This window comes from Alkalilimnicola ehrlichii (assembly GCF_003399765.1).
GTDB lineage: Bacteria > Pseudomonadota > Gammaproteobacteria > Nitrococcales > AK92 > AK92.
Window position 1 is genome coordinate 114,572 of the sequence record NZ_NFZV01000001.1, and the last position, 57,226, is coordinate 171,797.

The 57,226-nt window shown below is 57.4% G+C and carries 52 protein-coding genes and 6 pseudogenes (1 of these 58 only partly in view); 34 read left to right on the forward strand and 24 right to left on the reverse strand.

Translation table 11 applies throughout. From position 1 onward, the window contains the following. Positions 1–82 precede the first annotated feature (82 nt). A complete protein-coding gene (locus tag CAI21_RS00520; protein ID WP_116300491.1) occupies positions 83–649 on the forward strand; it encodes a chorismate--pyruvate lyase family protein in 567 nt (188 codons plus the stop codon). A gap of 58 nt (positions 650–707) precedes the next feature. Next, positions 708–1,586, forward strand: coding sequence for a 4-hydroxybenzoate octaprenyltransferase (ubiA, locus tag CAI21_RS00525; RefSeq protein ID WP_116300492.1), 879 nt, complete (start codon positions 708–710; stop codon positions 1,584–1,586). Positions 1,587–1,602: 16 nt separating this feature from the next. Here the strand turns inward: ubiA and CAI21_RS00530 are convergent, their stop codons facing one another. Further along, positions 1,603–2,415 (reverse strand): ComF family protein, encoded by an 813-nt coding sequence (locus CAI21_RS00530; RefSeq protein WP_309544929.1) that lies wholly within the window; start codon positions 2,413–2,415, stop codon positions 1,603–1,605. Here CAI21_RS00530 and bioB point away from each other — a divergent pair. The 11 genes and pseudogenes from bioB to CAI21_RS00580 all read left to right on the forward strand — a co-directional run bounded on the left by bioB (position 2,387) and on the right by CAI21_RS00580 (position 11,993). Then, positions 2,387–3,394, forward strand: coding sequence for a biotin synthase BioB (gene bioB, locus CAI21_RS00535; RefSeq protein WP_116300494.1), 1,008 nt, complete (start codon positions 2,387–2,389; stop codon positions 3,392–3,394). The two genes, CAI21_RS00530 and bioB, sit on opposite strands and share 29 nt — an antisense overlap. 3 nt (positions 3,395–3,397) lie before the next feature. Then, positions 3,398–4,560, forward strand: a pseudogene (gene bioF / locus CAI21_RS00540) (8-amino-7-oxononanoate synthase). A gap of 38 nt (positions 4,561–4,598) precedes the next feature. Continuing rightward, positions 4,599–5,309 carry an alpha/beta fold hydrolase gene (locus CAI21_RS00545; protein WP_258867949.1) on the forward strand — a complete coding sequence of 237 codons (711 nt, stop codon included), beginning with the start codon at positions 4,599–4,601 and terminating at the stop codon, positions 5,307–5,309. 15 nt (positions 5,310–5,324) lie between these two features. Further along, on the forward strand, positions 5,325–6,203 hold the full coding sequence (gene bioC, locus CAI21_RS00550) for a malonyl-ACP O-methyltransferase BioC (RefSeq protein WP_116300496.1): 879 nt from the start codon (positions 5,325–5,327) through the stop codon (positions 6,201–6,203). An 11-nt stretch (positions 6,204–6,214) separates the two neighbouring features. Then, positions 6,215–6,925, forward strand: coding sequence for a dethiobiotin synthase (gene bioD / locus CAI21_RS00555; protein ID WP_116300497.1), 711 nt, complete (start codon positions 6,215–6,217; stop codon positions 6,923–6,925). Positions 6,926–7,056: 131 nt separating this feature from the next. Next, on the forward strand, positions 7,057–7,557 hold the full coding sequence (locus CAI21_RS00560; protein ID WP_116300498.1) for a DUF2244 domain-containing protein: 501 nt from the start codon (positions 7,057–7,059) through the stop codon (positions 7,555–7,557). Positions 7,558–7,596: 39 nt separating this feature from the next. Continuing rightward, the gene (gene coxB / locus CAI21_RS00565) at positions 7,597–8,760 is read left to right on the forward strand and encodes a cytochrome c oxidase subunit II (RefSeq protein WP_116300499.1); all 1,164 of its coding nucleotides are present in this window, start codon (positions 7,597–7,599) and stop codon (positions 8,758–8,760) included. A 26-nt stretch (positions 8,761–8,786) separates the two neighbouring features. Further along, positions 8,787–10,391: a cytochrome c oxidase subunit I gene (ctaD, locus tag CAI21_RS00570; RefSeq protein WP_116300500.1), complete on the forward strand. Its 1,605-nt coding sequence runs from the start codon at positions 8,787–8,789 to the stop codon at positions 10,389–10,391. Positions 10,392–10,536: 145 nt separating this feature from the next. After that, complete coding sequence (locus tag CAI21_RS00575) at positions 10,537–11,073, forward strand: cytochrome c oxidase assembly protein (RefSeq protein WP_116300501.1); 537 nt, start codon at positions 10,537–10,539, stop codon at positions 11,071–11,073. A 60-nt stretch (positions 11,074–11,133) separates the two neighbouring features. Then, positions 11,134–11,268, forward strand: coding sequence for a hypothetical protein (locus CAI21_RS25425; RefSeq protein WP_309544617.1), 135 nt, complete (start codon positions 11,134–11,136; stop codon positions 11,266–11,268). A gap of 53 nt (positions 11,269–11,321) precedes the next feature. Further along, positions 11,322–11,993 (forward strand): cytochrome c oxidase subunit 3, encoded by a 672-nt coding sequence (locus CAI21_RS00580; RefSeq protein ID WP_309544616.1) that lies wholly within the window; start codon positions 11,322–11,324, stop codon positions 11,991–11,993. A 118-nt stretch (positions 11,994–12,111) separates the two neighbouring features. Here CAI21_RS00580 and CAI21_RS00585 read toward each other — a convergent pair whose 3' ends face one another. Further along, positions 12,112–12,324 (reverse strand): twin transmembrane helix small protein, encoded by a 213-nt coding sequence (locus tag CAI21_RS00585; RefSeq protein WP_116300502.1) that lies wholly within the window; start codon positions 12,322–12,324, stop codon positions 12,112–12,114. A gap of 87 nt (positions 12,325–12,411) precedes the next feature. On the opposite strand from CAI21_RS00585, the gene CAI21_RS00590 reads away from it, so the two are divergent. The 4 genes and pseudogenes from CAI21_RS00590 (at position 12,412) to cyoE (ending at position 15,697) form a co-directional block, all read left to right on the forward strand. Beyond that, a complete protein-coding gene (locus CAI21_RS00590) occupies positions 12,412–13,125 on the forward strand; it encodes an SURF1 family protein (protein ID WP_116300503.1) in 714 nt (237 codons plus the stop codon). Next, positions 13,109–13,729 carry a hypothetical protein gene (locus CAI21_RS00595; RefSeq protein WP_147305009.1) on the forward strand — a complete coding sequence of 207 codons (621 nt, stop codon included), beginning with the start codon at positions 13,109–13,111 and terminating at the stop codon, positions 13,727–13,729. The genes CAI21_RS00590 and CAI21_RS00595 overlap by 17 nt, the downstream gene beginning before the upstream one ends. A gap of 5 nt (positions 13,730–13,734) precedes the next feature. Continuing rightward, on the forward strand, positions 13,735–14,754 hold the full coding sequence (locus CAI21_RS00600; protein ID WP_116300505.1) for a COX15/CtaA family protein: 1,020 nt from the start codon (positions 13,735–13,737) through the stop codon (positions 14,752–14,754). A gap of 14 nt (positions 14,755–14,768) precedes the next feature. Then, positions 14,769–15,697 (forward strand): annotated as a pseudogene (gene cyoE / locus CAI21_RS00605) (heme o synthase). Positions 15,698–16,464: 767 nt separating this feature from the next. Here cyoE and CAI21_RS00610 read toward each other — a convergent pair. Continuing rightward, a complete protein-coding gene (locus tag CAI21_RS00610) occupies positions 16,465–17,139 on the reverse strand; it encodes a YiaD family glycine zipper/OmpA-like lipoprotein (RefSeq protein ID WP_116300506.1) in 675 nt (224 codons plus the stop codon). Between the two features lie 169 nt (positions 17,140–17,308). Beyond that, positions 17,309–17,479, reverse strand: a complete 171-nt coding sequence (locus CAI21_RS23035; protein ID WP_181919200.1) for a hypothetical protein — start codon at positions 17,477–17,479, stop codon at positions 17,309–17,311. A gap of 327 nt (positions 17,480–17,806) precedes the next feature. Between CAI21_RS23035 and CAI21_RS00615 the strand changes: the two genes are divergently transcribed. Next, positions 17,807–18,046, forward strand: coding sequence for a sulfurtransferase TusA family protein (locus CAI21_RS00615; RefSeq protein ID WP_116300507.1), 240 nt, complete (start codon positions 17,807–17,809; stop codon positions 18,044–18,046). A gap of 73 nt (positions 18,047–18,119) precedes the next feature. On the opposite strand, the gene sohB is transcribed toward CAI21_RS00615, so the two are convergent. Beyond that, a complete protein-coding gene (sohB, locus tag CAI21_RS00620; RefSeq protein WP_116300508.1) occupies positions 18,120–19,106 on the reverse strand; it encodes a protease SohB in 987 nt (328 codons plus the stop codon). Positions 19,107–19,179: 73 nt separating this feature from the next. Between sohB and CAI21_RS00625 the strand changes: the two genes are divergently transcribed. The 4 genes from CAI21_RS00625 to hspQ all read left to right on the forward strand — a co-directional run bounded on the left by CAI21_RS00625 (position 19,180) and on the right by hspQ (position 22,017). Next, positions 19,180–19,452, forward strand: coding sequence for an ORF6N domain-containing protein (locus CAI21_RS00625; RefSeq protein ID WP_116300509.1), 273 nt, complete (start codon positions 19,180–19,182; stop codon positions 19,450–19,452). A 155-nt stretch (positions 19,453–19,607) separates the two neighbouring features. Then, complete coding sequence (zapE, locus tag CAI21_RS00630) at positions 19,608–20,708, forward strand: cell division protein ZapE (protein ID WP_116300510.1); 1,101 nt, start codon at positions 19,608–19,610, stop codon at positions 20,706–20,708. Between the two features lie 183 nt (positions 20,709–20,891). Next, positions 20,892–21,554 (forward strand): hypothetical protein, encoded by a 663-nt coding sequence (locus CAI21_RS00635; RefSeq protein WP_116300511.1) that lies wholly within the window; start codon positions 20,892–20,894, stop codon positions 21,552–21,554. A 145-nt stretch (positions 21,555–21,699) separates the two neighbouring features. After that, positions 21,700–22,017 (forward strand): heat shock protein HspQ, encoded by a 318-nt coding sequence (hspQ, locus tag CAI21_RS00640; RefSeq protein ID WP_181919201.1) that lies wholly within the window; start codon positions 21,700–21,702, stop codon positions 22,015–22,017. On the opposite strand, the gene CAI21_RS00645 is transcribed toward hspQ, so the two are convergent. From CAI21_RS00645 to CAI21_RS00670, 6 genes are all read right to left on the reverse strand, one after another. Continuing rightward, positions 22,018–22,443: a DUF4426 domain-containing protein gene (locus CAI21_RS00645; RefSeq protein ID WP_116300513.1), complete on the reverse strand. Its 426-nt coding sequence runs from the start codon at positions 22,441–22,443 to the stop codon at positions 22,018–22,020. Between the two features lie 13 nt (positions 22,444–22,456). Continuing rightward, positions 22,457–23,056: a methionine biosynthesis protein MetW gene (metW, locus tag CAI21_RS00650; protein WP_472973963.1), complete on the reverse strand. Its 600-nt coding sequence runs from the start codon at positions 23,054–23,056 to the stop codon at positions 22,457–22,459. After that, the gene (gene metX / locus CAI21_RS00655; RefSeq protein ID WP_116300514.1) at positions 23,056–24,210 is read right to left on the reverse strand and encodes a homoserine O-succinyltransferase MetX; all 1,155 of its coding nucleotides are present in this window, start codon (positions 24,208–24,210) and stop codon (positions 23,056–23,058) included. The genes metW and metX overlap by 1 nt, the downstream gene beginning before the upstream one ends. A 116-nt stretch (positions 24,211–24,326) precedes the next feature. Further along, a complete protein-coding gene (locus CAI21_RS00660) occupies positions 24,327–24,902 on the reverse strand; it encodes a YggT family protein (protein WP_116300515.1) in 576 nt (191 codons plus the stop codon). Next, positions 24,903–25,730 carry a pyrroline-5-carboxylate reductase gene (proC, locus tag CAI21_RS00665; protein ID WP_116300516.1) on the reverse strand — a complete coding sequence of 276 codons (828 nt, stop codon included), beginning with the start codon at positions 25,728–25,730 and terminating at the stop codon, positions 24,903–24,905. It abuts the gene before it with no gap. Positions 25,731–25,748: 18 nt separating this feature from the next. Then, the gene (locus tag CAI21_RS00670; protein WP_116300517.1) at positions 25,749–26,438 is read right to left on the reverse strand and encodes a YggS family pyridoxal phosphate-dependent enzyme; all 690 of its coding nucleotides are present in this window, start codon (positions 26,436–26,438) and stop codon (positions 25,749–25,751) included. A gap of 161 nt (positions 26,439–26,599) precedes the next feature. On the opposite strand from CAI21_RS00670, the gene CAI21_RS00675 reads away from it, so the two are divergent. Then, on the forward strand, positions 26,600–27,637 hold the full coding sequence (locus CAI21_RS00675; RefSeq protein WP_116300518.1) for a type IV pilus twitching motility protein PilT: 1,038 nt from the start codon (positions 26,600–26,602) through the stop codon (positions 27,635–27,637). Positions 27,638–27,738: 101 nt separating this feature from the next. After that, complete coding sequence (locus CAI21_RS00680; protein WP_116300519.1) at positions 27,739–28,875, forward strand: PilT/PilU family type 4a pilus ATPase; 1,137 nt, start codon at positions 27,739–27,741, stop codon at positions 28,873–28,875. A 66-nt stretch (positions 28,876–28,941) separates the two neighbouring features. Here the strand turns inward: CAI21_RS00680 and CAI21_RS00685 are convergent, their stop codons facing one another. The 9 genes and pseudogenes from CAI21_RS00685 to gshB all read right to left on the reverse strand — a co-directional run bounded on the left by CAI21_RS00685 (position 28,942) and on the right by gshB (position 36,634). After that, positions 28,942–29,625 carry a hypothetical protein gene (locus tag CAI21_RS00685; protein WP_147305010.1) on the reverse strand — a complete coding sequence of 228 codons (684 nt, stop codon included), beginning with the start codon at positions 29,623–29,625 and terminating at the stop codon, positions 28,942–28,944. After that, complete coding sequence (locus CAI21_RS00690; protein ID WP_116300521.1) at positions 29,622–30,908, reverse strand: dihydroorotase; 1,287 nt, start codon at positions 30,906–30,908, stop codon at positions 29,622–29,624. Before CAI21_RS00690 ends, CAI21_RS00685 begins: the two co-directional genes overlap by 4 nt. Then, complete coding sequence (locus CAI21_RS00695; RefSeq protein WP_116300522.1) at positions 30,905–31,864, reverse strand: aspartate carbamoyltransferase catalytic subunit; 960 nt, start codon at positions 31,862–31,864, stop codon at positions 30,905–30,907. Before CAI21_RS00695 ends, CAI21_RS00690 begins: the two co-directional genes overlap by 4 nt. Continuing rightward, complete coding sequence (gene pyrR / locus CAI21_RS00700; protein WP_116300523.1) at positions 31,861–32,367, reverse strand: bifunctional pyr operon transcriptional regulator/uracil phosphoribosyltransferase PyrR; 507 nt, start codon at positions 32,365–32,367, stop codon at positions 31,861–31,863. The genes CAI21_RS00695 and pyrR overlap by 4 nt, the downstream gene beginning before the upstream one ends. A 25-nt stretch (positions 32,368–32,392) precedes the next feature. Beyond that, a pseudogene (ruvX, locus tag CAI21_RS00705) lies at positions 32,393–32,932 on the reverse strand (Holliday junction resolvase RuvX); the annotation flags it as partial. After that, positions 32,826–33,389 carry a YqgE/AlgH family protein gene (locus CAI21_RS00710; RefSeq protein ID WP_116300799.1) on the reverse strand — a complete coding sequence of 188 codons (564 nt, stop codon included), beginning with the start codon at positions 33,387–33,389 and terminating at the stop codon, positions 32,826–32,828. The pseudogene ruvX and the gene CAI21_RS00710, both read right to left, overlap by 107 nt. A 77-nt stretch (positions 33,390–33,466) precedes the next feature. Beyond that, positions 33,467–34,297: an energy transducer TonB gene (locus CAI21_RS00715; protein ID WP_181919625.1), complete on the reverse strand. Its 831-nt coding sequence runs from the start codon at positions 34,295–34,297 to the stop codon at positions 33,467–33,469. A gap of 307 nt (positions 34,298–34,604) precedes the next feature. Beyond that, positions 34,605–35,660, reverse strand: a complete 1,056-nt coding sequence (locus CAI21_RS00720) for an FAD:protein FMN transferase (RefSeq protein ID WP_116300525.1) — start codon at positions 35,658–35,660, stop codon at positions 34,605–34,607. A gap of 11 nt (positions 35,661–35,671) precedes the next feature. Next, positions 35,672–36,634, reverse strand: a complete 963-nt coding sequence (gene gshB / locus CAI21_RS00725) for a glutathione synthase (protein WP_116300526.1) — start codon at positions 36,632–36,634, stop codon at positions 35,672–35,674. 484 nt (positions 36,635–37,118) lie between these two features. Here gshB and pilG point away from each other — a divergent pair, with 484 nt between their 5' ends. From pilG to CAI21_RS00765, 8 genes are all read left to right on the forward strand, one after another. Next, a complete protein-coding gene (gene pilG / locus CAI21_RS00730; protein WP_116300527.1) occupies positions 37,119–37,505 on the forward strand; it encodes a twitching motility response regulator PilG in 387 nt (128 codons plus the stop codon). Between the two features lie 76 nt (positions 37,506–37,581). After that, complete coding sequence (locus CAI21_RS00735; RefSeq protein WP_116300528.1) at positions 37,582–37,947, forward strand: response regulator; 366 nt, start codon at positions 37,582–37,584, stop codon at positions 37,945–37,947. Between the two features lie 13 nt (positions 37,948–37,960). Continuing rightward, the gene (locus CAI21_RS00740) at positions 37,961–38,506 is read left to right on the forward strand and encodes a chemotaxis protein CheW (RefSeq protein ID WP_116300529.1); all 546 of its coding nucleotides are present in this window, start codon (positions 37,961–37,963) and stop codon (positions 38,504–38,506) included. 163 nt (positions 38,507–38,669) lie between these two features. Continuing rightward, positions 38,670–40,745 carry a methyl-accepting chemotaxis protein gene (locus CAI21_RS00745; protein WP_116300530.1) on the forward strand — a complete coding sequence of 692 codons (2,076 nt, stop codon included), beginning with the start codon at positions 38,670–38,672 and terminating at the stop codon, positions 40,743–40,745. Between the two features lie 16 nt (positions 40,746–40,761). Further along, positions 40,762–41,652, forward strand: coding sequence for a CheR family methyltransferase (locus tag CAI21_RS00750; protein WP_116300531.1), 891 nt, complete (start codon positions 40,762–40,764; stop codon positions 41,650–41,652). A gap of 16 nt (positions 41,653–41,668) precedes the next feature. Then, a complete protein-coding gene (locus CAI21_RS00755) occupies positions 41,669–47,731 on the forward strand; it encodes an Hpt domain-containing protein (RefSeq protein WP_116300532.1) in 6,063 nt (2,020 codons plus the stop codon). A 51-nt stretch (positions 47,732–47,782) separates the two neighbouring features. Then, positions 47,783–48,679, forward strand: a complete 897-nt coding sequence (locus CAI21_RS00760; protein WP_181919202.1) for a chemotaxis protein CheB — start codon at positions 47,783–47,785, stop codon at positions 48,677–48,679. A gap of 213 nt (positions 48,680–48,892) precedes the next feature. Further along, positions 48,893–49,321, forward strand: coding sequence for a chemotaxis protein CheW (locus tag CAI21_RS00765; protein ID WP_116300534.1), 429 nt, complete (start codon positions 48,893–48,895; stop codon positions 49,319–49,321). A 71-nt stretch (positions 49,322–49,392) separates the two neighbouring features. On the opposite strand, the pseudogene CAI21_RS25765 reads toward CAI21_RS00765, so the two are convergent. The 4 genes and pseudogenes from CAI21_RS25765 to metK form a co-directional block, all read right to left on the reverse strand. Beyond that, positions 49,393–50,115: pseudogene (locus CAI21_RS25765) on the reverse strand (16S rRNA (uracil(1498)-N(3))-methyltransferase); the annotation flags it as partial. Between the two features lie 120 nt (positions 50,116–50,235). After that, positions 50,236–51,098: pseudogene (metF, locus tag CAI21_RS00775) on the reverse strand (methylenetetrahydrofolate reductase [NAD(P)H]). 55 nt (positions 51,099–51,153) lie between these two features. Next, on the reverse strand, positions 51,154–52,467 hold the full coding sequence (gene ahcY / locus CAI21_RS00780) for an adenosylhomocysteinase (RefSeq protein WP_116300535.1): 1,314 nt from the start codon (positions 52,465–52,467) through the stop codon (positions 51,154–51,156). Between the two features lie 125 nt (positions 52,468–52,592). Next, positions 52,593–53,771, reverse strand: a complete 1,179-nt coding sequence (gene metK, locus CAI21_RS00785; protein WP_116300536.1) for a methionine adenosyltransferase — start codon at positions 53,769–53,771, stop codon at positions 52,593–52,595. A gap of 631 nt (positions 53,772–54,402) precedes the next feature. On the opposite strand from metK, the pseudogene tkt reads away from it, so the two are divergent. Both tkt and gap read left to right on the forward strand, forming a co-directional pair. Continuing rightward, positions 54,403–56,396, forward strand: a pseudogene (gene tkt / locus CAI21_RS00790) (transketolase). Between the two features lie 194 nt (positions 56,397–56,590). After that, positions 56,591–57,226 carry the 5' portion of a type I glyceraldehyde-3-phosphate dehydrogenase gene (gap, locus tag CAI21_RS00795; protein ID WP_116300800.1) on the forward strand. It continues 381 nt past the right edge of the window, so 636 of the gene's 1,017 nt are visible here — the first part of the coding sequence; the start codon lies at positions 56,591–56,593; the stop codon falls past the right edge of the window.

The following is a 57,226-nucleotide window of genomic DNA, read 5'->3' on the forward strand; positions in this document are numbered from 1 at the left end:
ATGGTTTCTCAACAAGCTGCCGACCATGACATAATAGCGCGCTTTCGACGCTTGGCAGAGGCCGCAGCAGGTGGGGTTTGAAATGAGCAAATGGCGGCCGCAGAAAGATCCGCTACGCCAGTGCGTTCCACGGCGATTGCGACCTTGGCTGGAAGATACGGCGTCGCTGACCGCGCGCATTCAGAGACATAGCGGTGGGCGCTTGCGGGTGCGAATCCTCAGCGAATGCTGGTCGCTGCCCGCTGCCGAAGAGGCTCTGGCGCTCGGGCAGCCGGTAGGGCGATACGCATGGATGCGAGAAGTGCTCTTGATGTGCGATTCGACGCCTTGGGTGTACGCACGAACGGCAGTGCCCTTGGAGAGCCTGCGCGGGCGTTATAAACCTTTATTGAGATTGGGCGCACGCCCTTTAGGGAGCGTGCTATTTGGCCGTTTCCCCGTGCAGCGTACGCCCTTGCTCATCCGACGACTCGACGAGCGCGATCCGCTGTTGCCGGTAGTGCAGCGGCATGTCGCGGTTTCCAGCGGACTGTGGGCGCGTCGCTCTATGCTCAGTTTCGACAGTTGTCGTTTGCTGGTGACGGAAGTGTTTTTGCCCGAATTAGTGGACGGCTTACGGGATAAACGAGCGATGTCTTTCGCGCTGTGAGTTTCGCCGCGAAAGCAACGGAGATGTCTAAGACTTCCTTAAGCCATAAGGAGGGGGGATGAAGCCGAGTTTGGCGACGGTTGCAGACCGTCTATGGCAGTATGCGCTGCTGGCGCGCTTGGATCGGCCGGTCGGCAATTTCCTATTGCTTTGGCCGATGCTATGGGCCTTATGGATTGCCGCGGAAGGGTTTCCGCAGCCGCTCGTTTTGGGCGTCTTTGTGCTGGGTGTGTTGGTGATGCGTGCGGCCGGTTGCGTGATCAACGATTATGCCGACCGTAATATCGACTTGCATGTTAAACGGACTAAAGAGCGACCGTTGACGGCGGGTCGGATTACCAGCAAAGAGGCGTTGATCGTATTCGCGCTGTTGGGATTGACGGCCTTCGGTTTAGTGTTGCTCATGAACACGTTGACGATTCAGCTCGCCTTCGTCGGTATCGTGCTCGCAGCGACCTACCCTTTTATGAAGCGCTATACCTATCTACCCCAAGTTCATCTGGGGGCTGCCTTCGGCTGGGCGGTGCCGATGGCATTCGCCGCGCAAACGGGTACCGTGCCGCAGATTGCATGGTTAGTGTTCTTGGCCGCGGTAATTTGGGCCACGATCTACGACACGCAATATGCGATGGTCGATCGCGACGACGATCTGAAAATTGGCGTTAAGTCGACGGCTATCCTGTTTGGCGAGCATGACCGTCTTATCATCGGCCTTTTGCAGCTGCTTATGTTGGCTTGTCTGGTGCTGATCGGGGTGCAGGCGGGCATGAGCGCGGTTTACTATTGGTCTGTAGCGCTTGGCGGCTTGTTTTTTGTCTATCAGCAATATCTTATTTATAGCCGGGAGCGCGATAATTGTTTTCGGGCTTTTCTGAATAATATGTGGTTTGGTGGCGCCATTTTTGTCGGGGTTCTTCTGCATTACGGCTATCATTAGTGGGGAGTATCCTGCTTTACTTGAACGCCCTTGCGACCACCCATATCTCTACCTGCTCCGCTCCGGCGCGTTTTAGAAGCTTGGCAATTTCGTTGACGGTGCAGCCGGTAGTCATGACATCGTCGAGCACGGCCACCCGGGGCGGTACGTTGGCTTTCTTTAGCCGAAAGGCGCCCCGGACATTGCCGCGACGTGCTTTCGCGGGCAGCTCACTCTGAATCTGCGTATGTCTGCTGCGTTCGATGAGGTCGGTCCGTAAAGAGGCCGGAATATACTTGCGTACCTGTTTAGCCAGTTCCGTGGCTTGGTTGTAGCCCCGTTCGCGCAGCCGGGTTTTGTGTAATGGGACTGGAACGATCGCATCGGCTTGGCGGTTGCCTGTCTTCGCTAATGTCCTTCCCATGAGTTCGCCCAAGAGCCTGGCGGCGGCTAAGCTTGCGTCGAACTTGAGCGCTTTAATTAGCTTGTCTAGTGGATAGTCGTAGGCAAAGGCAGCGTATACGGCATCGTAGTCGGGCGGCTGGCGGAGGCAGCGACCACAGATGACGTCATCGCCGGTTGCTAAAGGCATGCCGCATTGCCGGCAGCCTGCGTCGGCCTTCGGCAGCGACGAGTCGCATTCCTTGCAGATATCCAAGCCGCGATGGCCGGGCGCGCCACAGAGCCTGCAATAGGGGGGAAACACATACCGATGAGCAAAATTTAAACACCTGTAAACCATTTTATTCCCTTTTTGGTTGACAGGGCAGCCCCCCGCGCTACCATCCTTGTTCTTCAGATTGCCTAAGCTTAGCCGGGAGATGTCCATGCAGCCACAAGAAGCGATCATCCGCCACGATTGGCGTCAGGATGAAGTCGAGGCTTTATTCGAGCGCCCTTTCTTCGACTTGATCTGGGAGGCGCAGAACGTCCACAGGCGCTATTTCGATCCGAATGAAGTGCAGGTCAGTACGCTTCTGAGCATCAAAACCGGCGCTTGTCCGGAAGACTGTAAATATTGCCCGCAAAGCGTGCGTTACGACACCGGCTTGGAACGGGAGAGCCTGATGGATACCGCGGCTGTTGTCGAGGCTGCGCGGCGGGCCAAAGACGCCGGCGCTACGCGCTTTTGCATGGGCGCCGCATGGCGCAGTCCAAAGGGTAAAGACCTAGAAAAGGTTACGACGATGGTGCGGGAGGTCAAGGCCATGGGGCTGGAAACCTGTGCCACCCTGGGTATGCTCAACGACGAGCAGACCGAGGCGCTAAAGGCCGCCGGGCTCGACTATTACAACCATAATTTAGACACCTCGGAAGAGTTCTACGGCGACATTATTACCACCCGTAGCTATCAAGACCGTTTGGACACCCTGGAGCGGGTTCGCCGGAGCGGAATGAATGTTTGCTGCGGCGGCATTGTCGGTATGGGAGAGCAACGCTCCGATCGAGCCTCGATGCTGCGCACGCTAGCGAATCTGCCCGAGCATCCGCAGAGCGTTCCCATTAATCAGCTGGTCGCTGTTGAAGGTACGCCGCTTGCCGATGCCGAAGCACCCGATCCATTTGAGTTCATCCGTACGATCGCTGCTGCACGCATTATGATGCCGCGTTCTTATGTGCGTCTGTCGGCCGGTCGTACCGAGATGAACGAACAGCAGCAGGCCCTGTGTTTTCTGGCGGGCGCGAACAGTATTTTCTACGGCGATAAACTGTTGACGACCGGGAATCCGGAAGCCGATCGGGATCGGGCGCTATTCGAGCGGCTTGGGCTGCGGTTTCAAAAAGTCGCCACGGACGATTGCGAGCAAGCCCAAGCTTGCGGCCACTAAGCGATGTGGGACCCGAGCGAAGAGCTAGCCGCGTTGCGGGCTGCCGATTTGTATCGGCAGCCGCGGCGTATCGACGTCGCAGGTCCGACAGAAGCCTGGGTGGACGGGCGGCGGTGTACGGTTTTCTGTAGCAACGACTATCTCGGCTTGGCACAACATCCGAGCGTTGTCGAGGCGTTTACCGCGGCGGCGCAGCGCGACGGGGTCGGCAGCGGGGCCGCTCACTTAATCACCGGCCACCGCCGGGAGCATGAAGCTTTAGAAGAGGAACTGGCGGAATTCCTCGGTCGCGACCGGGTGCTTCTTTTCTCCACCGGCTATATGGCCAACATGGGCGTCATCGATGCTTTGGCGAGCAGCGGCGACGGCGTGTTTCAGGATCGTCTTAACCATGCCTCGCTGCTTGACGGAGCAAGGCTGTCCGGTGCCAAGCGAATCCGCTATCGCCATGCCGATGCGGAGCATCTTCGGATGCGGCTGGGTGCGGAAGCGGTTGCCCGCCGTTTGGTGGTTACCGATGGCGTTTTCAGTATGGATGGCGATTTAGCGCCTTTGCCTGCCATCAGCCAATTGGCTGCCGAACATGATGCGACGCTGATCGTTGACGACGCGCATGGAATCGGGGTCATCGGCAAGCAAGGCCGAGGGGTGTTGGAGTACTACGGGCTAGCGCAACAACAGGTGCCGCTTCTGATCGGCACGCTCGGCAAAGGCTTGGGTACCTTCGGGGCGTTTGTGGCCGGCCCAGCCCCCGTTGTTGAGTATCTGGTGCAGAAGGCGCGTACCTTTATGTTCACCACCGCCCAGCCCCCGCCGTGGCGGCGGCCACCCGTGCAAGCTTGCAACTTGTGCGAACGGAATCCTGGCGGCGCGACAAGCTACAGACCTTGATCGCGCGTTTTCGTCGCGGCGCCGAACAGCTCGGGTTGCCGTTAATGGCGTCGCAGACTCCCATCCAACCGTTATTGGTGGGAGAAGCGCAGCGGGCGCTTCGGCTGGGCGAACAGCTAATGGCGGCCGGAATGCTGGTGACGCCCATTCGGCCGCCGACGGTGCCGCCGGGTAGTGCGCGTTTACGGATTACCTTCTCTGCTGAGCATAGCGAGGAGCAGGTGGACCGTCTATTGGACGCCTTCGAGCGGCTTAAGCTTGCGGACTCTGCATGAGAAGCTATCCAACGTTAGGCCGTGGACCAGATCTTATTATGCTGCCCGGTTGGGGCATGAGCGCCGTCGTTTGGCGCGATTGGGCCGAGGCTTTGGCTGGCGAATGGTGTGTTCATTTGTTCGAGCTGCCCGGACATGCGGGCGATCCTGCAGAAGACTTTGACGTCGCTACGCTGCGTGCTCAGCTGATAGAGTCCGCACCGGCCGGAGCCGTTTGGGTCGGCTGGTCCTTAGGCGGAATGTTAAGTCTGCAATTAGCGCACGAAACCGCTGCCGCCGGAATGTGTCTCATGGCTACTAGCCCTCGTTTTTGTACCGGCGACGGGTGGTCGGCCGGTGTCGACCCGGCTGCTTTGCGGGCCATGCAAGCCGGGCTTGAGCAGGGTGTCGAACGGGTCTGGCGGGAGTTTCTTGGGTTATTAGGGAGTCGTGGCGGTACCGCGCGTGCGGAGGTGAAGGCTCTGCGTTATCGGCAACCGACTCCCGCTGCCGGCGCGACGGGTTTGCAAGCAGGGCTTCGTTATTTATTAACAACCGATTTGCGATCGATGGTGGCTCGGATTGAGACGCCGACGCGTTGGTTGGTGGGCGAGCTAGACCCGCTAATATCGCCCGCAGCGGTGGAGGGTGTCGCATCCTCCATGGTCGCTGCCAAAGCGACATGCCTGCTTGGAGCAGGCCACGTCCCGTTTTATAGTCACCGGGCCGAACTCGACGCTGCGTTGGCCGAGTTGCGGCGAATGCTGTAGCGACTAGGGTGTTTCATGAGCGAATTGGATAATTACCGACCGGAGAAGGCAAAGCTTCGCGATGCCTTTGATCGCGCTGCCAGCCGTTACGATGAAGTCGCCGTGTTGCAGCGAGAGGTCGGCGAGCGTCTATTGGGGCGCTTGGACCTCGTGACGCTACAGCCGGAGCGTATCTTGGATGTGGGTGCCGGAACGGGATACGCTGCGCGCGCGTTACAAAAGCGATACCGAAAGGCCGAAGTCATCCCTTTGGATATCGCGCCATCCATGTTGCGCCAAGCCAAGCGGCGTGGCGGCTTTTTGCGTCCCTTGCGGTGCGTGTGCGGCGATGCCGAGGCTTTGCCGCTGGCGAGCAACAGCGTTGATCTAGTTTTCTCTAACTTCACCTTACAGTGGTGTCACGATCTCGATCGTGTTTTCGCTGAGTTTCAGCGGGTACTCAGGCCCGGCGGGCTGGTGATGTTTTCCACCTTAGGGCCCGATACGCTAACGGAGTTGCGGCAAAGCTGGTCTGCCGTAGACGACGCCGTTCACGTCAATGCCTTCATCGATATGCACGATGTTGGAGACGCGCTCGTTCGAGCGCACCTGGCTGAGCCGGTTATGGACGTCGAGCACTTCACGCTCACCTACGACAAGGTGCGCGACCTGATGGGCGACCTGAAAACCTTGGGTGCGCATAACGTTAGCGCCGGGCGCCGGCGCGGTTTGACTGGCAAGGGGGCTTTAGAAAAAGTCTATCGCGCCTATGAGCGTTTCCGCGATGCGGAGGGCCGTTTGCCGGCAACCTATGAAGTCGTTTATGGCCATGGCTGGGGGCCCGATACCTTGCCGCAACGCCCGGACGCGACAGGTGCGGTGCGGGTGCCGGTAAGTAGCCTGCGTCGTTCATAAGGAAGCTCTTTATGCTAAACCGGGGCATTTTTGTAACCGGAACCGATACCGAAATCGGCAAAACCGTCGTTACCTGCGGCGTACTGCATCGCCTGCAAGGCGAAGGGTTCGCCGTGGCCGGTATGAAACCGATTGCCTCCGGTTGTCGGCGGACCGAAGCCGGTTTGCGTAACGAGGATGCCGAAGCGATTCGCGAGGTCGTCGGCCGCGCAATTCCCTATGAGCAGGTTAATCCTTATGCCTTGGAGCCGGCCATTGCTCCCCACTTGGCGGCTGTCGAGGCTGGCGTGGTGTTCGACTTTCCGCGTTTGCAGGCGGGTTATCAACGCTTGGCCGCGGAAGCCGACTATACCTTGGTCGAAGGTGCCGGCGGTTGGCGTGTGCCGCTCGGGCAAGCGCGGGAGATGAGCGATTTGGCCGCTGCGCTGCAATTGCCGGTGCTGCTGGTGGTCGGTGTCCGCTTGGGTTGCATCAACCATGCTGCCTTAACCGCCGAGGCAATTCTTGCAGACGGCCGCCCATTGCTTGGATGGGTGGCCAATCTGGTTGCTGCTGATGATCCTTACCTTGACGCACAGGTGGATACCTTGCGCCAACGCCTTCCCGCCCCCTTATTAGGCATTGTGCCTCATCAACTATCCCTCCTGTCGACGTTACGGCGGGTGCGATTGACCTGGGTCAATTTTTGCATCGCGTGGACTTTTGTTGCTAATTGTCAATAACCTCTAAAACCATATGGTTTTTGGGTGCTTGAACTGCTCTAGAATGCACCGCAGCCCAGGGCCTTCCTCTGCGCGTGTCTTCCGCCTTCTGGGTGCTTGAAGACGGTAGCGCAACAGAAAAGGGATCCGCCATGGTGGCCATTGAGCATGATGATGAGCAGTGTGAACGCTGTTTCGTACTTCAACCGGGTTCCGGGGCACAATGGCGGGCAACCATGATGGTTTTTGCATTGATCGCCCTGACCTGCCTTGGCGTTGCGGTAAGTCTGGCTTTAGCCGGTTATTGGCTGATTCTGCCCTTTGCCGGTGTCGAGGTCATGGTTTTGTACTGGGCGCTTCACGCATCCGCGCTTAGGGCTGCCCAGCGCGAGGTGATCTGGATAGGGACATCCGAAGTGAAAGTACAGAAAGGGCGAAAACGGCCGGAACAGCAGTGGCTATTCCAGCGGGTTTGGACGGAAGTTCACCTCGAACCTTCCGGTCATCCTTGGTACCCGAGCCGTTTATCTCTTCGATCGCGAGGTCAAGAGGTCGATATTGGGGGGTTCCTGCAGGAAAACGAGCGAGTCGCGCTGGCTCGCGAGCTGAAACGTTTTATCGGACCGATGGCGGCACCGGGACGCGGTGTGTGAGCGCCGGCCTGTGAATTCTCACACTGGGAGCAGCATGGGATGAAGGTTACAAAAAGACTGGGTGCTAGGCTTGGCTTGGGGCTTGGCCTGCTATTGGCAGCGGGGCCTGCTGCCGCAAGCTGGGGGATGAATTTGACTCGGGGCGTTACCTCGCTCAGTCAATCCGTCTATGACTTGCACATGCTGGTCCTCTGGATCTGCGTTGTGATTGGTACGGTAGTCTTCGGACTTATTCTTTGGTCCGTGATTCACCATCGCAAGTCCCGCGGCGTTACCGCCGCGCAATTCCACCACAGCACCGCCGTTGAAATTGCATGGACCGTCGTGCCCATGTTGATTCTGATCGCGATGGCCATTCCGGCTACGCGGGTGCTCGTGGCTATGCACGATACTGGGGATGCCGACGTCACCATTAAAGTGACTGGCTACCAGTGGATGTGGGAATACGAGTACATCGACGAAGATATCCAGTTCTTCAGTCGCCTTGACCGGGAGAGCGACCGAGTTCGTCAGCTTCGTTCCGGGCTCGATCCGCGCGAGGTCGAGAACTACCTGCTGAATGTCGATAAGCCGTTGGTCGTGCCGGTGAACCAGAAGATTCGGTTCCTGCTGACCGCTAACGACGTGATTCACTCTTTCTGGGTGCCAGACCTGGGTTGGAAGCGGGATGCCATTCCAGGCTTCATTAACGAAGCTTGGGCGGAAATCCAAGAGCCGGGTATTTATCGCGGCCAGTGTGCCGAGCTGTGCGGTCGCGATCACGCGTTTATGCCGATTGTCGTGATCGCAAAATCGCAAGAAGACTATGAAGCCTGGATTGCCGAGCAGCGTGCGGAAGCGAACGGTGTTCCGGAGGTGGCCGCGGAAGAAGCGCCTGTCGAAGAAGCTGTCGCCGCCGATATGGACATGGACGACCTCATGCAGCGTGGCGAAGACGTCTACGGTGCTCAATGTGCCGCCTGTCATCAAGCCGACGGTCGGGGCAATCCGCCGATGTTCCCGACGCTGGCCGGCAGTGATTTTGTCGTTGGCCCGGCCGAGGATGTTATCGACATCGTTCTAAACGGCCAGGGGGCGATGCCACCTCTTGGTGGGGTGCTCGATGACGCCGATGTGGCTTCGGTTGTGACATACATTCGCAATGCCTTCGGCAACGAGACGGGTGACGTGGTGCAGCCCGCCGACGTGCAGGCGGCCCGCTAAAGGGTTCCTTGGGAGGAAAGCCAGAGATGACTGCAGCAACACACGACGAACATCATGCCGGACCGCCGAGCAGTTTCCTCGACCGGTGGCTGTTCACGACGAACCATAAGGACATTGGTACTTTATACCTGCTGTTTGCGCTGCTGATGTTTTTTGTCGGCGGTGCGATGGCAATGGTAATTCGCGCCGAGCTGTTTCAGCCCGGCATGCAACTGGTTGATCCGTACTTCTTCAACCAGATGACGACCATGCACGCGCTGGTTATGATTTTCGGCGCCGTTATGCCGGCCTTCGTCGGTCTCGCGAACTGGATGATTCCGATCCAGATCGGTGCGCCGGACATGGCGTTACCGCGGATGAATAACTGGAGCTTCTGGATTCTTCCGTTCGCCTTCGCCATCATGCTCGCGACCTTTTTAATGCCTGGGGGCGCTCTGGCAGGTGGCTGGACCATGTATCCGCCGCTGATGCTCCAGCACGGGATGGCTTTCCCGTTCGCGATCTTCGCGATTCACCTGCTGGGTATTTCCTCGATCATGGGTGCGATCAACGTCGTCGCTACCATTCTGAACATGCGCGCACCGGGTATGACCCTGATGAAAATGCCGCTGTTCGTTTGGACGTGGTTGATTACGGCTTATTTGATCATCGCGGTTATGCCGGTACTGGCAGGCGCGATCACCATGTTGCTGACCGACCAGTACTTCGGCACCAGCTTCTTTAGCGCCGCCGGTGGTGGCGACCCGGTTATGTACCAGCATATTTTCTGGTTCTTCGGCCACCCCGAGGTTTACATCATGATTCTGCCGGCCTTCGGCATTGTCTCGGCGATCATTCCGACGTTCGCTCGTAAACCGCTGTTTGGCTACAGCTCCATGGTCTATGCCGTTGCTTCGATCGCCTTCTTGTCCTTCATCGTGTGGGCGCACCACATGTTCACGGTCGGCATGCCGTTGGCGGGCGAGTTGTTCTTTATGTATGCCACCATGCTGATCGCAGTCCCAACCGGGGTGAAGGTCTTTAACTGGATTGCGACGATGTGGCGCGGCGCCATGACTTTCGAAACGCCGATGTTATTCGCCATCGGGTTCGTGATTCTGTTCACCATCGGCGGTTTGTCCGGCATTATGTTGGCGATTGCTCCGGCCGACTATCAGTATCACGATACCTACTTCGTCGTTGCCCACTTCCACTATGTCCTGGTGACCGGGGCGGTGTTCTCCTTGTTCGCCGCGGCTTACTACTGGCTGCCGAAGTGGACCGGCCACATGTACGACGAACGTTTGGGTAAATGGCACTTCTGGCTATCGGTCATTACCGTGAATGTGCTGTTCTTCCCGCAGCACTTCCTCGGCTTGGCCGGTATGCCGCGTCGTATCCCGGACTATGCGGTTCAGTTCACCGAGTTCAACATGATCTCCTCCATCGGCGGCTTCGCCTTCGGATTGAGTCAGTTGATCTTCGTCTGGGTGGTGATTAAGTGCATCCGCGGCGGTGAAAAAGCAACCGACCAGGTCTGGGAAGGTGCGCGTGGCCTCGAGTGGACCTTGAGCTCGCCGCCGCCGTATCACAGCTTCACGACGCCGCCAAAGATCGAATCGAGTGCGGGTCTGGAGGGCAGCCCGCGGTAACCCGCGGGCTCGTACGCCATGCAAGACGATAAACAACGGACCGAAGCAGCGCGCCGGCGCCGGATTCGATGGACTGTCGCAATTCTGGCGCTGGTCGCTCTCGGGTTTTATGTCAGTGTCATCCTAGGCTTGATACGGGTGTGATATGTCGGAGAATCGTGAGCAGCCCAAGCGGCACGGCCGTACTGTCGGAAAACTGTTGGCGGTTGCATTCGGGATGTTCGCCTTCGGGTTCGCATTGGTACCTTTGTACCAAGTTATCTGCGAGGTCACCGGTCTCAATGGGTTCGTGTCCAACCGCATCGTTAACGAGCCCATGCCGGAGGTCGATAAGAGCCGGACGGTAACCGTCGAGTTTTTGGCTAATGTGGGTGGCGGGGCCAACTGGGAGTTTCGCCCGACGGTTCGGACGATGGAGGTCCATCCGGGCGAGATTTATACCACCAGTTACTACGCCCGTAACCCGGCCGGGGACGCAGCGGCGGCTCAGGCAAGCTACAGCGTTGCACCGGGAAACGCGGCGCGTTACTTCGGGAAGCCCGATTGTTTTTGCTTTACTCGGCAAGAGTTCGATGCCGGAGAGGGGCGGGATATGCCGGTCACCTTTTTCGTTAGTCCGAACCTGCCGGCTAATGTAAACCGCGTCACGCTGGCGTACACTTTTCACGAACTAGCGAACTAAAACGGCCTGAACAGCTCAGGCAGAGAACGATTGCCCAAATCGGCATAAGGGGATTGGAGAATGGCTCACGCACAAGCGGCCTATTACGTACCGCACCGTACTGTACTCCCAATTATCGGAACCATTGGTTTGACGCTTATTGCGGTGGGTGCTTCCGGCTACCTGCAAGGGCTTGGCTGGGGGGGCCGGCTCTGATACTTGGCATCCTCGTCGTCTTGGGGATGATGTGGGGCTGGTTCGGCGCTGTCGTGAACGAGAGCGTCTCCGGGCTCTATAGCGAACAGATGGATCGCTCTTTCCGTTGGGGCATGATTTGGTTCATTTTCTCCGAAGTCATGTTCTTCGCCGCTTTCTTCGGCGCCTTGTTCTATGCCCGTGTGTTCTCGGTGCCATGGCTTGGTGGCGCCGATCCCGCGACCAGTGTCCATATCTGGGATACGGTGGTGCTTAGCTGGCCGACGGCGGGGCCGGGTTTCCTCGATCTAGAGTTCGAGCCGATGGGCGCTTGGGCGTTGCCGACCATAAACACCCTGATTCTGTTGACGTCCGGCGTTACGCTGACGATTGCGCATCACGCACTAAAAGAGAATCACCGCGGCAAGCTTATTTGGGGCTTGGCGGCCACCGTTGCGCTCGGTTTCATCTTCCTCGGTTTGCAGATGTATGAGTACGTTCATGCGTATCAAGATCTGAACCTGCGAATGGATACCGGGATTTACGGCTCCACTTTCTTTATGCTGACCGGGTTCCACGGCTTCCACGTGTTAGTGGGTGCGGTCACCTTGTTGGTCATTCTCGCGCGCTGCATTAAGGGGCACTTCACGCCGGAGAATCATTTCGGATTCGAAGCTGCCGCTTGGTATTGGCACTTCGTGGATGTGGTCTGGCTGATCCTGTTTGTGTTCGTTTACATTCTGTAAACCGCTACAGCCTTGGGGAGCCGCCGTATTCGTTGTGGCGGCTCCCCTCCTGCGATTTCCTTCCGGTAGGCTGGCGGCGGTTAGCGGAATCCAGCCGGCACTGTTTCAATGTTTAGGTTTAAAACGGTTGGTTGGGTGTAATCACGCCCGTTAGCACGCCAGCTACGATGGCGAGAAATAACGCCATTGAGAGGCCGATGCGCACCGTTAATGCTTTTACCGTACGTTTCGAAGAGGCGTCGTCCTTGAAAAGATAAAGCAAGGCGGACGCGAGGCTTGCAAGGATTATAATCAGAGCGACGACAACGGCGCTCTTGATGATTAGGGTCATCAATACCTCCGTACGAGTATTGTTAGGCCGAACAGTATAAGCGATGGCACAGGCTGCTACGACAGCGGCTGGAGAGTAATAGAGTCTATGCGCATCGGCGCCTATTCATTCCGCCCCAGTTTGATTCCCACCCTGGCGACCTTGGTGGTCTTTCCCATCTTGTTGTCGCTGGGGTTCTGGCAGTTGGACCGCGCCGAGCAGAAGCGAGACTGGGAAACGGCGCGGGAACAAGGTCGTTCCGCCCCCGTCGTCAATCTGAATCATGTCCAGCCGCTTTATGCGGAAAGCCAGCAGCGACAAGCGGAGGCTACCGGACGGTTCGACCCCGATCGGCACTTTATTCTGGACAATCAAATTAGGCATGGCCGTGCCGGATATCGCATCTTTACACCTTTGTTGCTCGAGAATAGCGAGCGGGCGATTTTGGTCGACCGGGGTTGGGTGCCGGCCGATTTTGATCGCAGCCGTTTACCGGATGTGGCTGTTGACGGCTCCGAAGTCCAGACCTTGCTCGGTCGAATCGACCGTGGCCCGTCGGTGGGAATGCGGATGGGAGTACCTGGCGACGGCGAGGGGTGGCCCGAGCGGATCTTGTATATCGATTTCGAGTATATGCAAGAGCGCCTGCCGTATCCTCTCATGCCGTATATGTTGCGGCCCTCGGAGGCGGAGCCGGAGGAAATCACAGCCTCGATGCCGCCCGAAAAACATGTTGGGTATGCCGTGCAGTGGTTCGCATTGGCGGGCACGTTGATGGTGATATACCTCACGGTCAATTTTAAACGTGAGCGAGAAGACTGACGTGGAAGTGGATAAAGCGACGCTACGTCGTAACCGTATTAAGTTAGTGTCCCTGGCGGTGTTGTTTTTCGGACCGGTTATTTTGGCGTGGGTGTTGCTCGCTATTGGTTGGCGTCCCGATGTCACCGTCAATCACGGCGAGTTTATCGAACCGCCGGTGCCGCTGGCGACAGAATCGTTACAGCACCACGGGGAGCCTTTGGCAGTCGACCAAGTGCGAGGGCGTTGGACGATCGTTCATTTGTATCCTAGTGGCTGCAGCGAAGCGTGTTTAGCGCTGTTGGATGAAACGGCGCGGGTGCATGTTGCGTTGAATCAGAATCAAGATCGCGCGCGTCGACTCCTTATTGTCCCCGATACCGCTGAATTCCCGGCTTCGTTGGAGGCTGACGAGCGGTTAGTACAAGTAACGGCGCCAATCGGTTTTTTCGATACTTTGGCGATCGATCCGGCAGGTACCCTGGTACTTGTCGATCCCGCCGGCTTAACTATCATGCAATACGCTCTTCCGTTGGAAGCGCGCGGCTTGCTTAAAGACCTTGAGCGGTTGATGCGAGCTTCTCGGCGCGAACTTGAGCGGCACCAAGCGAAGGTCGAGGATTGAAGAAAATGGCGAAACCCTGGTTTGCGCGTCTTGCTCTGATAGCAGCCATCTTTGCATTTTGTGTGTCCGTCGTCGGTGCCTTCGTGCGTTTAACCGACGCCGGATTAGGTTGCCCCGATTGGCCCGGTTGCTATGGCCGTTTAGTGGTCCCGCAGAGTGAAATGGCGATAACGCTTGCTAACGAAGCCTTCCCCGAGCGTCCGGTGGAAATCGCCAAAGGCTGGAAGGAGATGGTTCACCGTTATCTCGCCGGCATTCTCGGTTTGATGATCTTTGCGTTGTCTATCGGCGCCTTGAAGGATCGTCGCGAAACCGGCCAAGGTGTGGGGTTGCCGGTCTTTCTTTCCGGGTTAGTAATATTCCAGGCCATCTTGGGCGCCTGGACGGTGACGTGGCAATTAAAACCCGTTGTCGTCATGGGTCACCTGTTAGGCGGCGCAGCTACGATTTCGCTGCTCTGGTGGCTTGCTATGCGAGAGAACGGGTGGTTCCGCGATACCGGCGAGCGTATCCACAGGCGGTTACGTGCCGTGGCCGTGGCGGTAACGGCGGTTGTGGTAGTTCAAATAGCGCTGGGCGGTTGGACGAGCGCGAACTATGCGGCGCTGGCTTGTACCGATTTCCCAACCTGTCATGGGCAGTGGTGGCCGCGGGCTGACTTTGGGGAAGCATTCGTTCTATGGCGTGGCTTGGGCGTTGACTATGAATTCGGGATTCTCGACAATCCGGCGCGCGTAGCAATCCAGTTAACCCACCGTATCGGTGCGGTGGTGACCTTGCTCGCGGTGCTGGGGCTGGTGGCTTATTTGCTGACCAAGGTCAGAGACCGCGTTTTACGCAACATCGGTTGGGTGCTTGGCGGTTTGATTCTTATTCAATTTGCCCTTGGTATCAGCAATGTTCTACTGAGCCTCCCGCTGTCTATTGCGGTCGCGCACAATGCATTCGGTCTCCTGCTGTTGGTGACTATGGTGACGCTGTTATTTACATTGCGGCATCGTAAACTTGATCCGGCGAGCGCCTGAAAGGGGCCGAGACGATGATCAGTAAGGGCTTATCACACATAATGACTGTGCCTCACGTATTACGCCATTGGCGAGATTACCTGGAGTTGTGTAAGCCCGGTGTGGTTGCGCTGATGGTATTTACCGCAGTGGTGGGTATGTTGCTCGTCGATCCGCAGTATATTCATTGGCAGCCGATGCTATTAGCGTGCATCGGTATCGCATTAAGCGCCGGTTCGGCGGCGGCGATTAATCACCTGGTGGATCGTCAGGTCGATGCGCAAATGGCACGGACTCGGGCGCGTCCGCTGCCGACCGGTAACATCCGTACCGTTGAGGCGGTTGCGTTCGCGATTATTTTGGGAGTTGCGGGGCTCGCCGTCCTGTTCTTTTGGGTAAATCCGCTAACCGCTTTGCTGACGTTCTTGTCGCTTATCGGCTATGCGTTTATTTACACCTTATACCTAAAACGGGCGACCCCTCAGAACATCGTAATCGGCGGGGCGGCGGGTGCCGCGCCGCCGGTGCTGGGTTGGACGGCCATGGAAGGGGCGATCAACGAGTACTCCTTACTGCTGTTCCTGATCATCTTCGTATGGACGCCGCCGCATTTTGGGCATTGGCCATTCACCGTCGGGAAGAATATGCCAAAGTCGATATCCCGATGTTGCCGGTGACCCATGGCGATCGCTTCACGCGGTTACAGATTCTGCTCTACACCGTCCTACTCTTTTTAGTGACGCTGTTGCCTTATCTGACGGGGATGAGCGGGCTGATTTATCTGGCGGGAGCCATGCTGTTCGGTGCCTTGTACATTTATTATGCGATACAGCTTAAGGTATCGGACGACCCTGCCCTGCCTATGCAAGCGTTCCGCTTCTCGATTACGTATTTGATGGGAATTTTCGCGGCGCTGCTATTAGATAGGTATTTGCCGCTCGCTTATAACGCGTTAGTGGGGTGAGGCGTACTGGCGTAACCGCTTAACGGGTCAGCGTAAAAGGGCCATCGGGCTTTTGTGAGATGGTTCTGGTGTTGGTGGTTAGAGGTTGTGCGCTTCGCGCGATTGGTTTGGAAGGCGGGGTTCCGCCCCCGCACGGCGGGTTCCTTTTCTTGCTTGCCCAAGAAAAGAAACCAAAAGAAGGGCAGCCCACTGTCTCGCCCCGCCTGCGGCGGGGTCCCTGCGATGCTCGGCGAGCCAAAGGGCGAAGTAAGAGCACTTCGTTCTCAGTTCTTTGCGCTTCCAAACAACCGCACCCTGTTAACCGGCTCCGTCTTACTCCTTTGGGAAGACGTGGATCGAAGGGTCTTGCTCTTGCCCGTTGGCGCTGCCGAGCATCGCAGGGCACCCCGCGTTAGCGGGGCAGCGCCTCCGTGTCGCCTTTCTTTTGGTTCCTTTTCTTTGGCGACGCAAAGACTCATTCGCCGGGAGCGAATGAGGTGCGCTAAGCGAGCCGAAGGCCGAAGACCAGGGAGGGTCTGAGCCAAAAGGAACTCGCCCAGGAGGGCGAAACAGGGCGTTAAGCATCACTACAGGCAATAGCGACTAAGCGCAGGCCCCAGACGCTGCCGTGCGGGGGCGGAACCCTGCCTTCTAAATCAATCGCGCGCAGCGCACCACCCTTAACCACCGCCAACAGAAACTAACCCCAACAAAACAATCACCCCACCAAACCGCGATGAACCAAAAAAAGCCGGCCGGAGGGAGCAGCCCCCGGCGGCTTTATCGTTTTAGTTTTCGGTCAGCGGCACCAGCGTCAACTCTACGCGACGGTTCTGAGCCCGTCCCTGTTCCGTATTGTTGTTGGCGATGGGATGATTTTGCCCGTAGCCGCGGCTGATGATACGCCGGGTATCGACGCCCTGATTCGCCAGGTGGTTGGCGACGGCGTTGGCACGGCGCTCGGACAGGCCTTGGTTATAGGCCGCGCTGCCTGTGCTGTCGGTATGGCCGGCGACTTCGATGATCGTTTTCTCATACCGTTGGAGAACGAGGGCGACGGAATCCAGAACCTCGGTAAAGCTGGGTTGAATCGACGCTTCGTCAAAACCGAAGGTGATGTTGCCCGGCATGTTCAGGGTGATGTTGTCGCCGTGTCGGGTGACGCTGACGCCGCTGTCTTCCAGCTGTCGACGCAGTTCGTTTTCCTGCTGGTCCATGTAGTAGCCAACGCCGCCGCCGGAAAGTCCGCCTATGCCAGCGCCAATAAGCGCGCGCCGGCGGCGATCCGAAGCATCGTCTCCGGTTGCTATACCGATTGCCGCGCCGGCGATGGCGCCGATCGTCGCGCCGGTTGTCGCACGGCTGGTTCGTTCTTCGCGAGTGTAGGGGTCCAGCGTTGTACAGCCAGCGAGAATGATCGCAGCGGTCGTTAGCGCCGCGCCGCGAGAGAGTAAACGTTTCATCGAATAACTCCTGGAGTTGCGGGCCGGCAGTAGCGCAGGCCTGCGATGGTCACTTGAGTAAGAGGTTTGCGCGCCGGTAGACGACGCAGCCCCCGATACGAGGAAAAAGACTCTGGGCAGCCGGAAGAAGTTCCCTTGGTCGGCCTTCCGTCTAGAGCCTCCTTCGCTACTACTTTTTACCGTATTCGTTGTTCATCACATCTAGCCACCGTTCGTGCTGCGACTGGGCGTCGTCGCGCCACTTCTGGACTTCTTCGCGGCTGTATTCTTCTCGCAGCTCCTCGTCGCTGACGGAGCGAGGATCGTGTTCGCTCTTCGTGCCGGGGGTGAGGTCACTCATGGGGTAGCCCTCCAAACTGTAAAAGTTATCTCTATGCGTACTGCGCCGCCCGCGGCAGGGTCAAGGAGCCTTCGGTAACTCCAGTGCACGCAGGATTCGGCAGCTATTGTACCCGCATTCGCCGCCAAAATTCGCTATACAGTTGTCGCTGCCCGATCGCTAACGAATTAAACAACGAGAGCCCGCGATGCTTGCTTGGTTCGCCTGCTTTTGTGTGTTCGCGCTTTAGTCACCGCAGAAAATATACCGAATACCCTGTTAGGCTTGACCCGGACGACCTGTCTCCAAACAATACGGCGTCTGTCGCACCTTAACCTTGGTGATGCTATGAGCAATGCTTTCGATGCCGATCTTGACGTTCGTGGCCTGAACTGTCCTTTGCCGATCCTAAAGACCAAAAAACAACTGGTCGTGATGGAACCCGGCGAATTACTACGTGTGCGGGCAACCGATCCGCATTCCGTCATCGATTTTATGGCCTTTTGCGAAAAGACCGGCAACGATTTGGTCGAGCATTCGGAGCAAGACGGCGAATACCACTTTCTGCTCCGCCGCAAATCAGACTGAGGGAGTAGCAAGATGCTGAAAGATTGTTTTCAGCATCTTGTCATCGGCTGATCCCCGGCGTCGCACGAGTGGTTTAGCGTTGCATGAGCTTGGCAATAGCCGACTCGAACGCGATCGACAGTCGTTTGCCTAGCTTTTCTTTATGCTTAAAGCTTAGTTCTAGCAGTGTTGCGTCTTTGCTTGCGGCCAGTAGGTAGTCGTCGCTGGTTTTGAGTTCGTCGACAAGGCCGAGCGACAATGCGCGTTCGCCGAACCAGTGTTCGCCCGTAGCGACTTTGTCTAGCTCCAGCTGTGGCCGGTGCTGGCGAATAAAGTCTTTGAATAGGGTATGGGCATCTTCGAGTTCTTCGACAAATTTGGCCCGGCGTTCGTCGGTATTCTCGCCGAACATCGTCAGCGTACGCTTGTACTGACCTGCCGTGTGTTGTTCGAAGTCGACATCGTGTCGTTGCAGTAGGCGATGAAAGTTCGGTACTTGACCGATAACGCCGATAGAGCCGACGATGGCGAACGGTGCGGCCAGAATGCGGTCGGCAACGCAGGCAAGCATGTAACCGCCGCTGGCAGCCACCTTGTCCACGGTAACGGTTAGAGGAATACCGCGCTCGCGTATCCGAACTAGTTGCGAAGCCGCCAAACCATACCCGTGCATGACCCCGCCGCCGGTTTCTACGCGTACCACCACTTCGTCGTCCTTGCCGGCAAGCGTCAGGAGCGCGCTCACCTCCTGGCGTAGGTTTTCTACCTGGCTGGCACGAATATCGCCAACGAAATTAAGGACAAAAATACGCCGCTTCGCGTCCTTGGCTTGCTCTTCCTTATGCTGTTTGGCACGTAGCTTGGCGAATTGTCTTAGCTTCTTGCCGCCGAGGAGTTCCTGCTGAATCGCCATTTCCATGTTGTGGTAGCGATCGTTGAGACGGCGCACTTCCAGTCGCTCCCGGCTTCGTTCGCGACCGCGCACACTCAGCGCGGTTAGAAACAATGCCAAGACAACAAAGGCCGCCGACAGCGTGACGGTTTTCATCAAAAACAGGCCGTAATCCTGCCAAAACTCCATTAGGGCTCCTTATCGTTAGCCTTTGCCAGGGGTACAGTATAGGGCGCTGTGTCGAAATCCTATAGGTTCTGCTATGAAGCCGTTGCTTGAGCCTTTCGTCTACCGTGGCTGCGAAGTCATGAGCTTTAAGCAACTTGATCTGTTGAACGAGGCGCCAAAGGGGAGCGCCTTTCGCGCGTTCAAACGGCGTTTGCCCGAGTTGATTGAAGATGAGCATTATTTTTATCTCGACCCGGTGCGGGATGCCGATGCTTTAGGCCGGTTGCGAGAGCGGGGCCTGCTTTATCTCGGCAGTCCGCACGCGGTGTTAATTACCCGCAGCGGTTATCGCCTGCTACGCGAGTAATGAGCCCCCTGTGTTCTTGAGCTGCGGCCGGTAGGACAAAGTGCAGACATTGCTTTTGAGTAAGCGTTGTTAAGGTGTTGCGACTCACGGGTGGGCTTTTGTCGGAGCACGGTGGCTGCGATAATGCGGCACGCCTATGCTTGCGGTAGTGAAGAATGACGCTAAAGACTCCCTTAGACCGTTATCGAGCGGATTTACAGCGCCCTGAGTTTATCTACGATCCGGCGCAGGAAATGGCCGTCGGGGAATTGCAGGCTTTGTATGAAGCATTATTGGTTAAGCCTGCCCCGCGTGCCTGGGACCGCTTGGTCGCTAAAATCGGCAGGAAGACCGTTGAACCTGTGCGCGGCTTATATTTCTGGGGCGGTGTCGGACGCGGTAAGACCTACCTGGTGGATACCTTCTTCGAAGCGTTACCGTTCGAGGAAAAGCGCCGGCTACACTTTCACCGCTTTATGCGTGAAGTACATGCTCAGCTAAAACAACTGAAAGACCAGCAGAACCCGTTGCGGGTGGTCGCACAGCGGTTTGCCGAGCAGGCTCGCGTTCTGTGTTTTGACGAGTTCTTCGTTTCCGATATCGCCGACGCCATGATATTGGGTGGTTTGTTCGAGGCTTTGTTCGAGCGGGGCGTAACCTTGGTTGCTACTTCGAACATCGAGCCGGACGGATTGTATCGCGACGGTTTGCAACGGGAGCGTTTTCTACCTGCGATCTCGCTGATTAAGCAGCACACGAAGGTTGTGAATGTCGATGGCGGCACCGACTATAGGCTACGCTTTCTGGAACGAGCCGAGATTTTTCACTCGCCCCATGATGCGAAGGCCGAAGCTTTGCTGGAGGAGGACTTCCTGCAGATAGCCGGTGCGAAGGGAGAAGCTGCCGTGGCGCTCGACATCGAAGGCAGGCCTATTCGTAGCCGGCGTGTGAGCGATGGCGTCGCTTGGTTCGATTTCAGCGAGTTATGCGATGGCCCGCGGAGTCAGAGCGACTATATCGAACTCGCACGCTTGTTTCATACGGTGTTATTGTCGGATATTCCGGCTTTTACGTATGAACGAGACGATCAGGCGCGGCGTTTTATCAGCTTGATCGACGAGTTCTACGATCGTAACGTGAAGTTGCTGATGACGGCTGCCGTGCCGCCGGCAGAGCTTTATCAGGGGCGCCGGCTGGCGTTTGCCTTCGAGCGGACAGTCAGTCGGATCGAAGAGATGCAGTCTAAGGAGTATTTGGCGCGCGCGCATCGTCCGTAGTAAGGGCTCGGATCTAACAGTTTTCTTTTCTCGCGGCTCGGGTAGTGACAGGGAGGTACTGCACGGCATGGCGAATCATCCGCTACAAAGAATTGTCCGCGCCCATGGCGGGCAATCGCGCTGGGCCGACGTGTCCGCCGTGATGGCTTGTGTGACTATGGGGGGTGGGAGTTCGCCTCGCATTTGCATCCTAATCCCCTGCGCGACGTTGAAGTGACTGTCGCTGTAGCGGAGCCGGCGCTGAGTTTTAACGGCTATCCGCGCGCCGGTACGGTGGGTTATTTTTCCTCGGAGCGGGTTTGGATAGAAGACGAAGCGGGCAAAACGGTGCAAGCGCGCGACAATTCCGCTCCTTCTTCCCGCTCGTTTCGAAACTGGTTCGCCTGGGATGAGTTGGATGTCCTGTATTACGCCAGTCACTTGCTTTGGCAAACGTTGAGTTTGCCAGCGTTGTTGCTGCGTTCGGAATTGCACACTGAGCGGTTGCCCCCGCAATATGCTTACGGTAGTCGTTGGTACCGACTGCTTGCGCGTTATCCGGAAACGATGCCCGTTCTGTCGCGAGAACAAACCCTGTATACGGACGCGGCGGGGCTGGTTCATCGCCTCGATTATCGGTCGTCCTTATATGGCGGTTGGATGGGGTTAGCCCAGCTCTGGGAAGGGCACGAAACGTTTTCCGGCGCGGTGTTCCCCACGCGCCAAACGTTACACCCTTACCTGCTGGGCGGCCAGGTATGGCGTCTGACCGCCTTGGTGTGGTTGGAGTTGAACGATATTAGTCTGACCACCGCTGCGACGAAACCTGCTACCTCCGCCATGGGAGACCAGCCGGCCGTTCCTTAAAACGGCCGGGTGCGTACCTAACCAGCTTGTCATGATGTGTGGTCGTCTCCAGCTATCCAAGATAACTGCCCTTTCATTTTGCTTACATTCTGGCAGTCACCATAATCCGGGATATTCGACCCGGATGAGGAGGAGGGTCGAAAAGATGAGAACGACTACAGCACGTTTCCATGTCGGCCAAGTCATTCGCCACCGGGATTTTGGCTACCGAGGCGTGGTCGCCAACGTCGATCCGCAGTTCGAGGCCAGCCCGGAGTGGTACGACATGATGGATAGCGCCGGCCTGAGTCAGGATTTGCCGCGCTATTATGTGCTAGTGGACGGCGAGGATTACGCAACCTTTGTCGCCGAGGGTCAGCTGGAGGGCGACGACTCGGGGAGGCCGGTTACGCATCCGCATATGGGGGAGTTTTTCAGCGATTTTCGCAAGGGTACTTATATAACCCGCAAGCCCCTTAACTGATCAATCGACATGGAAGGTTCGGCTGAATGCGACGTGAAGAATGTCCGAACTCCCCTCGGGGATGATCTCCAGGCGGAATCGCACCCGCTTTTCGTTTTCGATCGGGAAGGTGCCTAAATACGAATAGGTATTGCCGCTTCGCAAGCGGCGCAGCTCTACAGGCACATCGCCGCCGCCTGCGTCGCTTGCATCGATACGAATACGGGCCGTTATCGGTTTATTGTCTTCGTGTACGGAGATCATCAGCACGCCCCGCGTGCGGCTGCGGAAGACCCCATAATTTTGCGCCATTTCCGGTTGGAGTATTCCGCTTGGAAAGGCGTTGTAGTAGACCTGATAGTCGCCGAAACTCTGCGTGTTTTGCGCGTGGGCGGGCGCCGATAGCAGTATGAGAAGCGCCAAGCAGCTCGCTAGCAAGGTTTTCATAAGGGTATATCTCCTAACGCCGTCGGAACCGGTACATGGCAATCTCGCCCATCAAGTTCGGCAGTAGCCGGCTCGGCCAGCGGCGGCGGTGAGTATGGTCTAACACCATGCGCTGCAAAATGCGGATTCCCTTACTCTCGCAAAGTGCTTCGAAGTCTCGAATTGTGCACAGATGAATATTCGGCGTATTGTACCAGCTGTGCGGAAGGGCGCCGCTCATGGGCATGCGGCCTTTCACCGTAAGGTGAAAACGAAGCCTCCAGTGGGCAAAGTTGGGAAAGGTGACGATGCCCTCGCGGCCGACCCTGAGCATCTCGTCGAGCAACCGGTCGGGATAGTTGACCGCTTGCAGCGTCTGACTCATAACGACGTAATCGAAAGAGTCTTCGTCGAAATCCGACAGGCCGCGGTCAAGATTGGTTTGAATGACATTAACCCGGTTTTTGACGCAGCTAACGATATTGTCGGGATCGATTTCCAACCCGTAACCGCTAACTTCGCGAGTCTCCTGCAGGTGTCGCAGTAAGGTGCCGTCGCCACAGCCAAGATCCAATACCCGCGAGCGAGGCGCAATCCACCGACTGATAATTTCCAGGTCCGGTCGCATCGCCATCAGACGCCTACCTCCCGTGCCACGTTCGCCAGGTAGGAGCCGAGCACCGCTTGGTAATGGGGAATCGGCATGAGGAACGCATCGTGCCCCTGCGAGGCTTCGATCTCGCTGTAGCTGACGCTTTTATCGCCATCTAGCAGGGCGCGTACGATCTCGCGGGAGCGTGACGGCGGAAAGCGCCAGTCGCTGCTGAAGGAGAGAACAAGATAACGCGCGGTGACGTGCGCAAGGGCCGCCGATAGATCGTGGTCGTGAGTGGCTGCGGGATCGAAATAATCCAGCGCCTTGGTCATCAGCAGATAGGTATTGGCATCGAAGCGATCGACAAAGCTACGGCCTTGGTAGCGTAGGTAGCTTTCCACTTCGAACTCGACATCGAAGCTGAACTTCAATTTGCCGTCGCCTTTGCGCATTTCGCGGCCGAACTTGGCGCGCATCGCATCGTCGGATAGGTAGGTGATGTGGCCTAGCATCCGAGCAAGCGCTAAGCCGTGTTCGGGCTGTTTATTCTGCTCATAGTAACGACCGCCGTGAAATTGCGCGTCCGATAGTATGGCTTGTCTGGCCACTTCGTTGAAGGCGATGTTCTGCGCGGAGAGTTTCGGTGCGGCGGCAATTAATACGGCATGTCGCAAGCGCTCGGGGTAGTCGATCGACCACTGTAAGGCTTGCATGCCGCCCAAGCTACCGCCGACCACCGCGGCCCAGGTTTCGATGCCGAGCACATCCGCCAATTGTGCTTGGCTGCGCACCCAGTCGCCTACCGTTACGAGCGGGAAATCGGAGCCGTAGGGTTCGCCCCGTGTCGGATGAATGCTGCTCGGGCCGGTGGAGCCGTGACAGCCCCCCAAATTGTTACTACACACCACGAAAAAGCGATTGGTGTCGATCGGCTTTCCAGGGCCGACGCAGGCTTCCCACCAACCGGGCTTGCGCTCGTCTTCCGAGTGATAACCGGCCGCATGGTGGCTGCCTGAGAGCGCGTGACAGAGCAGGATCGCGTTGCTGCGGTCTGCGTTCAGTTCGCCGTAGGTTTCGTAAACCAAATCATAACTCGACAGCTCGCGTCCGCAGTCGAGCGGTAGCGGCGTGTCGAAATGATGGGTCTGCGGTGTGACGAGACCGACGGAATCGGCCGGCAGCGTCTTCGACATCGTTCTATTGGTGGCCCCTGATGTAGGTGGAGGGCAGTCTAATGTCCCTGTACTGGCATCGCAAGCGAAGCAGCCTTGGTTTTGCGAGTCGCTTCGCTTGCGAGCATCCTTATCCGTTATTGTATCGCGAATGCTAAGTGTTGGATCGGGGGTAATATCAGCATTCGCAGTAAGTAAATACCGATCAATGCAACCATCGGCGAGAGGTCTAGCCCGGACATCGGCGGTAAAAGCCGCCGTATGCGACCTAATACCGGCTCGGTTAGGCTGTAGAGCAAGGGCAGCGCCGGATTATAACTGCCGGGGTTGATCCAGCTAATGACAACCTGGATCAGAATAGCGAACAGATAGACGTATAGGAATAGCGATATCAGTTCGTAAATCGACAGTACGAACAACGGCGCGAGGAGCATCGGGCCGCCGCGTAATGCATTAATGAGTAGAAAAGAGACGAATTGCAGGACGATCATGATCAAGATCGCCGCAAAGTCTATCCCGCCCCAGCCGGGGATCACCCGTCGCGCCGGGCGTAGCACGGGCTGGGTTATCTTAACCAGAAATTGCGATATCGGGTTGTAGAAATCTGCCCGGACCCATTGCAATAGAAACCGCAGCATAATAGCCAGGGTATACAGGCCGAACAGAGTGCCGATAAGGAATTCGATCGGGTTGGTAAAATACTGACCACCCATTTACTGTTCTCCCAGAATCTTTCCGAGTTCCGCTGCGCGTTGCGCAGCGGCGCGTACGGCGTCGTCGATCAGTGTCCGGATATCGCCTTGCTCCAGAGTGCTAATGGCGCGCTCGGTCGTGCCGCCCGGCGATGTTACGCGTTGCCGCAGGACGGCCGCATCCTCTTCGCTTTCCAGCGCCATCTTGGCCGCGCCCAGCGCTGTCTGCAAGGTTAACAGGCGTGCGGTCTCAGCCGGTAGTCCTAGTTTTTCGCCGGCTTGCTCTAACATTTCAATGAGCAAGAAGAAATAAGCAGGCCCACTGCCGGAAATGGCCGTCACGGCATCCATCAATTGCTCGTCGTCGAGCCACTGGGTGAGTCCTGCCGCCCGCAAAAGCGATTCTGCCAAATCTCGCTGGTCGTCGCTGACATGCCGGTTGGCATACAGTGCGGTCGCTCCCGTTTGGACGAGCGCCGGCGTGTTGGGCATCGTGCGCACAACAGGCACTCCTGCGCCTAACCACCGGCTCAGGTCGCTTTCCCGCACGCCGGCCGCAATTGAAATTACCAAGGGTTTGCGGGCCTGCACGCAGGGTGCCAGTGCTTCGGCTACTTGTCGTAGCATTTGCGGTTTGACCGCAAGTACGATGGCATCGGCCTGCTTGGCGGCAGCGATATTATCGTCGCCGACGTGGACTCCGAAGTCGGCGCCGAGCTGCGATAGGCGTTGTTTGTCCGGGTCGGTGACGTGAATGGCGTCAGCCGGGTAAGCGTCGGCGATAAGGCCGCCGACCAAGCTGCGCGCCATATTGCCGCCGCCTATGAAGACGATCCGTGCTGCTGTCATCAGAGTCCTCCTGGTAAATTACTTTTGCTGGCGAGGGCCGAACAGGGCGCTCCCGATCCTAACCAGCGTCGAACCGGCATCGATTGCCGCTTCCAAGTCGTCCGACATGCCCATCGAGAGCGTATCCACGAGATGCCCCTCGTCTTTTAACGACTCGGCAAGCTGCGCCAGTCGCCGAAAACTCTCCCGTTGCGCGTTAAAGTCGCTTTTGGGTGCCGGTATGGCCATTAAGCCACGGAGCTTTAGATTCGTTTGTTTGGCAACGGCGGCGGCCAGCGCTGGCAGTTGCGACGGCGCGACGCCGGCTTTGCTTGCTTCGGCATCTATATTAACCTGAAGACAGATGTTTAGCGGAGGTAACTCCGCCGGCCGTTGTTCTCCTAAACGGCTCACAATACGCTCGCGGTCGACGCTGTGTACCCAGTCGAAATGCTGTGCGATAGCCTTCGTTTTATTACTCTGGATCGGCCCGATAAAATGCCACTCCAGGTTAAGATCCGAAAGTTGCTCGATCTTCTCAAGGGCTTCTTGCAGATAGTTTTCGCCGAATGCGCGTTGACCGTTGGCGTACGCGCTGCGGATGGCCGAGGCCGGCTGCGTTTTGCTAACGGCCAGTAGGCGCACCGATTCGGCGGGGCGCCCTGCCTCTTGTTCCGCTCGGCGGATACGTTCTTGTACATGAGTGAGCCGAGAGCTGATGTCGGTCATACTGTTTGGTACTTTAGAGCTGCTATAACTAAGGGCTTGTCGATGCCGGTAAGGCTAGCGGGGCCGCCGGGCGCTGGACGCCGCCCTAGGTTCGCGATAGTTTGCCAACTTTACCGGCTATCCCGGAACAACGATAAAACGCATAAAGCCAGGGGGGCTTCATGGATATTGCCGATCTGCTTGCCTTTGGCGTTAAAAATAACGCCTCTGACCTTCATCTTTCCGCAGGCTTACCGCCTATGATACGGGTGGACGGCGACGTGCGTCGAATAAACCTGCCGCCGATGGAGCACAAGCAGGTTCACGATCTGATATACGATATCATGAACGATAAACAACGCCGGGATTTCGAAGAATTCCTGGAAACGGACTTCTCTTTCGAAATCAAGGGGCTGGCGCGGTTTCGCGTGAATGCTTTCAATCATAATCGCGGTGCCGGCGCCGTTTTCCGGACGATTCCTTCCAATGTGCTGTCGCTAGAGCAATTGGGTACACCGGCGGTATTTAAAGATATCGCCGATAATCCGCGTGGGATTGTCTTGGTCACAGGGCCGACAGGGTCGGGTAAGTCGACAACGCTTGCCGCCATGATCGATTACAAGAACGAAACCTGTCATGACCACATCCTCACGGTGGAAGACCCGATCGAGTTTGTTCACGAAAGCAAGAAATGCCTTGTAAACCAGCGCGAAGTTCATCGCGATACTCTGGGCTTTAACGAGGCGCTGCGTTCGGCGCTGCGCGAAGACCCGGATATCATTCTGGTCGGCGAGATGCGCGATATCGAGACCATTCGTCTCGCGTTAACCGCTGCGGAAACGGGGCACCTGGTTTTCGCTACCCTCCATACCAGCTCCGCAGCAAAAACGATCGACCGCATCATCGACGTTTTCCCTGCTGCCGAGAAAGACATGGTGCGTTCGATGCTGTCGGAATCGTTGCGGGCGGTCATCTCGCAGACGTTGATGAAGAAGATAGGCGGCGGACGTATCGCGGCGCACGAGATCATGATCGGCACGCCGGCGATTCGTAACTTGATTCGGGAAGACAAGGTGGCGCAAATGTATTCGGCCATCCAAACCGGGCAATCGGTAGGTATGCAAACGCTGGATCAGTGTATGCAGGACTTGCTGCGTAAAGGGGTGATCAGCAAACAGGACGCGCGTGTTAAAGCAGTCAACAAAGACTTGTTCGTTTAAGGAAACACCGACTGGTTTCCTCGCCCCGCTGTGTGCCGCCAAGCGCGCACTGCTCAGCGCCGGCTTCCGAAAAACGATAACCGTTCCGGGGAAGTATAAAGATGGATTTTAACGCCCTGCTCGACTTGATGGTAAAGAAAAAAGGGTCGGATATTTTTATCACGGCAGGTATGCCGCCGAGCATGAAAGTGGCAGGCCGGCTGGCGCCGGTAACCAAAAACAAATTAACGCCGGAGCAGTCTCGGCAGATTGTTTTGTCGATTATGACGCCTCAGCAGCGCGATGAATTCGAGCGTGAGCACGAGTGCAATTTCGCGATCAGCGTAACAGGCTTGGGACGTTTCCGGGTGAGTGCCTTTTATCAGCGAAATCAGGTAGGCATGGTTTTGCGCCGGATCGAGACCTACATTCCCAGCATCGAAGAGTTACGTTTGCCGCCAATTATTAGAGACTTGGCGATGATCCAACGCGGTTTGGTGCTGTTCGTCGGCGCGACAGGTACCGGTAAGTCGACCTCCCTGGCGTCGATGATCGGTTACCGCAATCGCAATAGCAGCGGCCATATCATTACCATCGAAGACCCGATCGAGTTTATCCACCAGCATGCCGGCTGTATCGTTACGCAGCGGGAGGTCGGTATCGATACCGAGTCGTTTGAGGTGGCATTGCGCAATACGCTGCGACAGGCGCCCGATGTCATTCTGATCGGCGAGATCCGGACGCGCGAGACGATGGATTATGCGATTGCCTTTGCCGAAACAGGTCACCTCTGTTTGGCAACCTTGCACGCGAACAACGCTAATCAGGCAATGGATCGTATTATCAACTTCTTCCCGGCCGAGCGGCATAATCAGTTGTTTATGGACTTGTCGCTCAATCTTAAGGGCGTGATTGCTCAGCAGCTGATTCCCACGCCCGACGGTAAGGGGCGCGTGCCGGCCGTGGAAGTCTTACGTGGTACGCCTCTGGTGGCGGACAAAATCCGTGCCGGCGAAGTCCATGAGCTAAAAGATATTATGAAACGCTCGCGCGAACAGGGTATGCAGACCTTCGATCAACACCTGTTCGAATTATACAAGAGCGGCCAGATTACTTATGAAGACGCCTTACGGTATGCCGACTCCACGAACGAGGTGCGTTTGATGGCCAAGTTGTCGGCAGACGATGCGCAGGAGCGTTTGGAGGCGGCAACGGAAGAGCTGACCATCGTCGAGGACGAGCCGCAGCATCGTTTTTAACGGGGCGCCGGTGGTGCGGATGCGGTGGTTTGGTCTCTAGCCGCCGATCTGCGCCGCCAACACATCTTATGCGAATAGGCGCGTTGCCAGGCTTTGTTGTCGGCCCGCTAGGGCCTTGTTAAGGCGCTGCTCTATGCCGAACGGGCCGGCGGCGAATACGTTAGGCCGTTCGTCGGGGTTGGCCGCCAACCAGTGTTCGAGCAGGTGGCTGACTTCTCCCTCGTAACAGCCTGGTAACCCGTCAGTACAGGCAATGCGGCTGGCGATACCGCGCTCGTCCAGGCTGGGGACGGCGCCAATCGTGGCTGGTGGCAGTCCGGGCGTTAGGACGCGCGAGGGTTGAAGCTTGAAAGGCGGTGCGCCTCTACAGCCGATCAGGACGAGTTTCGGCGGCGTTGGTAGCTGTTCCGCTAGCCATAGGATCGCGCCTATTCCGCCATCCTCGCCGATTAGCACGGTATCTCGGGTGGCTGCCGAGAAGCTAAAGGGTAGATGGGTTAGTTCGAGTTCGGCATAACGCTGGAAGGGGCGTAAGGGCGTTGCGAGTTGCTGGGGCGGGATAATCGTTGCTAACCAGTTTTGTTCTCCGTTGGCTCCGGCGATGGCGGCTTGTAGCGTGGCGGCGGTTTCCAGCTCTAGGCGAACCCCCTGGCCGGGCATTGCCTCGCCGCTAAGCGGCGAGGCAATGCGCACTAAGCCCCAGTCGCCAGGAAGGGGGGTACAGTCGAGAATGTAAGGTTTGACTGTCACTGTTGGGAAAGTCGATATACGAGCCGGCCGTCGACCAAAGTATGGGTGACGCGTCCGGTAAATTCCCAGCCCAAGAAGGGCGAATTTTTGCCCATGCTGTGCATGGTCTCGGCGTTAAACCACCATACGGCTTTGGGGTCGAATACGCAGATATCGGCGACCCGACCTACGGCCAACGAACCGGCTTCCAGCCCGAGAATATGCGCCGGGTTGCTCGTTACTCGGGCAAGCGCATCCATCAGCGGCAACACCCCTTCGTCGACCAGGCGCAATACCAGCGGCAGCAAGCTATCAAGCCCGGAAGCGCCCGGGCTGCTCGTCCCCATGGGCCCGTCTTTCGCGTCAGGCTCGTGCGGCTGGTGGTCGGAGCAAATCGCAGCAATCTGCCCGTTGGCGACGGCTTGACGAAGCGCTGCGCGGTCGCTATCGCTCCGCACTGGCGGGTCAACCTGACAAGCGGTGTTGAAGTCCCACAAATCCATTTCGGTCAAAAACAGCTGTAGCGCGGCAACATCGGCCGTTACCGGTAATCCTTGCTGTTGGGCTCTGGCTATCTGGTTGGCACCGGCGGCGGTAGAGAGGCGGCCGAAGTGTGTGCGAACACCGGTTTGTTGTACTAACGCTAAGTCGCGCCCGAGCGCAGCAGTTTCTGCCGCTGCCGGAATGCCGGTTAAGCCGAGTCGGGTGGCCACATGGCCTTCGTGGATTAGCCCACCTTCGCTGAGCCAGGGATCTTTCGGGGTGAGCAAAACAGGCAGTTTAAAGCTGCCGGCATATTCCATGGCTCGACGCAGGACCAGACTGTTTCGGATGACGTGTCCGCCATCGGCCATGGCGGCGCAACCGGCGGCTTTCAGCGCTGCCATCTCGGTTAACTGCTCGCCCGCTAGCCCTTTGGTGAGGGCGCCATAAGGTAGAATCTTGGCGCCTGCCGCTTCTCGTTCGCGGCGGCGAATCAATTCCACGACGGAGGTGCTGTCGACCACCGGCTGCGAATCCGGCGGGCAACATAAGGTTGTGATGCCGCCCGCGGCGGCGGCCCTGGCTTCGCTTGCAATTGTCGCTTTGTGAGTGGCGCCGGGCTCCCGCGGGCGGGCCGCGAGGTCGATCAATCCGGGGCAGACGATTTGGCCGCCGACATCGAGGGTCTGTTCCGCGCGAAAACCGCTTGGCGCCTCGCCTATGCCGGCGATGCGTCCTTCGCTAACGAATAAATCCGCTTCGGTGTCGAGGCCGTTGGCGGGGTCGACGATACGGCCGCCGCTTAGGACGATGTTGTTCATGCGTTTTCTCCCCCCGTGCCGAGTGCCATCGACATCACCGCCATACGCACCGCAATTCCATTGGTAACCTGTTCTAGAATGACCGAGCGAGGGCCGTCGGCGACCGCCGACTCGATTTCCACGCCTCGGTTAATCGGCCCTGGGTGCATGACGATGGCATCGGGTTTGGCAACCGATAATTTCTCCTCGGTTAGGCCGTAGAGGCGGAAGAACTCGCTTTCGCTCGGCAATAAGGCGCCGCTCATACGTTCCTTTTGCAGCCGTAGCATGATCACGACATCGACATCCGCTAAACCGGCCCGTATGTCGTGGAAGACTTTTACGCCGAGGCTTTCGATATCGTGAGGCAGCAGTGTGCGTGGGGCGATAACGCGCACTTCGCCGGCCCCTAAACCATTCAACGCATGAATCTGCGAACGCGCCACCCGCGAGTGCAGAATGTCGCCGACGATGGCGACTCGAAGCGGCTCGAACTCCCGCTTATGGCGGCGAATGGTGAACATATCGAGCATGGCTTGCGTGGGGTGTGCATGCCGACCGTCGCCGGCATTAATGACGCTTACGCCCGGAGCTGCGTTGCGGGCGATGAAATGCGCCGCGCCGGAGTCGGCATGACGCACAACGAACATATCGCACTGCATGGCTTCAAGGTTGCGTAGCATGTCGAGCAGGCTTTCGCCCTTTACCGTTGCCGAGGTGCTGATATTGATGTTGAGCACATCCGCCGAGAGGCGTTTGGCTGCCAGCTCAAAGGTGGTTCGGGTCCGGGTGCTGGCCTCGAAGAAGAGGTTCATCACGGTTCGACCGCGTAACAGCGGGACTTTCTTGATGGATTTGCCGATGACTCCGGTGAAAGACTCGGCGGTATCCAGAATCTGGGTCAACAAGGGTCGCGGTAACCCTTCGGTCGTTAAAAAATGGCGCAGGCGGCCGTGTTCGTCCAATTGCAAGCTCATGCCTGGGTCCGCTCCGTGAGGCTCAAGGGCGACGGCCCGCTCAGCTTGATATGGCGGCCTTCGGCCAGTTGTAGCCGAGTACCGGCCACATCCGCAGCGATGGGAAGTTCGCGACCGCCGCGGTCGACCAAAACGGCCAGTTGTACGCTGGCAGGACGTCCGTAATCGAAGATTTCATTCAGGGCGGCGCGAATGGTACGCCCGGTATATAGGACGTCGTCAACCAAAATGATGTCGCGGTCGTCCACGGAAAACGGTAGATGTGAGGGGTGGACCTGAGGGTTCATCCCGACCCGGCTGAAGTCATCGCGGTAGAAGGTGATGTCCAGCGTGCCGAGAGGGTCTGGCAGGCCCAGGGCAGCGTGTAGTCGCTCCGCAACCCAAACCCCTCCGGTACGGATGCCGATCATTACCGGATGCTGCGAAGGTGTGACGTCGAGACGGGCTTTCAACTCGCCTGCCATGTGCTCTATAAGTGGATCGACCGCAGGTAGTGTTGTCATTGCGCGTGTTCCAAAACCAGGTTTCGAGGATGATGCGAGCTGCCGTTGCATCGATTTTAGCTTTCTGACGGCGCATGCGTTGCCCGCTCAAGCCGCGCTCGCCTAGCTCGCGCGCTGCTTCGTGCGAGGAGAGGTGTTCGTCCACGGTATATGTCGGCAGCCGAAAACGGCCTTCCAGTCGTCGGCTGAAGCGGCATGCCGCCTCGCCTGCCGTCGGCAGGCTGCCGTCGGCGTGCCGCGGTATGCCAACCACGAGGCCATGCGGCTGCCATTGTGCAATCAGCCGGCCGACCTCTTCCCAGTCGGGATTGCCGTCTCGGCAGCTAAGCGTCGTTAACGCGCGTGCCGTGCCGGTTGTTGCTTCGCCGACCGCGACACCCGTACGTCGTAAGCCAAAATCGAAGCCGAGGTAGAGACCTTGTGCATCCTCTTGCTTCGTGCCGCGTCGATGATCTCGCTCAGGCATGGCCGGCATCCGTGGATAGCAGAGACAGGTCGACACCGAGTAGCGAAGCGGCTGCTTGCCAGCGATCGTTGCTATTATGCTCAAAGATAATCGACGCATCGGCGGGGCCGCTTAGCCACGAATTCTCGGCGATTTCAGCTTCCAACTGCCCCGCTTCCCAGCCGGCGTAACCGAGCGCCACCAAGTACTGCTTCGGTCCCTCTTGTTGCGCAATGGCATCGAGGATATCGCGCGAAGTCGTAATGCTGATCGCGGGGGAAACCTTGAGTGTTGCCTCCCATACGGTTTCCGCCGAATGCAATACAAAGCCCCGTTCGCGTTGCACCGGCCCACCCATGTAAACGCGTTGTTGCGCGGCCGTTTCGTCGTCCGATTCCAAGCCAAGGTGGTTGAACAGCTCGCTCATCGATATATCGATCGGGCGGTTGATGACAATGCCCATCGCGCCCTCTTCGTTGTGTTCGCAGATGTAAGTTACCGTCTGCGCGAAGTTTGGGTCGGCGAGCGTGGGCATCGCGATTAGGAAATGATTGCTCAAATATTCTTGGTTCGTCATGATCATATTTTCCGCCGGCCTCTTTTCGCCTTGTTCAGTCGCCGTGTTGGCTGAAATGGAGGCGATGTTCACGTTCTTCAGCGGGTGTGCAATTGATTTCCTTGCAGAAACTCCCATGTGCGGACCACGACCAGCAGGTCGTTGCCCTGCAAAACCTCTTTCGGTACTTCGGGATACGGTGCTGCAAGCTCGACAATACGCATCGCCGCTTGGTCCAAGGCCGGATGAGGCGAGGGTTGCAGTATCCGCATTTCGTGTAAGTGGCCGTCGGGGCGTATGGTCACTTCCATAATTAAACGCCCGGCGAGGCCGCGTTGGCGGGCTTCGTCGGGATAGTTGAGGTTTCCGACGCGCTCAACCTTGGCGACCCAGTCGTGCATGTAGGCGGCTGCTTCGTGCGCCCGGGTGCGAGCGTCGATGCGTCGCTTACTGGGGTAACGGGGCACGCCGGTTTCGCGATCTTCCAAAAACTCCCGGTATTGCGCCGCTTGCGGGGTGGAACTGAGCAACTCCAGGGTTGAGGTGTTTTGCGTTTGTTCCGGTGTCGCTTGCTCCGGTGCAGGGGTTCGTCGATTTGCCGCCTCGGTTTGAACGACGTCCTGTTGTTGGCGTGGCTGCGGCGGCGGCGCGGGAGCCGGGGAAGCATGTACCGGCTCATTCGCTTCCGGAACGCCTTGCATTTGCGGTTCCGCCCGTCGCTGGGGTCGCTCGGCCCGCTCCGAATGGCCGCCGCCGTCTTGGTCGGCTTGGGCTAAGAAATCGTAATCGTCCGGCGTCGAGTCGCTTGGCCGTTCGGCCAGTGTGACTTCAATCATCGGGGTGTTTTTGGTTATCCGCTCGGGCATACCGGTAAAACCAACGCCCAGAATGACCATGGCGTGAACGACCACGGCGAGAAAGAGCGTCATTGATAATCGGTCGGCGGAACTAATAGTCGTCCTGTTCATGCGCGCAAGTTTAGCTCCGGTTGAGCCCTACGAGGTGTCGAAAATCACTTTTCCGCACCCTGGCTAAAGGACCTCCGGTTTGCCTGAGGATTTTACCTTGTTTGCCTAAAGCCGAAGCGGGGAAACAGGCGAGCGACGCTTCGTGTTTTATGCCTGCGTCGTGGTCGTAGGCAAGGTATCCACTCGCCCGCGACCTCATGTGGCCTTGCCTTTCCTTATTTTTCGATAAGCGCGAAGGCCACTCGCCTATTCCGATAGTATCACTATCTCATAGAGCTTCCGTTACCGTCACCGTTGTCGCCGCTTCTTCGAAGCGAACCCGTTCGACCAGAGTCGGCGTAATGCTAACGTGGCCCGAGTCGTCGACGATCAGCACCTGATCGACGCCCATATTACGAGCAATGCGTTGCCAATGCTCGGGGCCGGCAACGAGTAAGGCGGTTGCCGCTGCATCCGCAGTCGTTGCATCCTCGTGTACGACGGTAACGGCCGTAAGCCCCCGCGCAGGATAACCTGTCTTTGGGGAAATTAAATGGTGGTAGCGCTTTCCGTCGTACTCGAAGTAGCGTTCGTAGGTGCCCGAGGTGAAGACGTTCTCGCCGCTGTCGATCTCCAAACTGGCTAATTTGCCGCGAGTACTTGGGTCGATAACCCCCACTCGCCAGCGTCTGTCGCCGCGAGAGCCGATGGCTTGCACATCGCCGCCGAGACTGATCAGCGCGTGCTCGATGCCCTCGTTTCTCAAGGCGATCATTGCACGATCGAGGATTAAGCCTTTGGCCATGCCGCCAAAATCAAGTTGAACGGCCGGGTTGTCGCTGCTCAGTGTAGCGCCGTCTAAGTGGAGATCGGTCATGCGGGGCGAATGTGCTAATAGTTGATCGATCGCGGTTGCCGGGGGAGGGCTCGGGTTCGTTTGCCGGGCATGAAAACCCCATAAAGCAATCAAGCGGCCTATTGCGGGATTAAAGTAATGTTCGCTTTGTTCGGCAAGGGCTATGCCGCGTTCGGCAAGCCAGCGCAGATCGCCGTCGATGGTTGTCGTCTGGCCGGCGGCGAGTTTGTCGTTTATGCGGGTTAAGTCGCTTTCCTGCCAAGCATGCCACGCGTGGTGTTGAGCATCGAACTGGGCCGCTAAGGCGTCGAATCCTCGTTGTGCCGTTGCCTCATCGGTACCGATCAATGTTACGTCGACTACTGTCCCGAACGCCAGCATTTGCTCCTGTCGTACTTCCGGTCCGCGCTCGCAGGCACCGACGAAAAGTGCGCAGGCAGCCAATAGTAGCCGGATTCCATGCCGTCGATCGGCGCGATGATGTGGCATCCGTTTGCTTCCTACCCTTTGGGGCGTTGGGCCAAGAGCGTTTCTATGGCATCGAAGAACTGAGCGCTGATATTGATATTATAGATTTCGTCGAGTTCTCGAACGCAGGTGGGGCTGGTGACATTAACTTCGGTGAGGTAGTCGCCGATGACATCGAGGCCTACGAAGTATAGCCCATGCGCAAGCAGCGTCGGGGCTACCTGGTCGCAGATCCAGCGGTCGCGATCGGACAGTGGAACCCCTTCGCCACGGCCGCCGGCGGCAATATTGCCTCGGCTTTCGCCGGCGGCTGGAATACGTGCTAAAGCATAATCCACCGGTTTGCCGTTAATAACCAAAATGCGCTTGTCGCCGGCACTGATTTCCGGGATATAGCGCTGCGCCATAGCGTATTCGGTGCCTTGTTCGGTGAGCGTCTCGATAATGACGCTGGTGTTGGTATCGCCGGCTTCGACCACGAAAATGGAGGTGCCGCCCATGCCGTGTAGCGGCTTTAGAACCGCTTTGCCGTGCTGGGCGATAAACGCACGTAACTCTTTCGCGTCGCGACTGACCAGTGTGGGCGTGCAACATTGAGCGAAACGAGCGGTAAACAGCTTTTCGTTAGCATCGCGCAGCCCTTGCGGCTTGTTTAAAACCAAGCAGCCTGCTCGTTCGGCAAGTTCCAAAATATAAGTTGCGTAGAGAAACTGGTTGTCGACCGGCGGGTCTTTGCGCATCAGTATAATATCGAGTTCGGCCAAGGGAGCGGAGACGCGATCGCCGAGTTCAAACCAGCGGCTATTGTTGTCGTCTACCCGCAGCCGGCGACCGCTTCCCCAAGCTTCGCCGTCTCGCACCGATAAGTCGCTCATCTCGAGATAGCGAATATCCCAATTCCGCGCTTGCGCTTCCAGCAACATAGCGAGCGTGGTGTCTTTGTAGGGCTTGATGGACTCGATGGGATCCATGACGACGCCAATTTGGATGGTCATAAGCTTCGGTTCCTGCTGAGTCAAAGTGACCGGACAATATCGATGCTGCCCTAGCCGGCAGTTAGATTAGCGCAGCGCTCTGCATGCGCTAATCTACTGCCGGGCTTCGGTGTTGGCTATCCGTGCGTTTTTTCAACAGCCCATTAGGCCTGGTTGGCAGAACGATCGCTACACGATAGTCTACACTTTGCTAGGGAAGAAACTCGGCGTTTTTACCCTGGCACTGAGTCGGAAAGTTCCTTCTGAGCTTTTGAGACGCTGCTTGAGTCGCTTGCCGTTGGCCCGGATCGGTCGAGTTGCGGTTGAATTATTCAGCGGTAGTGCTGGGCTACAGGCTAACGCGGCCGGTGGATTGTACCGCAGTTATGTGTTAAATAAACTCGGTATCCTCATGGGCTATATAAGCGAATTCTGCCTTCGGCGGGCGCCTTGTCGCCTCATAACTAGGAAAATAACCGGGGGGTCAGTGGATAACGGAACCACAATGGAGGACCTGGCCGGACTGAAGGTCATGGTCATAGACGATAGCAAGACGATTCGGCGCACGGCCGAAACCTTGCTTAAAAAAGAAGGCTGCGAAGTTATAACGGCTACGGACGGCTTCGAGGCGCTGGCAAAAATCGCGGATCATAAGCCCGAGATCATCTTTATTGATATCATGATGCCTCGCCTTGATGGGTACCAAACCTGTGCGCTGATCAAGCATAATCAAAGCTTCCGCCATACTCCGGTAATTATGCTGTCGAGTAAGGATGGCCTGTTTGATCGGGCGCGAGGCCGTATCGTCGGCTCGGAACAGTATTTAACGAAGCCGTTCACGCGTGAAGAGTTGCTGAGCGCGATCCGGCGCCACCTCGAGCAAGCTGCTTGAGCCGGGCAAAGACGTCGGGGTCCCAGAGACGAATAACCGTATATTAGGCATCAGGAAAAGATATAAGGGGCTGCGCATGACACGCGTTCTCATCGTTGACGATTCTCCTACAGAAACGCACGTGCTCAAAGGCATGCTGGAGAAGCACGGCTATCAAGTGGACATCGCTACGACCGGCGAAGATGGGATGAGGCTTGCACAGGAGCAAACTCCTGACGTGATTTTAATGGATATCGTGATGCCCGGTGTTAACGGTTTCCAGGCAACGCGTAAATTAAGCAAAGATCCCGCTACGTCCGGAATACCCATCGTAATGATCAGCACGAAAGATCAGGATACCGACCGTATTTGGGCGAAGCGGCAGGGAGCCAAGGACTACATCACCAAACCGGTGACCGAGGACGAGCTGCTGGAGAAAATTAAAAACGCCCTGGAAGGCTGAGTCGTCTCCGTTTATGACGAATACACCAAAGATTTCGCCTTTTCGGCTGCTGCAGCAGCTTGAGCAACGCGGCCACGAGCATGGCGCGGAGCTGCCGGCACAGGAAGAGGTGCATGAAGAGTGGGTTGGAGTCGCGTTTCGTCTTGGCGGTGCTGTTTATTTGGCACCTATGAGCGACGTAACGGAGATTCTTACCTGCCCGCAATTGTCGCAGGTACCTCGAACCAAGCCTTGGTTGAAAGGTTTGGCTAACGTTCGGGGTACTTTGCTCCCCGTCATGGACCTGAACGGTTATCTCGGGCGTCAGTCGTCCGCACTGACGCGGCTCAGTCGAGTGCTGGTCATACGCTGCGAAGAAAGCATGGCCGGCTTGCTGGTGGATGAGGTTTTAGGAATGCGCCATTTCGAGCGAAACGAATGGCGTGCATTGAATCAAAACGCGGACGACGCTGTGCAACCATACCTGGACGGCGCTTTCGAGCACGATGGCGAGAGTTGGCCGGTATTCAGTATGCGGGCGTTGGCTAATCATCCGCTCTTTCTCAAAGTGGCGAGTTAGTGCGCTACTAAAAGGGGTAGCGGAAATGGCGTGTGCACTCTGCCCTTCGGTGGAGAGCCTAAGTCATGCATAACGATTGCAGTTTCTCTTTTTCGGAATTTCTAGTTTCACGTTTTCTATAGTCGGGGCGACTCGAGCGGTTTCTCTGGGAGGGGTTCATACCATGAAGCGGTCTGTAGGCGCAGAGCAGACGAGTGGTCTGCGAAGGATAGCAAACGCCCTTGGCATACTGGTTATTGTGGCTGTGGTTGCAATGGTGGCGACTTTCACCATTACCAACCATTACGCCGGGTTCGACCAGGACTATATATCTCGGGCCGATACGGTGCGCGTGCTCTCGCAAAGCATAGCCAAGAATGCGTCGGAGGCCGCCAACGGTAAGACCGACGCCTTCTCCGATCTGGAAAAAGCGCGTAACGAACTGGAAGAAAATATACAAATCCTCCTCAAGGGTAATGAAGCGTCCGGTCTGCCACCGACGGAAGCCACCTCTGAAGCAGCAGCCAATGCCCTTAACCAAGTGATGCGCCCTTGGGAAGATATGCACCGCGAAGCCGGTATCATCCTCGAGCGCCGCGACATGGTCGTCTCCGTTAACGAACTGGCGGAAGACTTCCGGATCAGTATCCCCGGTTTGCAAAGAGATACCACCGCTTTAGCAAGGCGTTTAATCGATACGAATGCCGATCAGGCTCAGGTACACCAAACGACTCGTGCGCTAGTGGTGTCGGAACAGATTGGGCGGCAACTCGGTGAAATGCTGCGCGGCGGTATCGGTAACATCACTGCTGCTCAGCGCCTTGGTCGTAGTTCGCACGAACTCGGGGAGATCCTGAACGTCCTGGAAAATGGCGGTGTGATCGGCGAAGGCGAAGACGCCATGCAGGTTGCCCGCGTGAGCGATGCCCAGGCTAGGCAGATTATCGAAGGGTTGCAGACCAGCTACAGCCGTATGCGTGGGGAAATCAATACGATTTTGGACGAGTCGCCGGAACTGTATAGGGTGCGTGACGCAGCCGACAGTATCTTTAGAATTTCCAATCAGGTTCTGCAGCCCGCCGAGCACTTGAGAGAGGCGTATAAAGCTAATGTCGATGTGCGGCCAATCAAAGCTTGGTACGGTTTTCTCTTCTTTGCCTTGGCGCTGATCTGCCTTGTCCTTCGCGGCATCATGATTCGTCGTATTTCCACAGTTGAGGTGGAGGCTAAGGAAGCCGAGAAAGTTCGTGTCGACGAGCAGGCGAAACGAAACCAGGAAGCGATTCTTAATCTGCTCGACGAAATCGAAGGCCTGAAAGAGGGCGACCTGACGGTCCAGGCGACGGTAGGCGAGGAAATTACCGGTGCTATCGGCGATGCCTTCAACGACGCTATCGAAAGCCTCCGTAGCCTGGTAACCACGATTAACGAAACCTCGGTCCAGGTTTCCTCGGCCGCCCAGCAGACCCAGGCTACCGCTATGCATTTGGCAGAAGCGTCCGACCATCAGGCGCACCAGATCACCGCGGCTTCGGCAGCGGTAAACGAAATGGCGGTTTCCATCGATCAAGTGTCGAAGAATGCCAGCGAATCGGCAAAAGTGGCGCAGCAATCGGTGGATCTGGCGCTGAAAGGCGCCGACACGGTGAATCGTACCATTGAAGGTATGGATGCGATTCGCGAGCAGATTCAGGAAACCTCCAAACGGATTAAGCGTCTTGGCGAGTCTTCGCAAGAGATCGGCAACATCGTCGAGCTTATTAACGATATTGCCGATCAAACCAATATCTTGGCCTTGAATGCTTCTATTCAGGCGGCGATGGCCGGCGAGTCCGGGCGCGGCTTCGCGGTGGTGGCAGACGAAGTCCAACGCCTGGCGGAACGCTCCGGTAACGCAACTAAACAGATCGAAGCGTTGGTGAAAACCATTCAGACGGATACCAACGAAGCCGTTATTTCCATGGAGCAAAGTACGGCGGGTGTGGTCTCGGGAGCTCGTTTGGCGGAAGACGCCGGTACGGCTTTGCGCGAGATTGAAGGCGTATCCAAGCAGTTGGCGGGCCTTATTCAGAACATTTCCGAAGCTGCTCGCCAGCAAGCTAATGCGGCGGCCAATATCTCCGATACCATGAACGTCATTCAGGAAATTACCTCGCAGACGTCGGCCGGTACCAACGAAACGGCGACATCCATTGGTAACCTGGCTGACTTGGCAAATGACCTGCGCAACTCGGTAGCCGGCTTCAACCTGCCCGAGTAAGGGGTTATAGAGCGTCATGACTGTCGCCGCCGATCAGACCCTGCCCAATTTATGGGCAGGGCTTGAAAAGCTGCCGGAGATGGACGAGCAGCAGTTCGAGCGTTGGGTGTCCTTGTTACGGGAACGCACTGGCATGAGCCTGCCGCGCGAACGGAAGTCGTTCTTGGTAACCAGTGTCGGTTTGCGAATGCGCGAACTCGGATACAGTACCTACCAATCCTATTACGACTTCCTAACCTCGGGCTTGGCAGGCAATGTCGAATGGACTGCGTTGGTGGATCGCTTAACGGTTCATGAAACGCGTTTTTTCCGCGACCCCAACGCGTTGGCGTTCGTCGAGCAAATATGTATGCCGACGATGGCCGACCGCATTCGCCGAGGTGGCCATGTGCAGCTATGGAGTGCGGGGTGTTCAACCGGGGAAGAGGCGTTCACGCTTGCGATGTTGATGGATCGCTACTTACAGCGGGAACAGGTTAGCAAGCGGTTTGGCGTGATCGGTAGCGATATCAGTTTGTACTCACTGGCAACGGCTAAGCAAGGGGCTTATCCGATGCGGAGGCTTAAGTACATTGCTCCGGAGTTGCGCGATGACTACTGCGAGACAATCGATAGCGGCGGTTTTCGAATTAACGAGCGATTGCGTCGTAGGGTTTGTTTCGCCCAGTTCAACATCCTGCACGCAGCCTCCACACCGGCCGGCAGTATGGATCTGATTTATTGCCAGAACGTGTTGATTTACTTCGATCGCGAGACGCGTGAGCGTATTTTGAACGGTCTCGTAAGACCTCTACGCGTAGGTGGAACGTTAGTCCTTGGAGCGGGCGAGATGATTGGCTGGAAACATCCGGCCATGGCCCGTGTCGGCGGAACCGACGTCCTTGCCTACCGGCGGATCAGCGAATGAGCACGGGTGCGAATGCATGAGTAAGCAGAGCGGAATCGATCACAGCACCCTTGGCTGGGTCAAGAGCGAGCTCGACGACACCTTAAAGCAAGCGGCGGATGCCTTAGAGGCCTATGCCGAAGATCGGGACGACCCCACCCAGCTGCAGTTTTGCGCCAACCACCTGCATCAGGTGCGGGGCATTCTCCAGATGTTGGAGTTGTTCGGTGCCGTTATGTTGGCGGAAGAGATGGAGCACGTCTCTGACGGTTTGTTGAATGGCACGGTCGAGCATCAGCAGGAAGCGCTGGAAGTGCTCATGCGTGCCATTCTCCAGACCTCGAATTATCTCGAACGGGTGCAGGCTGGCGCCCAGGATACCGCCATTTTATTACTGCCTTTGCTGAATGATTTGCGGGCAGTTCGGGGCGCGAACCTCTTGAGCGAGAGTTCGTTATTCTCGCCCGATTTGGATTCGGCAGCAGCCACTCCACGACGCCAACGTGCAGAAGTCGACGGCGTTTCCCTGAAGCAGAAAGCGCGTAGTTTACGCCATCGCTATCAGCTGGGGCTGCTCGGTTACTTACGTAACGAAAAACCGGCGGAAAGCCTCCAGCAAATGGTGGAGGTATTAGACGAGCTCGATGCGCTGTCCGCTGACGATAAAGCGGGGACGGTTTGGTGGGTTGGTGCCGGGCTGGCGGAAGCGCTCGCGGCGGAAGGGTTGCCGGATAGCACTAGCGTGAAAATGCTGCTGGGGCAGATTGACCGGTATATCAAACAAGCCGGTAGCCAAGATGTCCCTGTTTCTGCGGAGGAGGCACCGCGGGATCTAATAAAGAACCTGCTCTATTATGTGGGTCGTGCCGAACCCGTCGGTGAGCGGATTTCTGCTATTCAACAGCAGTACGATCTCAAGGAGCTGCTTTGGGACGAGCGCCAAATAGAACAGGCTCGGGCGGGCATGGCGGCGCCGAGCGCCGAGATATTCGAGACAGTCGCCGGTGCTATCAAAGAAGACTTGGCCAATGTGAAGGATGCACTCGATCTGTTCGTGCGAGGCAGCGAGCAAGGTAAGCAAAAGCTCGCCGAAGTGCCCGAAACATTAGGTCATCTTGCCGATACCTTGGGTGTTTTAGGGCTCGGGGTGCCGCGCGAAGTGGTTCGCGATCAGATAGAGGTCGTCAACGAATTACTGAACGGCACCTGCATCGATCCCGAGCAAACGCCGATGGAGATTGCCAAGGCCCTACTATTAGTAGAGTCGGCCCTGGACGGACTGAGCAAGCAGCGTCCGGGCGATGACAACGCCAACTGGCTTTTTGCTCCACGGGAAGGCGAAGAGGTAAGCCCGGGCGCTTCTGAGCAGGAGCTCGTCGAGCATGAATATCGTCAGGTGGTCGGCAGTGCGCTGGATGAAGCTATTCGCGATATCAGCCGGGCCAAAGATTCGATTGTGCAGTTGATCGAGCTAGGTGATCGCTCTGGGCTGGAGGACGTTCGCCACCGTTTTCAGTCGGTGCGCGGTGCGCTCAAAATGTTGGATATGCCGGCAGCAGGTTTAGTGGTGGCGACCGCCGAGCGCTATATTGGCGACCACCTGATCGATGCTGCCGAGCCGCCTGAGGGCGAGGAGCTTGATACCCTTGCAGATGCTATTACTGGAATCGAATATTATTTGGAAGCGGTGCGTGACGGGCGGAGCGATCCGGAACGCATCTTAGATGTAAGCTCCGCGAGCCTTGCCAAACTCGGTTACGAACCGGAGCCGGAGGAGCCCTCGGCAGAGGAGCTGCCGGCTGTCGAAATATCGGAGCCGTCCCTTGAACGCTTTGCCGAAGAGGTCGATGGCGAGTTTGGGGAAATCGAACTCGAGCCGTTGACGGAAGCGGAGTACAGCTTAGTTGACACGGCTTTGCAGGAAGTCGACCCGGAGGCCGAAGAAGACATTCCGTTGCAGCCGGCGGATCGGGTTTTCGATGCCGAGCCAATTGCACAAACGCCGCCTGCTAAACCGGCATCGACGGCTAAATCGAACACTATTAAATTCGATCTCCCGGTCCTCGGGGACGATGTCGAAGATGACATCTTAGAAATTTTCCTGGAAGAAGCCGAGGAAGTTCTCGAAACGATTCGTGAACATTATCCCCGTTGGCGAGCAAACCCCGAAGCTCGGGATGCGTTGATTACCGTTCGGCGTATGTTCCACACCCTAAAGGGTAGTGGCCGCCTGGCCGGCGCTTTGCGTTTGGCAGAGCTTGCCTGGGCGATCGAGTCCTTACTAAATCGGGTTTTGGAGGGGGCATTAGCGCCGAGCGGCGAGCTTCATCAGGTGGTGGATCAGACCGTCGACGCCCTCCCCGCCATGATTGCCCAAATTCAGGGCGGCGGCGAGCCTAGTGCTGATATCCACGACATCATGCGACGGGCGCAAGCGCTCAGAGACCACGGTGCTCTGAGTGCGGAGGTTGCCGCAGACATTCCCGCGTCGACTGCTGAGCCGGTGGACCCTATGGCGGTCGAGCCTGACAAGGAGGAGTCGGAGGCCGACGCTGAGGTTGATTTCGATCTCGATGCGTTTCTCGAAGGTGAGGTCGAGCACGAGGGAACCGAGCTTTTAGCCGAGGAGCTTGACGCGACAGAGACCGTTTCGGAGCTGGAGCCTGCCTTGTCGGAACCAGGCAATATGCCTGCGGATGGCGAATCGATGTGGGATGCTGGCGATGAGATAGAGCTGGCGGATGGGCTGTCGAGCGAGGCGGAACCGACGCTAGAGCTTGACGGCGCCTGGTCCACAACAGAGCCTTTTGAGGCTGAGGCTGAGGCTGAGGCTGAGGCTGAGGCTGAGGCTGAGGCTGAGGCTGAGCCTCTTATGGACCCCGTGCTCTATGAGATCTTCAACAAAGAAGCCAATGGGCACCTGCAGGTTGTTCGGCATTATCTCGATGCTTGTCATGCTCACAGTGACGCAACCTGCCCGGTGAGCGACGCTATTGTCCGCGCGCTCCATACTCTGACGGGCAGCGCTCGGATGGCCGGTGTCGATACGATTGCGCAACTAGGGCGTGCATCAGAGCTCTACGCAGAAGCAGCACTGGCCGCGGGGCAAGCATTTGACGCTAATGATCTTGATTTGCTGCGGCGTAGCGTTGAAACCATCGAGCTTACTGTCGAAGCACTGGGCGGCCAGGGGGAAATACCTGAGGTCGACTCCCTGTTGGAGGAAATTGCCGCTCGCCCGGAACCGGAGTTAGTCGAACCCTCCGAGATTCCTCTTGTTGAGCCGGAAGTCGAGATCGACCCCGATCTGGTGGAGCTGTTTTTGGAGGAAGCGGAAGACATCCTCCAGTTCCTCGATACCACCGTTGAGCGCTGGGAAGATGCGCCGGATCATGCGGTGACGATTGCCGAGTTGCATCGTTCGCTACATACGCTCAAAGGCGGAGCCCGATTGGCGGGTTTCCCTGCTATTGCGACCTTGTGTCATGCCTTGGAAGGTTTAGCCAACGAGGTCGGCGAGCACCGCGTGCCCGCCGACGATAGCTTCTTCACCTTGCTACACGGGTGCCTGGATCGCTTTGGCGCAATGCTACAGCAAGCGAAAGCCGGCGAGTTGCCCACATCGGCCGATGATTTGATAGAGAAGCTCGCTGAGTTGCGAGGTGCAAAGGCCGAGGCGCTGCTCGTCGATAACGCGCCGGCGCCTGATAAAGAGCTGATGGAGGTATTCCTCGAGGAAGCCGAGGAAATCCTCGATAGCACCGAAAGCCTATTGCATCGCTGGTCTCAAGAGCCGGCGGACAAGGAAATCGCCGTTGAGTTGCAGCGTGCGCTGCATACGCTCAAAGGCGGGGCGCGAATGGCGGGTTTTGCACCGATTGCCAACCTCAGTCATGCCATGGAAACGCTGCTGATTGGCATGTTGGATAGCAGCGAGCAGCCTACACCGGCTCTTTTCGAATTGCTCGAATACGTTCACGACCGCCTCTATAGCCTGCGGGAAAAAGCCGAGCGTGGGGAGCCGTTAACCGAGGCCAACGACCTTCTTCGCTCGATCGAGCGTTTGCGCGAGAGCGATGGGGCCGGCGAGGCGATACCGTCTGCTTCGCCGCCCACGGGCGCAGAGGTGAGGGCGCAAGCGGCAGCGGAGGAGGCGTCGTTTATTCCGGCCTCCGCGATCGTCGAGCAACCGGCCGGAGATATTGAGACGCCGAAGAACCGGAAGGCGGATGCGACAAGCGGTCAACACGATGCCGTCCGCGTTCGGGCCGACTTGCTGGATAATCTCGTTAACTACGCGGGTGAAATCAGCATTTACCGTGCGCGCCTCGAGCAGCAGGTTGGCGCTACCCGTTTCAATTTGACCGAACTCGATCAGACCGTAAATCGTTTGCGCGAACAGCTGCGGACGTTAGAGATCGAGACGGAAGCGCAAATTCTTTATCGTTTTGAGCGGGAGAACGAAGGCGACAACGGCCGTGGGGATTTCGATCCCCTAGAGCTCGATCGCTTCTCGCATATTCAGGAATTGTCCCGCGCGCTCAGCGAAAGTGTTAACGACTTGCTCAATATCGGCGGCATGCTCGATCACCTCTCGCGTGAATCGGAAACTCTCCTGCTGCAGCAATCTCGGGTTAATACCGAACTCCAAGACGGTTTAATGCGAACCCGGATGGTCCCGTTTGCTAATTTGGTGCCGCGTTTACGGCGGGTAGTCCGACAAACGGCGCAGGAACTTGGCAAACGCTGCCAACTGAAGGTACAGGGTGCCGAAGGCGAGATGGACCGGACTGTACTGGAGCGTGTGGTCCCGCCTTTGGAGCATATGTTGCGCAACGCCGTGGCTCACGGCATCGAAGTGCCGGAGGCACGCAGCCGTGCCGGCAAAGCGGAGGACGGCACTATCGTCGTCAGGTTTGCCCGCGAAGGCGCTGATGTGGTGATCGAGGTCAGCGATGACGGTGGCGGGATGAATCTTGAAGCGATTCGCGCCAAGGCCATCGCTCAGGGACTGATGAGCGAGAACTCGGAGTTAGCAGATCGCGAGATCATGCAGTTCGTGCTGGAGTCGGGCTTTAGCACCGCCGAGCAAGTGACGCAAATTGCCGGCCGCGGTGTCGGTATGGACGTTGTTAATGCTGAGATTAAGCAGCTTGGCGGCGTGCTCGATATTGATTCGGCGGCAAACCAAGGTACCCGTTTTACCGTCCGTCTACCCTTTACCTTGGCTATCAACCAAGCGCTGTTGTGCCAAGCCGGCGAAGATGTTTATGCCATTCCGATTTCCAGTATCGAAGGCGTGGTACGGGTCAGTCATGAGCAATTAGAAACCAGCTTTGAAGACAGTGACGATGCCTTCTATAGCTACGCCGGTCAGCGTTACGAGCTGCGGAGTCTGTCGCGGATTCTTGGTTTGGGCGAGCCGGTCTTGCCCGGCTCAGGGAAGCGGGCGCCCATTATCTTGGCCCACAGTGGCGATCACCGTTTAGCGCTGCATGTGGATGGCTTATTGGGCAACCGCGAAATCGTTGTGAAATCGGTCGGGCCGCAGATCAGCACGGTACCGGGCATTTTCGGAGCAACGATTCTGGCCGACGGTCGCGTCGTTTTGATTCTTGACGTTGCCACGCTGGTGCGCTTGGAAGCTGCGGGAGGGCGTAGCGAGCCGGCCGACACGGCTGTGGCGGAAGAGGTAACGCAAGCTGCCGAAGAAACGGGACAGCAGATGATTATGGTTGTCGACGACTCGATCACCATGCGTAAGGTTGCCACCCGACTCCTGGAGAGAAACCGTTTTGCGGTATTAACGGCGAAAGACGGTGTCGATGCGGTCGCGAAGCTACAGGAACAGATCCCCGATGCGATGTTGCTTGATATCGAGATGCCGCGTATGGACGGGTACGAATTAGCGACGCACATGCGGAACGACGAGCGTCTGAAGCGGGTGCCGATCATCATGATTACCTCAAGAACTGGCGAGAAACACCGTCAGCGGGCGATGGATATCGGAGTTGATCGTTATCTCGGCAAGCCTTATCAGGAGAGCGACTTGCTCAGTAACCTCCAGGATGTGCTGGAGGAGAAGTCTAGCGGCGACTAAGCGATGGTTGCCTCCAGGGCCCGAATCGGAATACTCGGAACTCGGCCGGGTGTGCGTAGCGACCTAAAGGCGCAACTGGAGGCTCGCTCCATCGAGGTTGTGCTTGAGGCGACGCTGGCCAATGTCGTTGCCGGCAAAGCCTCGCTGATCGAGGCCGAGGTGTTATTACTCGATTTGGAACGGGCTGGCGACAAAGACCTGGATGTGCTGGATGAGTTGCTTGAATTCACGCCGGTGCCGATGGTGTTTTTCGACGGCAGCGGTAGCGACAGTCCGGGGTGGTGGGCGCGATTTGCGGAAAAGCTGTTGCAGACGGTGCAAAGGCAGCGTGCTGCGCATTTGGACCAACCCTCCTCATCGCCGGCTCTTCTTGTGGGCGGGGCTTTGCGCGTTTGGGTTTTAGGCGCTTCCTTCGGCGGCCCTGACGCCCTCAAACGCTTCTTTGGCGCGCTGCCCGATTTACCTGGTGCGGCGCTGATCGTCGGCCAACATATCGGCGACGGTTTTGTTGAAGTCTTGGCGGCCCAACTTAATCGAGCCGGTCGTGTGCCGGTTGTACCGGCAGCCGAAGGCGTGCGCCTGCAAGCCGGTTTTGCCTATGTGGCGCCGGTTGGCCAACGCGTGGTCATTGATTCGAGCGGCTCTTTTATTTTCCGGCCGGAGCCGGAGCGGCTTGCCTATAGTCCGTCGATCAATGCAATCATGAATGAAGTGGCGATTCGTTTCGGGTCGCGGTCAGGTGCTATCGTCTTCACCGGTATGGGCGATGATGGCGCTTTGGGGTGTCGAGCGATAGCGGAGGCCGGCGGCGAAGTCTGGGTACAGGAGCGCAGCAGTTGCGCGATAGACAGCATGCCTGCTTGCGCGGAAGCAACCGGTGCGGTTCGGCGTAGCGGTCCTCCGGAAGCCTTGGCGAAGGCCTTGCTCGCCTCCTTAACGGCCTCTTGAACGGTTTTTGCCGCTGACGTCCGTCAGGCAATGCCGGGAAAAGGCGTTTCCAGATGCGTCGCCGCTCGCCGCCTTGCCGAGGGGCGTGGGTCGAGCACTGGAGAGAGCTTGTCCGCAGGTGGGCAGTACGACGTAATGCCGGTAGCTTATTGCCGGAAAGGAAACAGGACTTATGAGCGTTGACACGACGGCCGTACGTAGCCTTTTTTACCGATTGAAGATGCAAATCTTTTGTTGCCAGGGTCTCTGGTAGCGGAAGTGACCACTTATGTCGAACCGACGGCGGCCGGGGTGGGTTTCCCCGACTGGGTATTGGGCCAGATTGTATGGCGTGGGCAACAGCTTTTCTTGGTGTCGTTCGAGGCACTCGTTGGCGGTCGGGTGTCTAGTACAGCTGCAAGATCGCGAATTGCGGTCGTAAAGGGCGTAAGCGGTGCGCCAGGGTTGGCTTATTACGGGCTGGTGACGCAGCAGATCCCGCGGTTAGCGACGGTTGCCGAGGGAACTATAGAAAACCTTGATGACGACTCTTCTGAATTGGGGGAGGCGGTGAGCGCGCAGGTGCTGGCGAACGGGGAGCCGGCGCTAATTCCTAATTTAGATTATTTGGAACAGGAGTTATCTCGCCTGACGGGCCGCTGACCGTCCTGTCAACAGGCGGTTGCCGATAGGGTGCGATGGCGGGAGGGTTGGGCTGGGATTCCGTCAGCTCAGGTCGCCGTGGAGCGCTTGAAGTGCGGCGAGTGTTGCGATCCCCGCCGTTTCCGTGCGCAAAATCCGTGGCCCGAGCCGTAAGCGGTGGCAACCTTGCTCTGCTGCGGTACGAATCTCGCTGTCAGTCAGCCCGCCTTCCGGCCCTATCAATAGAGATATTTGTCGATTCGCTGCTGTTACGACGTCGCATAAGCGGGTATTGCCGGTCGGGTCGAGAACTAAGCGGTAGCCGGTATTCAATGCGGCCCATGCTTGCGCTAGCGGAATGGGGGCAGTAGTTCGGGGATGCGATTACGCCCGCTTTGTTCGCATGCCGCGATAATAACGCCCTGCCAGTGGCTGTGTTTTTTCTCTAAACGCTCTCCTTTCAGCTGTACGACGCTGCGCTCGGTAAAGACCGGTAGGATTCGCGTAACGCCCAGTTCCACGGCTTTTTGGATAGTGAAATCCATTCTTTCGCCTTTCGATACCCCTTGCAGCAGCGTAACGCTCAGCGGCGACTCTACTTCTCGGTCAAGGAAGCTTTCTACTTCGACGACTACTTCCCGCCGCTCTAGCTGCCGCACCCGTGCGGGATACTCTCCGCCGGTACCGTTGAACAGCACCAACGGATCGCCGTTGCGAAGGCGCAGTACGCGTAGATGATTGGCCGGCGAGCCCGTCAGGGTAACTTCTTGTCCGGGCTCAAGCGCTGTGTCGACATAAACGCGGGGGTTTTTCATCAGGGTATCTTGGTAGGGATGGTAGTCGTTCTGCGGTCGGTTAACGGCCGATTATTTGCCGATAGTGTCCTGAGGGGGGAGCATAAGCGGCGGGCGTTCCTACGCCCGCCACCGATCGGTTTATGCGGCCGCTTTTGGCAGCCCTAGATTATGCCAAATGGTTTCTATCACCGGAGCTTGGTTCATCGTATAGAAGTGTAGCCCCGGGGCGCCGGCGTCGAGCAGTCGCAGGCACATTTCGGTGACGAAGTCGGTCCCGAAGGCGATGATCGACTCTCTATCGTCGGCGAAGGCTTCAAGCCGCTTGCGCAGCCAGCGCGGAATTTCCGCGCCGCAGGCATCGGAGAAACGCGCCAATTGCTTGAAGTTAAGGATGGGCATGATGCCTGGCACGATGGGCAGATCCACGCCGAGTCGCTCGCATTCGTCGACAAAACGAAAGTAGGCGTCGGCGTTGAAGAAATACTGACTGATGGCAGCATCGGCCCCGGCATCGACTTTGCGTTTAAAGTTGCGCAGATCCGCTTCCGCATTCTCCGCCTGCGGATGAAACTCGGGATAGCAGGCTACTTCGATCGTGAAATGATCGCCGGTCTCGGCGCGGATGAACTCAATGAGTTCGTTGGCATAGCGAAACTCGCCGGCCGCCTGAGTTCCGGAAGGAAGATCGCCCCGCAACGCGACGAGGTGGCGAATACCCTTGGCGCGGTACTGATCGAGAATTTCCCGAATGCTGTCGCGGGTCGAGCCGATGCAGGATAGATGCGGGGCCGCCTCGATCCCCGAATCCCGCTGTATCTCTACAACGGTTTCGAATGTGCGATCGCGTGTCGAGCCGCCCGCGCCGAAGGTGACGGAAAAAAGCGCGGGTTCAATGCCGCCAAAGTATCTCGCGTGCTTCTGAGATTGATCACGCCTTGTTCGGTGCGCGGCGGGAAAAACTCGAAACTGAACGTTCGCGGGTATCGCTGTTGTGTCTTCATGTGTTGATCTGCGCGTGCCGGTCGTGGGGACGGCGGCCGTGGGCCGCCCGCGATCTCAGTAACGGTAGCTGTCGTTCTTGAACGGGCCATCGACAGGAACGCCGATGTATTCCGCTTGTTGAACGCTAAGCCTCGTCAGTTTGACGCCGATCCTGTCCAGATGTAGCCGTGCCACTTTCTCGTCCAAGTGTTTCGGCAATACGTAGACGGTATTCTCGTACTCGCCGTGGTTCGTCCATAGCTCGATCTGCGCCAACACTTGGTTAGTGAAAGAGTTGGACATTACGAAGCTCGGGTGGCCGGTGGCACAACCCAAATTCACCAATCTGCCTTCCGCTAACAGGATAATCCGCTTGCCATCCGGAAAAATGATGTGGTCGACTTGCGGTTTGATGTTTTCCCACTTGTATTGGCGCAGCGCGGCGACATCAATTTCGTTGTCGAAGTGCCCGATGTTGCAGACGATGGCCTGATTCTTCATTTGCTTCATGTGATCGTGATTGATCACATGATAGTTGCCGGTCGCGCTTACGAAGATATCCGCAACCGGCGCGGCGTCTTCCATCGTGACGACGCGATAACCTTCCATGGCCGCCTGTAGGGCACAAATGGGGTCGATCTCGGTTACCCAGACCGTGGCGCCTTGGCCGCGCAAGGACTGCGCGCAGCCTTTGCCGACGTCGCCGAAACCGCAGACGACGGCAATTTTGCCAGCGATCATGACATCGGTCGCACGCTTGATGCCGTCGAGCAGGGACTCTCGGCAACCGTAGAGGTTGTCGAACTTGGATTTGGTGACCGAGTCGTTGACATTGAAAGCCGGGCACTTCAGGCTGCCTTCGCGCCCCATTTCGTATAATCGAAGCACGCCGGTGGTGGTTTCCTCGGACACGCCGCGGATCTCTTCCAGCAGTTCCGGATATTTATCGTGCACGTATTGTGTGAGGTCGCCGCCGTCGTCAAGCAGCATATTCGGCTTCCAGCCGTCGGGGCCGAACAGCGTTTGTTCGATGCACCACCAGTACTCTTCCTCGGATTCGCCTTTCCAGGCAAAAACGGGTACGCCGCTAGCTGCGATGGCTGCTGCTGCGTGATCTTGAGTCGAGAAAATATTGCAGGAAGACCACCGAACCTCTGCACCCAGTGCGGTAAGCGTTTCAATGAGTACGGCGGTTTGTATCGTCATATGTAAACAGCCGGCAATACGCGCCCCTTTTAGAGGCTGCTGGTTGCCATACTCATCTCTTAGCGCCATCAACCCCGGCATTTCGGTTTCAGCGATGGCAATTTCCCGCCGTCCCCAGTCGGCTTGGCTAAGGTCGGCTACTTTGTAATCCGCTTCGACTGTGCTCATTGGTTTGGTGCTCATAACCCGGTATTCCCTTTCGTGAGGAGTGGTGCCGCTATTGTTCCTTTGCGCGGCCTGGGACGACGCGGCGTCCTTTATTCTGGGCGTTGCGACTCCCGCCGTTATGGCGGGAGTCTTTCTACCTGTTAGGCGTCTGCGGCAACGGGTTTAAGTCCGGCAGCTTCTCGTAAAGCTTCGGCTTTGTCCGTACGCTCCCAGGATAACTCCTGTTCTTCGCGTCCGAAATGTCCGTAGGCCGCTGTGCCTTGATAGATCGGCCGCGCCAAGTCGAGCATACGGGTGATGCCGTAAGGCCGTAGGTCGAAGAACTCGCGCACGAGTTCGGTGATGCGGTTTTCCGCTAAGCGGCCGGTACCGAAGGTATCGACGCTGATCGACGTCGGTTCGGCGACGCCGATCGCGTAGGACACCTGGATTTCGCAACGATCCGCCAGTCCGGCGGCGACGATATTCTTTGCGACATAACGGCCGGCATAGGCTGCGGAACGGTCGACTTTGGACGGATCCTTGCCCGAAAAGCAGCCTCCGCCATGGCGCGCCATGCCGCCGTAGGTGTCGACGATAATCTTGCGGCCGGTAAGGCCGCAATCTCCCACCGGGCCGCCGATGACGAAGCGGCCGGTCGGATTGATATAAAAACGGGTGTCTTTGCTCAGCCACTGCTTAGGCAGCACCGGACGAATGATTTCGTCCATCACCGCTTCGCGCACGGTTTCGGTACTGACATCTTCGCTGTGCTGGGTCGACAAAACGACGGCGTCGATAGCGACAGGGCGTCCGTCTTCGTAGCGTAACGTAACCTGGCTCTTGGCGTCCGGGCGTAACCAAGGAAGGGCGCCGCTATGGCGGAGTTCCGCCTGCCGTTTAACCAGTCGGTGAGCGAAGGTGATGGGGGCCGGCATTAAAACGTCGGTTTCGTTGGCTGCGTAACCGAACATCAGCCCCTGGTCGCCCGCGCCCTGCTCTTCCGGTGCGGATCGATCCACACCTTGTGCGATATCGGGCGATTGTTTGCCGATACAATTGAGTACGCCGCAGGTTTCCCAGTCGAAACCCATTGCCGACGAGTTATAGCCGATTTTCTCTACAGCGCGCCTGGCGACCTCTTCGAAATCGACGTTAGCACGGGTAGTGATCTCGCCCGCCAGAATAATTAACCCAGTCTTTACTAAGGTTTCGCAGGCTACCCGTCCATTGGGATCCTCTGCCAGGATGGCGTCAAGGATCGCATCCGAGATTTGATCCGCCATCTTGTCCGGATGTCCTTCCGAAACCGATTCCGACGTAAAGAGGAAATCGCTCACCCTAATCCTCCTCCTGAAGCCCCGCGACGTGCGGGCGGTTGAAGTGTCGATTGATGCGCTAGTGCAAGGTCGTCGGCAATCCCAGACGCCGAACGCATAATTGTAGCGATAGCGCAGGCATTTTGCGACCGCAGCAAGCAGTTAATAATGACGTGTAATCGCTGATCGGCCTCGATTGCTTCGATGCGGTCGAGGCATCCTAATGCGCTCCGGTTTTGCTTTGCGCTTGCTCCCGATGAGAAACTTCGGGAAAATTCGCGGTTTAACCGGGGCCAAAGATAAATACGCTGTGCGAATGCCGCAGCGTACCGAGCCAGCGTATGATGGGGCTTAGGCTCTGGTTCGGGATGCGAATTCGCAGTAGATCCTGATCCTCACTATATGGGAGCATCCCGCGTCGTCAAAGGCGTGAGAGCCAGGTTCGTGTTATTTTTTGCACGTTACCTGCCGCGCGCCAGCGGAAAACGTCGAAGACTGAGCGCTTCACCGAGGTGTCGGGGGCTTTTTCTGAGCTGCTTTGGCAGCGCTCTCGATAAGCGGGGCGGGCCTTTTTACGTTTTCCATTTAAGCATTTGCGTGCGGGGTGTTGTGCCCCGACGATATTTTTAAACCATCGGGAGATACGCCTGTTATGCCATCGCGCCGAGAACTCGCCAACGCCATTCGCGCCTTGAGTATGGATGCGGTACAAAAAGCCAAGTCCGGTCATCCAGGGGCGCCGATGGGCATGGCGGACATCGCCGAAGTGCTGTGGAACGACTTTCTCAAGCACAACCCAGCCAACCCCCGTTGGTTCAACCGCGACCGGTTTGTCTTGTCGAACGGTCACGGCTCTATGTTGATCTACAGCCTGTTGCATTTATCGGGCTACGACCTCTCGATGGACGACCTGAAGGATTTCCGGCAGCTGCACTCGAAAACACCGGGGCATCCGGAATATGGGTATACGCCGGGTGTCGAAACCACGACCGGCCCGCTTGGGCAGGGGTTGGCAAATGCTGTGGGTATGGCGCTAGCGGAGAAGGTGCTTGCGGGTCAGTTCAACCGCCCTGGGCACGAGTTAGTCGATCATTTCACCTATGTGTTCCTCGGCGACGGCTGCTTGATGGAGGGGATTTCGCACGAAGCCTGCTCCTTGGCCGGTACCCTCGGCTTGGGCAAGCTGATCGGTTTTTACGACGACAATGGAATTTCTATCGACGGTAAGGTCGAAGGTTGGTTTACCGACGATACGCCAAAACGCTTCGAAGCGTATGGCTGGCACGTCATCCCTAACATCGATGGGCACGATGCCGAAGCGATTAAACGCGCTATCGAACAAGCCCGTGCCGTTACCGATAAGCCTACCTTGATCTGCTGCAAAACGATTATCGGCTTCGGCGCTCCTAATGTCTGCGGCACTCACGGTGTGCATGGTGCGCCTTTGGGCCCGGAAGAGATCGCTGCTACCCGGGAGTTTCTGGGCTGGAACCATGAACCGTTCGAAATGCCCGAGGACATTTACGAGGCTTGGGACGGTAAGGCCCGCGGCGCGAGGGCGGAAGCGGAATGGCAGCAGGTGTTCGACAATTACAAACGAGCGCACCCGGAGTTAGCTGCCGAGTTCGACCGTCGTATTCGCGGCAAGTTGCCCGGTTCCTGGCAACGTTTGGTCGATGAAAGTCTCGATGCGATCAATAAGGAAGCGGCCACCATCGCTTCGCGTAAGGCGTCCGAGAATGCTTTGAACGCGTTTGGTCCTTATCTGCCGGAGCTGCTCGGCGGTTCGGCCGATTTGACCGGTTCCAATAACACCAAGTGGAAAGACTGCACGCCGCTGACCAAGACCGCTGCCGACGGTAACTATGTGTTCTATGGCGTTAGGGAATTTGCGATGTCGGCCATCATGAACGGTGCTGCCTTGCATGGGGGCTTTATCCCCTATGGCGGGACCTTCCTGGTGTTCTCCGACTACGCGCGCAATGCGGTTCGTATGGCCGCTTTGATGAAGTTGCGTAGCGTGTTCGTGTATACCCATGACTCCATCGGCCTCGGCGAGGACGGTCCGACGCACCAACCGATCGAGCACTTGGCATCCTTGCGCATGATTCCCAGCATGAGTTTATGGCGGCCTTGCGATGCGGTTGAATCGCTGGTGGCCTGGCAAGCCGCGATTGAACGCAAAGACGGCCCGACTTGCTTGATCTTCTCGCGGCAGAACTTACCTCACCAGGAGCGCGACGCCGCTCAGCTGAAGAATGTGCGTCGCGGCGGTTACGTTCTGCGCGATTGTGAAGGCGAGCCGGAGGCTATTCTCATCGCCACGGGTTCCGAGGTGGCGTTGGCGACGGCGGCGGCCGAAAAGCTTAACGGACAGGGGCGTCGGGTGCGCGTGGTGTCCATGCCCTCAACGGATACCTTCGAAGCTCAAGACCCGGCGTACCGCGACGAAGTCTTACCGCCGCAGGTGAAAGCGCGGGTTGCCGTTGAAGCGGGTGTCCCGGATAGCTGGTTGAAGTACGTGGGGCTCGAAGGCCGCGTCATCGGTATGACCACGTTTGGCGAATCGGCACGCGCGCGCTGTTCGAGCAGTTTGGTTTTACCGTCGACAATGTCGCGGAAACGGTTGCGTCCTTGTTGAAATAGGAAGCATAAAGCGAGGTCGCGCCGTGGACGCATTGCGGCGGCGCGAGCGCTTGCCTCGTTGCCGTCAAAGTCTTCTCTAGGTCGGACGAATCGCCATATGATGCAAGAGTGGGGTGTTAAAGAGGGCAGCCTCCTCTTTGGTCGCGCCCTATTCTGGCTCGTACAGGCGTTTAGCGATGGCGGAGGGCGAGGAGATGGCGATAAACGTTGCAATTAATGGTTACGGGCGTATCGGGCGCAACATCTTACGCGCTCTGTATGAATATGGTCGCACGGACGAGATTCGTATCGTTGCCGTCAACGATTTGGGCGATGCCGCTACCAATGCGCATCTGACGCAGTTCGATACCGCGCACGGTCGTTTTCCCGGCACCGTCAACATCGACGGGCAGGCCATGCGGGTTAATGGCGATACGATACAGGTTTTTGCCGAACGTAATCCTGCCGAGTTGCCATGGGGCGACTTAGGCGTCGATGTCGTACTCGAATGTACGGGATTGTTTACGAGTCGCGAAAAAGCGGCAGCGCATATCGCTGCGGGTGCAAGAAAAGTCATTATATCCGCGCCGGGCGCTAAGGACGTCGATGCTACGGTCGTGTACGGTGTTAATAGCGATCGTTTAAAAGCGTCCGACGAGATTATTTCCAATGCATCGTGTACGACCAACTGCCTTGCGCCTTTGGTCAAACCGTTGGCGGAAAGTGTCGGGCTCAAACAGGGCTTGATGACAACGATTCACGCTTACACCAACGATCAAGTGCTGACCGATGTTTACCATAAGGATTTGCGGCGGGCGCGTAGTGCAACGATGTCGCAGATCCCGACCAAA

Bases quoted from the DNA above. Each gene is read 5' to 3' on its own strand.
- CAI21_RS00520 (WP_116300491.1), top strand. From the start codon at position 83: ATGAGCAAATGGCGGCCGCAGAAAGATCCGCTACGCCAGTGCGTTCCA.
- ubiA (WP_116300492.1), top strand. From the start codon at position 708: ATGAAGCCGAGTTTGGCGACGGTTGCAGACCGTCTATGGCAGTATGCG.
- bioB (WP_116300494.1), top strand. From the start codon at position 2,387: ATGTCCATGCAGCCACAAGAAGCGATCATCCGCCACGATTGGCGTCAG.
- CAI21_RS00530 (WP_309544929.1), bottom strand. From the start codon at position 2,415: ATGATCGCTTCTTGTGGCTGCATGGACATCTCCCGGCTAAGCTTAGGC.
- CAI21_RS00545 (WP_258867949.1), top strand. From the start codon at position 4,599: ATGCTGCCCGGTTGGGGCATGAGCGCCGTCGTTTGGCGCGATTGGGCC.
- bioC (WP_116300496.1), top strand. From the start codon at position 5,325: ATGAGCGAATTGGATAATTACCGACCGGAGAAGGCAAAGCTTCGCGAT.
- bioD (WP_116300497.1), top strand. From the start codon at position 6,215: ATGCTAAACCGGGGCATTTTTGTAACCGGAACCGATACCGAAATCGGC.
- CAI21_RS00560 (WP_116300498.1), top strand. From the start codon at position 7,057: ATGGTGGCCATTGAGCATGATGATGAGCAGTGTGAACGCTGTTTCGTA.
- coxB (WP_116300499.1), top strand. From the start codon at position 7,597: ATGAAGGTTACAAAAAGACTGGGTGCTAGGCTTGGCTTGGGGCTTGGC.
- ctaD (WP_116300500.1), top strand. From the start codon at position 8,787: ATGACTGCAGCAACACACGACGAACATCATGCCGGACCGCCGAGCAGT.
- CAI21_RS00575 (WP_116300501.1), top strand. From the start codon at position 10,537: ATGTCGGAGAATCGTGAGCAGCCCAAGCGGCACGGCCGTACTGTCGGA.
- CAI21_RS25425 (WP_309544617.1), top strand. From the start codon at position 11,134: ATGGCTCACGCACAAGCGGCCTATTACGTACCGCACCGTACTGTACTC.
- CAI21_RS00585 (WP_116300502.1), bottom strand. From the start codon at position 12,324: ATGACCCTAATCATCAAGAGCGCCGTTGTCGTCGCTCTGATTATAATC.
- CAI21_RS00590 (WP_116300503.1), top strand. From the start codon at position 12,412: ATGCGCATCGGCGCCTATTCATTCCGCCCCAGTTTGATTCCCACCCTG.
- CAI21_RS00600 (WP_116300505.1), top strand. From the start codon at position 13,735: ATGGCGAAACCCTGGTTTGCGCGTCTTGCTCTGATAGCAGCCATCTTT.
- CAI21_RS00610 (WP_116300506.1), bottom strand. From the start codon at position 17,139: ATGAAACGTTTACTCTCTCGCGGCGCGGCGCTAACGACCGCTGCGATC.
- CAI21_RS23035 (WP_181919200.1), bottom strand. From the start codon at position 17,479: ATGAGTGACCTCACCCCCGGCACGAAGAGCGAACACGATCCTCGCTCC.
- CAI21_RS00615 (WP_116300507.1), top strand. From the start codon at position 17,807: ATGAGCAATGCTTTCGATGCCGATCTTGACGTTCGTGGCCTGAACTGT.
- sohB (WP_116300508.1), bottom strand. From the start codon at position 19,106: ATGGAGTTTTGGCAGGATTACGGCCTGTTTTTGATGAAAACCGTCACG.
- CAI21_RS00625 (WP_116300509.1), top strand. From the start codon at position 19,180: ATGAAGCCGTTGCTTGAGCCTTTCGTCTACCGTGGCTGCGAAGTCATG.
- zapE (WP_116300510.1), top strand. From the start codon at position 19,608: ATGACGCTAAAGACTCCCTTAGACCGTTATCGAGCGGATTTACAGCGC.
- hspQ (WP_181919201.1), top strand. From the start codon at position 21,700: ATGAGAACGACTACAGCACGTTTCCATGTCGGCCAAGTCATTCGCCAC.
- CAI21_RS00645 (WP_116300513.1), bottom strand. From the start codon at position 22,443: ATGAAAACCTTGCTAGCGAGCTGCTTGGCGCTTCTCATACTGCTATCG.
- metW (WP_472973963.1), bottom strand. From the start codon at position 23,056: ATGGCGATGCGACCGGACCTGGAAATTATCAGTCGGTGGATTGCGCCT.
- metX (WP_116300514.1), bottom strand. From the start codon at position 24,210: ATGTCGAAGACGCTGCCGGCCGATTCCGTCGGTCTCGTCACACCGCAG.
- CAI21_RS00660 (WP_116300515.1), bottom strand. From the start codon at position 24,902: ATGGGTGGTCAGTATTTTACCAACCCGATCGAATTCCTTATCGGCACT.
- proC (WP_116300516.1), bottom strand. From the start codon at position 25,730: ATGACAGCAGCACGGATCGTCTTCATAGGCGGCGGCAATATGGCGCGC.
- CAI21_RS00670 (WP_116300517.1), bottom strand. From the start codon at position 26,438: ATGACCGACATCAGCTCTCGGCTCACTCATGTACAAGAACGTATCCGC.
- CAI21_RS00675 (WP_116300518.1), top strand. From the start codon at position 26,600: ATGGATATTGCCGATCTGCTTGCCTTTGGCGTTAAAAATAACGCCTCT.
- CAI21_RS00680 (WP_116300519.1), top strand. From the start codon at position 27,739: ATGGATTTTAACGCCCTGCTCGACTTGATGGTAAAGAAAAAAGGGTCG.
- CAI21_RS00690 (WP_116300521.1), bottom strand. From the start codon at position 30,908: ATGAACAACATCGTCCTAAGCGGCGGCCGTATCGTCGACCCCGCCAAC.
- CAI21_RS00695 (WP_116300522.1), bottom strand. From the start codon at position 31,864: ATGAGCTTGCAATTGGACGAACACGGCCGCCTGCGCCATTTTTTAACG.
- pyrR (WP_116300523.1), bottom strand. From the start codon at position 32,367: ATGACAACACTACCTGCGGTCGATCCACTTATAGAGCACATGGCAGGC.
- CAI21_RS00710 (WP_116300799.1), bottom strand. From the start codon at position 33,389: ATGACGAACCAAGAATATTTGAGCAATCATTTCCTAATCGCGATGCCC.
- CAI21_RS00715 (WP_181919625.1), bottom strand. From the start codon at position 34,297: ATGACGCTCTTTCTCGCCGTGGTCGTTCACGCCATGGTCATTCTGGGC.
- CAI21_RS00720 (WP_116300525.1), bottom strand. From the start codon at position 35,660: ATGCCACATCATCGCGCCGATCGACGGCATGGAATCCGGCTACTATTG.
- gshB (WP_116300526.1), bottom strand. From the start codon at position 36,634: ATGACCATCCAAATTGGCGTCGTCATGGATCCCATCGAGTCCATCAAG.
- pilG (WP_116300527.1), top strand. From the start codon at position 37,119: ATGGAGGACCTGGCCGGACTGAAGGTCATGGTCATAGACGATAGCAAG.
- CAI21_RS00735 (WP_116300528.1), top strand. From the start codon at position 37,582: ATGACACGCGTTCTCATCGTTGACGATTCTCCTACAGAAACGCACGTG.
- CAI21_RS00740 (WP_116300529.1), top strand. From the start codon at position 37,961: ATGACGAATACACCAAAGATTTCGCCTTTTCGGCTGCTGCAGCAGCTT.
- CAI21_RS00745 (WP_116300530.1), top strand. From the start codon at position 38,670: ATGAAGCGGTCTGTAGGCGCAGAGCAGACGAGTGGTCTGCGAAGGATA.
- CAI21_RS00750 (WP_116300531.1), top strand. From the start codon at position 40,762: ATGACTGTCGCCGCCGATCAGACCCTGCCCAATTTATGGGCAGGGCTT.
- CAI21_RS00755 (WP_116300532.1), top strand. From the start codon at position 41,669: ATGAGTAAGCAGAGCGGAATCGATCACAGCACCCTTGGCTGGGTCAAG.
- ahcY (WP_116300535.1), bottom strand. From the start codon at position 52,467: ATGAGCACCAAACCAATGAGCACAGTCGAAGCGGATTACAAAGTAGCC.